This is a genomic window from Acrocarpospora sp. B8E8 (assembly GCF_039871605.1).
GTDB lineage: Bacteria > Actinomycetota > Actinomycetes > Streptosporangiales > Streptosporangiaceae > Acrocarpospora > Acrocarpospora macrocephala.
Genome location: NZ_JBDPLV010000077.1, coordinates 1 through 48,675, shown reverse-complemented (window position 1 = coordinate 48,675; position 48,675 = coordinate 1). Strand labels below are relative to the sequence as shown.

The 48,675-nt window shown below is 68.1% G+C and carries 40 protein-coding genes; 27 read left to right on the top strand and 13 right to left on the bottom strand.

What is annotated here, in order from left to right; genetic code table 11:
• Positions 1–212: 212 nt before the first annotated feature.
• Positions 213–3,407 (top strand): hypothetical protein, encoded by a 3,195-nt coding sequence (locus ABGB08_RS45165; protein WP_347603858.1) that lies wholly within the window; start codon positions 213–215, stop codon positions 3,405–3,407.
• Positions 3,408–3,564: 157 nt separating this feature from the next.
• Here ABGB08_RS45165 and ABGB08_RS45160 read toward each other — a convergent pair whose 3' ends face one another.
• The gene (locus ABGB08_RS45160; RefSeq protein ID WP_347603856.1) at positions 3,565–3,933 is read right to left on the bottom strand and encodes a hypothetical protein; all 369 of its coding nucleotides are present in this window, start codon (positions 3,931–3,933) and stop codon (positions 3,565–3,567) included.
• On the opposite strand from ABGB08_RS45160, the gene ABGB08_RS45155 reads away from it, so the two are divergent.
• From ABGB08_RS45155 to ABGB08_RS45135, 5 genes are all read left to right on the top strand, one after another.
• Positions 3,925–4,383, top strand: coding sequence for a hypothetical protein (locus ABGB08_RS45155; RefSeq protein WP_347603854.1), 459 nt, complete (start codon positions 3,925–3,927; stop codon positions 4,381–4,383). The two genes, ABGB08_RS45160 and ABGB08_RS45155, sit on opposite strands and share 9 nt — an antisense overlap.
• A gap of 29 nt (positions 4,384–4,412) precedes the next feature.
• The gene (locus tag ABGB08_RS45150; protein WP_347603852.1) at positions 4,413–5,462 is read left to right on the top strand and encodes a radical SAM protein; all 1,050 of its coding nucleotides are present in this window, start codon (positions 4,413–4,415) and stop codon (positions 5,460–5,462) included.
• Complete coding sequence (locus ABGB08_RS45145) at positions 5,459–5,872, top strand: DUF6375 family protein (protein ID WP_347603850.1); 414 nt, start codon at positions 5,459–5,461, stop codon at positions 5,870–5,872. The genes ABGB08_RS45150 and ABGB08_RS45145 overlap by 4 nt, the downstream gene beginning before the upstream one ends.
• 1 nt (position 5,873) lies before the next feature.
• The gene (locus ABGB08_RS45140; protein WP_347603848.1) at positions 5,874–9,902 is read left to right on the top strand and encodes a hypothetical protein; all 4,029 of its coding nucleotides are present in this window, start codon (positions 5,874–5,876) and stop codon (positions 9,900–9,902) included.
• Positions 9,903–10,168: 266 nt separating this feature from the next.
• Entirely contained in the window at positions 10,169–10,381 is a 213-nt protein-coding gene (locus ABGB08_RS45135) for a hypothetical protein (protein ID WP_347603846.1), read from the top strand.
• Between the two features lie 412 nt (positions 10,382–10,793).
• Here the strand turns inward: ABGB08_RS45135 and ABGB08_RS45130 are convergent, their stop codons facing one another.
• Both ABGB08_RS45130 and ABGB08_RS45125 read right to left on the bottom strand, forming a co-directional pair.
• The gene (locus ABGB08_RS45130; protein WP_347603844.1) at positions 10,794–11,492 is read right to left on the bottom strand and encodes a hypothetical protein; all 699 of its coding nucleotides are present in this window, start codon (positions 11,490–11,492) and stop codon (positions 10,794–10,796) included.
• Positions 11,447–11,986 (bottom strand): helix-turn-helix transcriptional regulator, encoded by a 540-nt coding sequence (locus ABGB08_RS45125; RefSeq protein WP_347603842.1) that lies wholly within the window; start codon positions 11,984–11,986, stop codon positions 11,447–11,449. The genes ABGB08_RS45130 and ABGB08_RS45125 overlap by 46 nt, the downstream gene beginning before the upstream one ends.
• A 213-nt stretch (positions 11,987–12,199) precedes the next feature.
• On the opposite strand from ABGB08_RS45125, the gene ABGB08_RS45120 reads away from it, so the two are divergent.
• The 4 genes from ABGB08_RS45120 to fxlM all read left to right on the top strand — a co-directional run bounded on the left by ABGB08_RS45120 (position 12,200) and on the right by fxlM (position 17,947).
• Positions 12,200–12,388, top strand: a complete 189-nt coding sequence (locus tag ABGB08_RS45120; RefSeq protein ID WP_347603840.1) for a hypothetical protein — start codon at positions 12,200–12,202, stop codon at positions 12,386–12,388.
• A gap of 90 nt (positions 12,389–12,478) precedes the next feature.
• Positions 12,479–15,370, top strand: coding sequence for a lantibiotic dehydratase (locus ABGB08_RS45115; protein WP_347603838.1), 2,892 nt, complete (start codon positions 12,479–12,481; stop codon positions 15,368–15,370).
• Positions 15,367–16,614: a lanthionine synthetase C family protein gene (locus ABGB08_RS45110; RefSeq protein WP_347603836.1), complete on the top strand. Its 1,248-nt coding sequence runs from the start codon at positions 15,367–15,369 to the stop codon at positions 16,612–16,614. Before ABGB08_RS45115 ends, ABGB08_RS45110 begins: the two co-directional genes overlap by 4 nt.
• Positions 16,615–16,732: 118 nt before the next feature.
• Positions 16,733–17,947 (top strand): methyltransferase, FxLD system, encoded by a 1,215-nt coding sequence (gene fxlM / locus ABGB08_RS45105; protein WP_347603860.1) that lies wholly within the window; start codon positions 16,733–16,735, stop codon positions 17,945–17,947.
• Between the two features lie 223 nt (positions 17,948–18,170).
• Here fxlM and ABGB08_RS45100 read toward each other — a convergent pair whose 3' ends face one another.
• Positions 18,171–18,425: a helix-turn-helix transcriptional regulator gene (locus tag ABGB08_RS45100; protein WP_347603834.1), complete on the bottom strand. Its 255-nt coding sequence runs from the start codon at positions 18,423–18,425 to the stop codon at positions 18,171–18,173.
• Positions 18,426–18,546: 121 nt separating this feature from the next.
• On the opposite strand from ABGB08_RS45100, the gene ABGB08_RS45095 reads away from it, so the two are divergent.
• The 5 genes from ABGB08_RS45095 (at position 18,547) to ABGB08_RS45075 (ending at position 23,267) form a co-directional block, all read left to right on the top strand.
• Positions 18,547–19,533, top strand: coding sequence for a recombinase family protein (locus ABGB08_RS45095; RefSeq protein ID WP_347603832.1), 987 nt, complete (start codon positions 18,547–18,549; stop codon positions 19,531–19,533).
• 272 nt (positions 19,534–19,805) lie between these two features.
• Entirely contained in the window at positions 19,806–20,060 is a 255-nt protein-coding gene (locus tag ABGB08_RS45090) for a hypothetical protein (RefSeq protein WP_347603830.1), read from the top strand.
• A gap of 79 nt (positions 20,061–20,139) precedes the next feature.
• Positions 20,140–21,699: a hypothetical protein gene (locus ABGB08_RS45085; RefSeq protein ID WP_347603828.1), complete on the top strand. Its 1,560-nt coding sequence runs from the start codon at positions 20,140–20,142 to the stop codon at positions 21,697–21,699.
• Positions 21,700–21,835: 136 nt separating this feature from the next.
• Positions 21,836–21,967, top strand: coding sequence for a hypothetical protein (locus ABGB08_RS45080; protein WP_347603826.1), 132 nt, complete (start codon positions 21,836–21,838; stop codon positions 21,965–21,967).
• A 100-nt stretch (positions 21,968–22,067) separates the two neighbouring features.
• Positions 22,068–23,267: a glycosyltransferase family 4 protein gene (locus ABGB08_RS45075; protein ID WP_347603824.1), complete on the top strand. Its 1,200-nt coding sequence runs from the start codon at positions 22,068–22,070 to the stop codon at positions 23,265–23,267.
• A gap of 1 nt (position 23,268) precedes the next feature.
• Here the strand turns inward: ABGB08_RS45075 and ABGB08_RS45070 are convergent, their stop codons facing one another.
• On the bottom strand, positions 23,269–24,006 hold the full coding sequence (locus ABGB08_RS45070; RefSeq protein ID WP_347603822.1) for a class I SAM-dependent methyltransferase: 738 nt from the start codon (positions 24,004–24,006) through the stop codon (positions 23,269–23,271).
• 129 nt (positions 24,007–24,135) lie between these two features.
• Here ABGB08_RS45070 and ABGB08_RS45065 point away from each other — a divergent pair, with 129 nt between their 5' ends.
• Together ABGB08_RS45065 and ABGB08_RS45060 are read left to right on the top strand one after the other, a co-directional pair.
• Positions 24,136–28,239, top strand: coding sequence for an alpha-(1->3)-arabinofuranosyltransferase family protein (locus ABGB08_RS45065; RefSeq protein WP_347603820.1), 4,104 nt, complete (start codon positions 24,136–24,138; stop codon positions 28,237–28,239).
• Positions 28,236–29,987, top strand: coding sequence for a hypothetical protein (locus tag ABGB08_RS45060; protein ID WP_347603818.1), 1,752 nt, complete (start codon positions 28,236–28,238; stop codon positions 29,985–29,987). The genes ABGB08_RS45065 and ABGB08_RS45060 overlap by 4 nt, the downstream gene beginning before the upstream one ends.
• Here the strand turns inward: ABGB08_RS45060 and ABGB08_RS45055 are convergent.
• Positions 29,947–32,388, bottom strand: coding sequence for an acyltransferase (locus tag ABGB08_RS45055; RefSeq protein ID WP_347603816.1), 2,442 nt, complete (start codon positions 32,386–32,388; stop codon positions 29,947–29,949). The genes ABGB08_RS45060 and ABGB08_RS45055 overlap by 41 nt on opposite strands.
• The gene (locus ABGB08_RS45050) at positions 32,385–33,587 is read right to left on the bottom strand and encodes an acyltransferase (RefSeq protein ID WP_347603814.1); all 1,203 of its coding nucleotides are present in this window, start codon (positions 33,585–33,587) and stop codon (positions 32,385–32,387) included. The genes ABGB08_RS45055 and ABGB08_RS45050 overlap by 4 nt, the downstream gene beginning before the upstream one ends.
• A 91-nt stretch (positions 33,588–33,678) precedes the next feature.
• Here ABGB08_RS45050 and ABGB08_RS45045 point away from each other — a divergent pair, with 91 nt between their 5' ends.
• The 5 genes from ABGB08_RS45045 to ABGB08_RS45025 all read left to right on the top strand — a co-directional run bounded on the left by ABGB08_RS45045 (position 33,679) and on the right by ABGB08_RS45025 (position 38,593).
• The gene (locus tag ABGB08_RS45045; protein ID WP_347603812.1) at positions 33,679–34,596 is read left to right on the top strand and encodes a DUF3068 domain-containing protein; all 918 of its coding nucleotides are present in this window, start codon (positions 33,679–33,681) and stop codon (positions 34,594–34,596) included.
• Positions 34,597–34,601: 5 nt separating this feature from the next.
• Positions 34,602–35,315, top strand: a complete 714-nt coding sequence (locus ABGB08_RS45040) for a class I SAM-dependent methyltransferase (protein ID WP_347603810.1) — start codon at positions 34,602–34,604, stop codon at positions 35,313–35,315.
• Between the two features lie 99 nt (positions 35,316–35,414).
• A complete protein-coding gene (locus ABGB08_RS45035; RefSeq protein WP_347603808.1) occupies positions 35,415–36,368 on the top strand; it encodes a DUF3068 domain-containing protein in 954 nt (317 codons plus the stop codon).
• 111 nt (positions 36,369–36,479) lie between these two features.
• Positions 36,480–37,595: an ABC transporter substrate-binding protein gene (locus tag ABGB08_RS45030; RefSeq protein WP_347603806.1), complete on the top strand. Its 1,116-nt coding sequence runs from the start codon at positions 36,480–36,482 to the stop codon at positions 37,593–37,595.
• Positions 37,592–38,593 (top strand): ABC transporter permease subunit, encoded by a 1,002-nt coding sequence (locus ABGB08_RS45025; protein WP_347603804.1) that lies wholly within the window; start codon positions 37,592–37,594, stop codon positions 38,591–38,593. Before ABGB08_RS45030 ends, ABGB08_RS45025 begins: the two co-directional genes overlap by 4 nt.
• A gap of 16 nt (positions 38,594–38,609) precedes the next feature.
• Here the strand turns inward: ABGB08_RS45025 and ABGB08_RS45020 are convergent, their stop codons facing one another.
• Positions 38,610–38,894, bottom strand: coding sequence for a hypothetical protein (locus tag ABGB08_RS45020; RefSeq protein ID WP_347603802.1), 285 nt, complete (start codon positions 38,892–38,894; stop codon positions 38,610–38,612).
• A 254-nt stretch (positions 38,895–39,148) separates the two neighbouring features.
• Here ABGB08_RS45020 and ABGB08_RS45015 point away from each other — a divergent pair, with 254 nt between their 5' ends.
• From ABGB08_RS45015 to ABGB08_RS45005, 3 genes are read left to right on the top strand one after another with little or no spacing between them, the layout of a single operon-like run.
• Positions 39,149–39,277 (top strand): hypothetical protein, encoded by a 129-nt coding sequence (locus ABGB08_RS45015; RefSeq protein WP_347603800.1) that lies wholly within the window; start codon positions 39,149–39,151, stop codon positions 39,275–39,277.
• The gene (locus ABGB08_RS45010) at positions 39,274–40,023 is read left to right on the top strand and encodes a 2-oxoglutarate and iron-dependent oxygenase domain-containing protein (protein ID WP_347603798.1); all 750 of its coding nucleotides are present in this window, start codon (positions 39,274–39,276) and stop codon (positions 40,021–40,023) included. Before ABGB08_RS45015 ends, ABGB08_RS45010 begins: the two co-directional genes overlap by 4 nt.
• A complete protein-coding gene (locus ABGB08_RS45005; protein ID WP_347603796.1) occupies positions 39,969–40,559 on the top strand; it encodes a DUF427 domain-containing protein in 591 nt (196 codons plus the stop codon). The genes ABGB08_RS45010 and ABGB08_RS45005 overlap by 55 nt, the downstream gene beginning before the upstream one ends.
• Before the next feature lie 3 nt (positions 40,560–40,562).
• On the opposite strand, the gene ABGB08_RS45000 is transcribed toward ABGB08_RS45005, so the two are convergent.
• Positions 40,563–41,534, bottom strand: coding sequence for an NAD-dependent epimerase/dehydratase family protein (locus ABGB08_RS45000; RefSeq protein ID WP_347603794.1), 972 nt, complete (start codon positions 41,532–41,534; stop codon positions 40,563–40,565).
• Positions 41,531–41,965, bottom strand: coding sequence for a MerR family transcriptional regulator (locus ABGB08_RS44995; RefSeq protein WP_347603792.1), 435 nt, complete (start codon positions 41,963–41,965; stop codon positions 41,531–41,533). The genes ABGB08_RS45000 and ABGB08_RS44995 overlap by 4 nt, the downstream gene beginning before the upstream one ends.
• A gap of 266 nt (positions 41,966–42,231) precedes the next feature.
• Between ABGB08_RS44995 and rpoB the strand changes: the two genes are divergently transcribed.
• Positions 42,232–45,699, top strand: a complete 3,468-nt coding sequence (rpoB, locus tag ABGB08_RS44990) for a DNA-directed RNA polymerase subunit beta (RefSeq protein ID WP_347603790.1) — start codon at positions 42,232–42,234, stop codon at positions 45,697–45,699.
• A 156-nt stretch (positions 45,700–45,855) separates the two neighbouring features.
• On the opposite strand, the gene ABGB08_RS44985 is transcribed toward rpoB, so the two are convergent.
• Together ABGB08_RS44985 and ABGB08_RS44980 are read right to left on the bottom strand one after the other, a co-directional pair.
• Positions 45,856–46,425, bottom strand: coding sequence for a hypothetical protein (locus tag ABGB08_RS44985; RefSeq protein ID WP_347603788.1), 570 nt, complete (start codon positions 46,423–46,425; stop codon positions 45,856–45,858).
• Complete coding sequence (locus ABGB08_RS44980; protein WP_347603786.1) at positions 46,407–46,745, bottom strand: helix-turn-helix transcriptional regulator; 339 nt, start codon at positions 46,743–46,745, stop codon at positions 46,407–46,409. Before ABGB08_RS44980 ends, ABGB08_RS44985 begins: the two co-directional genes overlap by 19 nt.
• A 252-nt stretch (positions 46,746–46,997) precedes the next feature.
• Here ABGB08_RS44980 and lexA point away from each other — a divergent pair, with 252 nt between their 5' ends.
• A complete protein-coding gene (gene lexA / locus ABGB08_RS44975) occupies positions 46,998–47,666 on the top strand; it encodes a transcriptional repressor LexA (RefSeq protein WP_347603784.1) in 669 nt (222 codons plus the stop codon).
• A gap of 76 nt (positions 47,667–47,742) precedes the next feature.
• On the opposite strand, the gene ABGB08_RS44970 is transcribed toward lexA, so the two are convergent.
• Positions 47,743–48,504 carry an ABC transporter permease gene (locus tag ABGB08_RS44970; protein WP_347603782.1) on the bottom strand — a complete coding sequence of 254 codons (762 nt, stop codon included), beginning with the start codon at positions 48,502–48,504 and terminating at the stop codon, positions 47,743–47,745.
• Positions 48,505–48,675: the final 171 nt, after the last annotated feature.

Below are 48,675 nucleotides of genomic sequence, written 5' to 3'. Positions count from 1 at the left end.
TACGCTGCCTGGACGCCAGCGGCCGATGGCACGAACTCTGGCCGAAGATCCACAACCAGACACGAACCGCCTGACCCGCCAGAACCAGCCGACCCTGATCGTCACCTACAAATCTGTCGTGCACCCAACGTATCGCTGACCGGCCGTAATTGTCGGGGCGGACCGATAGCGTTCCTCCCGGACCTGACTGCCGCATCCCGAAGGGCACTCCCGTGAACATTCCCGACATCGACTTCGCGCGGATTCGGTCACTCGGCCCTGGCGGGCAACGTGACGGGTACGAGCAGTTCATCTGCCAACAGGTTGCACAGGAGCCGCCCACGGCTGACGCCAAGTTCGTCTCACTGCACGGAGCCGGAGGGGATGGCGGTGTCGAGTGCTACTGGACGCTGCCGGACGCCACCGAGCACGGCTGGCAGGCCAAATTCTGGACAACCCACGCCGACGTCGACAAGGCCCAGCTCGACAAGTCCGTCAAGGCTGCCCTGGACCACCATCCGAACCTGACCAAGTACACGATTGCCATCCCCGCTAACCCGACCGGCCGTACCGGTGGCCGCGGCAAGTCGCTTCTGGTGAAGATCGAGGAGCCGGGAGGCTGGCTCGAGGGCTGGAAATCCATGGCCACCGTGCGCGGCATGACAGTGGGGTTTGAGTTCGAGTGGGCAATCAACATCGTCACCCGTCTCGAACGCCTTGACGTCTCAGGCATCCAACGCAGGTATTGGTTCGACGCCGACATCCTCGCCCCCCAGTGGTGGAAAGATCGGCTGCAGGAGGCGATCGACGCAGCCCGTCCCCGGTACGTGCCCGAGTTGAACGTTGAGGTGCCCGCCGCCCGGTCTATCGCGGCGCTCTGCTCCGACGACGAGTGGTGGGGGGTCGTCCGCGACCAGATCGATAAGGTCAACGACTCGGTCGGCCACATGCGCTACGCCCGGGACGAAGTACTCGCCGCAGACCTGAACGTAGCCCTCGATGCCGCCACCAAGGTCACTGACGCGCTAGCGGCCTGGCACACGTTGCGTACGACCGCTGGACTCGACGATCTCGCCCAAGCACTCGACGAGGCTTCGAAAACCGTCAGCGACCAAGAAGCTGTCGAAGTCGCGGCGATGGACGCCAAATACCCAAACGAAAACTGGGACACCCCGAACTGGCGGCAGTTTCAGGCCGAGTACCAGGTGTCGTTCCCTGCGGCAGCCGTCGACGCCCTGCGCAAACTCGGCGAAAGGCTCACTGACGCCACCGGACTCCTCATCGGCCCGGTCGGTCGACTCGCCGCTAGCCAGGTCGCACTCATGACTGGTGCCGCCGGCATCGGGAAGACCTACTTGGCCATCGACGCGGTCGTCCGGCGCCTCGGCCAGAGCCGCCCCAGCGTCATGATGCACGGCCGCTGGTTCACCGACCGCGACCCACTGACTCACCTGCGCGACGTGCTCAAGATGCCGTCCGACCTCACCGGCGAGGAAGCCATCGCGCTCCTTGACGAAAGCGCCCGCGTCGCAGGCGTTCCGACCCTCCTCGTCATCGACGCGCTCAACGACACCCGCCCACGGTCCACGTGGCGCGACAACCTCGAACGGCTCTTCACCACCGTCAGTCGGTACCCGAACGTCCGGCTCCTCCTCACCGCCCGTACGCACTACATCGGCCAGGTCCTCCCGCTCGGGCTCACTCTGCCAAAGTTCGAGCACACCGGATTCGAAGGGGTCGAGTTCGAAGCGGTCAGCGAGTACGCCGCGTTCTACGGCCTCGAACCGCCGACATCGCCGCCCATCCATGGCGAGTTCGACAACCCGCTCTACCTGCGCCTGGTCTGCGAAGCGCTCAAGAACAACACCCGGCTCTCCCTCGACCAGGCCGCCATGGGCCTCGACGAGCTGACTCGGATGGTTCTCAACAGTGCGAACGACATCGTCAGCGACCGGATCGACGCCTCACCGTCTGACCGCCTCGTCCACGAGGCCATGGACGCCCTCGCCTCAGCCATCGCCGACGGCGGCGACCCGTTCCTGACTCGTACCCAGGCCCAAGCCCTGCTGGCACCGATCTGGTCCGACCGGAGCGCCGAGAAGTCACTCCTCGACGCGCTCATCGCCCAAGGGCTCGTCGAAGAGGACGTCGTCCCCGACGACAGCCCCCACGGCACAGACATCATCACCATCACGTTCGAACGCATCGGACACCACCTCATCGTCTCCGACGCCCTCTCCGACGTCACCGACGCCACCGGCATCACGGCCGAGTTCGGCGGCCGTCTCGGTACTATCATCGGCCTCGGCAGCACGATCGACCTCGGCCTTCTCGAAGCAACGTCCGTCGTGGTTGCGGAACGGTTCGGGCTTGAGCTCACCGAGTTCCGCACTGAAATCGGTGACGACGACGCCATCGCCGCAGCCGTCGTCGCCGGAATCGGATGGCGCAACAACAGCGCGATCACCGACGCCACCCGCGACATCGTCGTCGACGCGTTCCACAGGGCCGATGTGTGCTCCGACGCGTTGACGATGCTGTTCCGTCTTGCCGCCCGCCCCGACCACCCTTTGAACGCCGATTGGCTCCACGGGTTCCTCACCGGCCTGGACATGGGTGCCCGAGATTCGTTTCTGCCCGAGTGGTTCCACATCACCCACGGCACTAGCGGTGCAGTCGACCGGCTCATCCGGTGGGCCAGGGAGAAGCCGCTGGACCATGTGGGTGAACAAACCACCCGCCTGTGGGTGACCGCGCTGCTGTGGACCACCAGCGCCAGCGATCGGCGCGTCCGCGAACCGGCAACCATCGCCGCTGCCCGTCTCCTGACACGCCACCCAGGCCAAGCGGCCGGGGTGATGGACCGGTTCACTATGGTCGACGACGAATGGGTCGTCGAACGAGCCTGCGAGGCCTCCTATGCGGCCCTCCTTGCGAACGGCACCCAAGACGACTGGGCTGCCGCAGCCGAGGTGGTGTGGAAAAACATCTTTTCCGTGCCGTCGGCCGTCACCCCGAACGCTGCCGTGCGTGATGCGGCCCGCAGCATCCTCGAAGCCGCCGACACCGCGGAGCCCTCCCCGCTGGCGTCACCGTCGACCAGTTCCGGCCGCCCTACACCAGCAACTGGCCCCTCACCTGGCCCACCGACACAGACATCGCCGCATACGACACCAGCAGCTACCCGAAGCTGGTCCGCTCGGCCACCGGCGACGACTTCTTCAGGTACCAGCTCAGCCTCGAACTCGAAGACCGACCCGGCATCGACCTCCCCTCTGCCGCGCGGTGGGTTGTCACCGAAGTCATCCGCCTCGGGTATCAGCCTCGACTCCACGCGTCCTTCGACGGGTACGTCGTCGGCAAGTTCGGCATTGGCCGGTCCAAGCCCGCGTGGATTGAACGCATCGGCAAGAAGTACCAGTGGATAGCGCTCAACCGCCTCATCGGCATCGTCTCCGACCACGTCCCCAAAACCCCCGATAGCTGGGACCCGCCGGCGCCCGCAGTCCCCGGCCCGCACAGCGAGATTTCCCGGCAGGTCGACCCGACCATCGTCGAGTTCGCCCCTGCGGACCAGACCCACGCCTATGGGTACCCGCCTACGACTGGGCGCCCACCGTCGCAAAGACCGACGCCGAGTGGATCGCCGCCGACACCGACCTCCCAGACGTCGCAGTCAACGAGGCCGTCTTCGAAGGCCGCCCCCACATCGTCCTGGCCGGCACCTACGACTGGAAGAACGGCTCCGATACCACGGAGCACACTCGGGGCATTTGGACCCACCTTTATACCCATCTGGTCGCGACCCAAGACCTTGGTGCCGCCATCGGCGAACTCGAAGGACGCGATCTCCTCGGCAAGCGCATCGCCAAAAACCCCGAGATGCACTACGGGTACGTCGGTGAATTCCCTTACGGCCACCACCACGGACTGGGCATCCACGTGATGCGTCATGAATGGACCGAGCCACTCACCGTCCCCGTCCAGCCCGCCGCATGGCACCTCCTCGGCGAGTACGAGTACGCCCCGGGGAACCAGAAATCCTTCTCCCTCTACATGCCCGCCCCCGAGTTCTTCGGACTCCCCCCTGGCAAGCTCCACTGGAACGGGTGCAACGGCTGGACCGACGACACGGGCCAGCTCGTCATGACCCTTCGGCACACGGGCAACGTTGGCCAGAACGAACTCCTCGTCGACGCAGAGTGGCTCGAACGGTGGCTCACCGCCGAACAGAAGTCGCTCATCTGGGTCGAGAACACCGGCAAGGACGTCTACAGAGGCCTCGGCGGTGGAGGCAGCCACCCGGGGAGGCTGACCCGCTCCCAGGTACGGTCCTGGACGCCCGGCGGAAGCACGCAGACCGCCGCACCCGGCTGGTACCGCCTCGCAGCCAGCACCCCCTGAACTGCGACCGGCACGAGCTGGAGCGACTGATGGTCATCCGAGACGGGTACGTCATCGTGCAGTACCAGCCGACATTGGCCCCGACCGTGCTCGATCAGCTTCGCGCGTACGTCACCGACCACAGGTCGGCTCATCTGGCCGGCCTGCGCGATCCCCTGCGTAGTGGCATGCTGATGCGGGTGATGTACAAGGTTCGTCTGTCCGAGGCTGGTGTGCACCTGTTCGACCGTCTTTCTGGGCTGAACGTCCTCCTCGATGAGGTAAAGGTGCCGGCTGAACAGGTCTCGCGGGCACCTCGGTACCTATCGGTTGCGTTGACGAACGCCTGTGAACTCCGCTGCAGATACTGCTACGCGCCTAAGCAAGCCGCCGCGCTCGATCTGGGTCGTGTGGTCGCGTGGGCGGTAGAGCTCGATGGTGCCGGGTGTCTGGGCGTTGGCTTCGGAGGTGGGGAGCCGACCGCTCATCCCCGTTTCCCCCAGATCTGCGCGCAGATCGCCGAGTCTACGTCGATGGCGGTGACCTTCACGACGCATGGACATCGGCTGACTTCTCAACTCGCCGATGCCCTGAGGGGGTCCGTGCACTTCGCGCGCCTGTCCGTTGATGGGGTCGCCGCCACGTATGAACGTCTCCGGCGGCGGCCGTTCGCAGCTGTCCTTGCCGCAGCCGGACTCCTTCGTTCGGTTGCCCCATTCGGTGTCAACGTGGTCGTAAACGCCGACACGATCGGAGAACTCGATGCACTTGCCGAGTTCGCCGCCGATGTTGAGGCGTCCGAACTCCTGCTTCTGCCCGAGCAGCCGACTACGGCTACTCCGGGGATCTCTGATGCTGATGCAGAGCGACTGGTCCAATGGATAAGAGCTGCCAAGCCGCAGGTTCGCCTTTCGATCTCCCGCTCGGGGCTCGAAGGCTCAGTACCAGCCGTTGAGGTCATCCCCGGTGAGCAACCTTTGGACGCGCACATGCACGTCGACGCGACCGGTGTCCTCCGCCCCCACGCATACGCATCGGTGGGAATGCCGATCAAGGGCTCCATTCTGGATGCCGTGCAAGCCCTGAGGGAGGCGGCGTGAAGATCTGGCACAGCTACGGTTCCGAGCACTCGATGGACTTGGTGCTGATCGGCAAGTTCGAAACGGTCTCCGGCGCGGAGGCGGCGATCGAGCGGATGGAGGCGCTGAAGGCTCTCGCGAAGATCGAACGGTCCGACGATGATTGGCGGCGCCGGGACGAGCGTATGCCTGACCCTCTCGTGGACGAACTGCGGAGGCTGAAGCTCTATGAGTTAGGGCGATCTGATGTCGACATCTACGCCTTCGACCACTCGGTCCAACGTGACGGATCAACCATCCGCGTTTGGACTGAGGAGTCCGAAGTCCAAGGATTTTTGAAGGTGCTCCTCCACCTAGGTGCACGGGTCGAAGTGTTCTCTCGCCATGACTGGAATGAGGACGGGACTCCGCGAAAGGCTGAGGGCGACTGAAGTGACGCTGGACCTGACCGAGCTGGCCTTCTTGCGGGGCGCCGCCGATGAGAATTTTGAGGCGCTCACACGAGCGATCGTGTCTCGTCGCTATGGCGCTCTAGGCACTCTCCGGGAGCGGCGTCAACAGCCGGGTGTCGAGTTCTACCTGCGAGTCGAACACCGCGGTGAGCTTGGGGATCCAGGCCGTGTATGGGGATGGTCATGCAAGTGGTTCCTCCTCGGACCTAAGAATGAGCTCACCCAGGGCCAGCGTACGCAGATCGAGGAATCCCTCCAGAAGGCCATCAAGCACGTTGAGGGATTGACCGACTTCGTGCTGTGTCTTCCCCAGCGTCCAGCAAAGCTTGACGTTGACTGGATCGATGGCCTTGGGCTGGCCAGAGGGATCTCGACAAAGCTGTGGGCGGCGGAAAACTTCGATGCGCAGCTCTCCGGGCTCGATGAGCTCCGCTCCACTTTCTTCGGAGAACTGGTCCTGTCTCCGGATGCGCTTTCACAGGCGCATAAGCGCTCTGTCGCCCCGATCCAGGCCCGGTGGATGGCTCCTCTGCACACTTCGAACCACATCGAGCACCGGATCGAGCGGGCACTACTCCGCCCGGCCGCGTTCCACTGGCTCAACGAGCGCATTGCCGCCATCGCTGTTCGTACTGAGGCACTCCGTGACGCACTGCCCAACATTGAGGATCACGCCACCCGGACAGCTGCTCAAGAAGTCGTCGATGACCTGGACCGATTCGTCGTCGATCTCCGTGCCATCGCCGAAGCCGGGCGGAACCGTCGGCCTACGGAGGCCCGTGAGCGCATCGCCGATCAGCAGCCACCAGCGACATCCCCTCGCAGTCTGCGCTCGCTCGTCTTCGGCTTGAGGAAGCGGCGGCTGCCTGCTGCTCTTGCCATTACTGGCCTCGCCGCAGAAATCCGTGACGTCGTCTGGTGGCTGCAGGACTTGCACGCGGACCTGCAGGCCCCGTTGACCGCGATCGTTGCCACTGCCGGAACAGGCAAGACCCACCTTGCCGCTCAACTGACCGCTCCGACCGAACGACCGACGGCTGGAGTGTTCATCCAGGGCGGACACCTGCGAGCCGGTGGGAACCTGGACGATCTGGCGCGTCGCGTTCCTGGGCTGAAGGTCGATCGCTTCGAGGATCTCCTCTTGGCGCTGAATTCCGCCGGCGGCCGTGTCGGCAATCGAATCCCTCTGGTCATCGATGGCCTGAACGAAGCCGAGAGGCCCTCGGAGTGGCGTGCGCTGCTTGATGAGCTGACGCCAGCACTCGACGACTATCCGAACGTTCTGGTTATCGTCACTCTCCGAGAGGCGCTAGCTGATCGTGCTTTGCCGGACACAGCCATAAAGCTTGATCTCAAGTGGAACCGGACCGAGGTCAACGACATCGTTGCCGCTTACTTCGATCACTACTTGATTGATGCCCGCGGTGCGTGGCTGCCGACCCGGATGTTCCGTAACCCGCTGTTCCTTCGTATGTACTGCCAGGCCGCAAACCCTCTCCGTAAGCAGCCGGTCGGCGTGGAGGCCCTCCCGACATCCCTGGTCGGTGTTTTCGAGCTGTACCGCGACGCCGTAGCCAAACGCCTTGCCGAGGACCCCGCCCGCAATCCGGTACCGGCTGACCAGATCAAGCGGCGCCTCACTGAGCTGGCCCGGGAGATGTGGAGCCGCGGGGTCCGTCGACTCCCATCTGATGACGCCAAAGCAATCCTCGATGCCGGTGAGACCAACTGGGACGAGAGCCTGTTCCGGCGCCTTGAAGAGGAAGGGGTCCTGCTCCGCGATGAGGTTAACGGTAGTGACGATACCGAAACTGGGATCCTGTTCGACCGCTTCGCCGGATACCTGATCGCTGACGCGCTCCTTGTACGCATGACTTACGCCGAAGTCGAGGAGCGGCTCGCAGAAGCGACCTTGTGGAATTCCCTTATGGGTGAGGATCACCATCCCTTCGGTGAGGACATCACCATCAGCCTGATCGGCCTGTTGCCTCGCCGGTTCGGCGGTCATCACCTCTGGCGTCTTGCCCCGGAAAAGCGCCGACGATGGGCGCTCATCCAGGAGCTCGCTACGGAATCCGAGTTTCTAGATGACAGCACCGTCGACGAACTCGCAACGTTGATCGTCACTTATGACTGGAAGGCCCCAGAGTCCCTCGGATTCGGGCGCCGACATCACTTCGACCGCCTGTGGGAGATCCACATCTCTCCCACACACCGTCTGAATGCCACCTTCCTCGACCGGATCCTTCGCTTACTACCGCTCCCGGAACGTGACCGCAGATGGACCGAATGGGTCCGCCACCGTGGCGATGAGCTGCTCATAAGCGGCCTGAAGCAGACGATTGAACATTGGTCCGAACACGTCGATCGCTCCGAGACCGACGACCTCGGTGGGCTTGCGACGGCCTGGCTGCTGACTTCTACGAATCAGGCGGTGCGCGATCTCGCGACCAAGGCGTTGCAGCGCTACGGTCGACCGGAGCCGAAACGCCTGTTCGATCTCGCAACCCGCATGCTCGATGTTGACGACCCGTACGTTGTTGAGCGCGTCATCGGTGCCGCCTTCGGTGCCGCTAGCGCCCACCAGATGCCAGATCCCGGTGGACCGTTCGAGCATGCGCTCACCGGATGGCTCATTGAGCTGCGTAACCACTTCCTCCAAGGCGGCTCGACTCCAACGCCCCATGAGCTGCTACGAAGTTACGTACGGGCGACCTTCGAACTCGCCGGGACTCTCCACCCCGGTGCGGTACCTGATGGCGTCGATCCATTCGCGCTGACGTTCGCGGCGTTGCCGCCTGCGCCCATGATGACTGACGATGACCAGAACGCTAAGGAATGCGACAGCACCTTCGGCATGGATTTCGAGAACTACGTGATCGGATCCGCCATCGAGGGCAGAGGAAACTACGACTTCAACCACACTGAATACCGTCGCGCCCGCGGCGAGGTCATGGCCCGCGTCTGGGAACTCGGGTGGCGTGCCGCACTGCTCGGCGACATTGACCGTGCGATCGCTGAGGCCGTAGGCCGCTTCGGGCGCGAGCGCGTGGCGGTGGAGCGCTACGGCAAGAAGTACGGGTGGATCGCCTACTACGAGCTGATCGGCCGGCTCGCTGACGCTGGGCAAAGCCCTGATTGGTGGCTCGGGGGTGGGCGCAACGTGACTCCTGATATCGATCCGACTTTTCCGGAGGAACCTCCGACAGCGTCCGTCCCATTGCCTGAGTGGGCCCCTTGGGGTCCGACGGATGACGAAGCGTGGCTCCGGGCCGGTACGGTGAAAGTGCCAGCAGAGCTGTGGTCACCTGAGGAGATCCACGGCGTTTCAGGTGGATGGCTGCTGGTCGAGGGTTTCCTGCGGCATGGGCGTGATGGGCGGATGGTGTTCGGGTTTTTCCGCACCCTCCTGCTGGAGCCGGAAGATGCGGACCCTGTACTCGAACTCGTTAACGGACTCGAATACCCCGGGAACCACTTCTTTCCCGAACTCCCGACGCTTCGCGGCGTTTTCGCTGGGGAAGCGCCTTGGAGTCCCAGGTTCGAGACGCCCCTCGATGGGGCTGACACCCACTCGCGTCCCGCGTTGCGCCAGAACTGGCGGGACGCGGGCATCGGGCTTGACCAGGTGGCCGTAGAGCTCTCGGCCGGTGAGGACGGCAAATTGACGGGACCGCAGCGGTCCTACGCCGTGCCGTCATTCGACTTCGCTACCCAATTCAGGCTTCGTCAGCTGCCCGGCACTTTGGATCTAGTCGACCTCAATAGCGTCCGCGCCTCGGCGACCTTCCGTGCCGATAAGCCGTGGGGCGGACAACTGCTCTTCATACGACGTGACCTGATCGTTGACTTTGCCGGCCATCGACGAATTATGCAGGTCGCCTGGGGCGAACGTGAGGTGACCGTCGACTGGCACCTCGTGCCCCCTTGGGTCCAAGCAGCCCGGGAAGCCTACGGGCATATATGGCGCGAAATCAGGACGCTCAATGGAAGTGCGGGAGTGCCTTGAAGATCTTAATAGCCTTTTAGGACGGAGGTTCAGACTTAGGTCATATGAGCCGTCGAATGGTTCCGCTTGGACTTGGCGTGTGGATGATATACGGGACCTGATCCTGGTCCAGAGCGTTTTCGCGTTTCTGGCCGAACATCGTTACGCTATTCTCGCGAATTTATTCGCGGACATATATGTGTCGGGTAGCGTGCACCATCGATACAACCGGACCTGTCGGCGACGGTTGCGGTAGGGGTCCGAACCCTGAACCTCAAGATTGTCAGATGCGCGAGACTGTGAACACTCCCACAATGAAAATATCGGACTTAATTCGGCCATTGAGTGGATTATTGGCAATTTTGAAGAGATTTTTCGGCCTTGTTGAGTTTGAGTTGCCAAAGGGCGTACGTATACCGGAAGTTCTTCTCAAAGATATGAGCGCCATGCACAAGATGGCGTGGATCGTCATAACGATTCAGGTGAAGAAATATCGCTGAGAGTCGCATGCGACGGGCAAGAAAATAGCCAACAAGCTCAGACGGCGTGGTGGGTAAACGCGGACAGCGTCGCCCGATCCGCCCAGTCCGGCTTCGACGAGCGACCTGGCGACGCAGCATCTGCCATATTGTGCCGTAGGCACTGCAGTCTCGCCTGCCTTGGAGATAGTGTCCCCAGCAGGCAGGATCGGCTGGCCATAGACCCGGACCATCAGCAGGTTTGCGTATACATTGTCCGCCGGCGTACCGTCATACTCCCGCTGAGTTCATACAGGTTCGCATCCTTGTCGAACACAAGTCGCCCAGTGGTCGCGATGTCGGCGTAGCAGTCAGTGCTTGATCGCCCCAGCGGCGGAGTGGGTTTCACCTTCCATCGGACTGATCTCATAGCGCCGCGACAGTCCGTCGTGGGCTACATGCCGAGCCAGGAGGTAAAGGCAGCAAGGGAGTCGGTGCGGCGGCGCTCCATGCGCGCGAGCATCCGCAGGGTCTCCCGGACCTGAGGGTGATAACGGGCCTGCTGCGGAGCCAGCTTCCTGGCGGTGATCAGCGAGGCCAGAGCGGCGTCGCGGTCGCCCACGTAGAGGTGGCCACGCGCGAGGTCGATGTAGTGGTGGGACACCCGGTTGGGGGTGACGCCGTCGAAATCACCAATGGCGGCTGCGCGTCGGATTGCCTCCGCTCCGTTGCCCAGTTCGACGGCAAGGCCGACCGACCAGATGGCGACGTTGGCGCGGTTGACCGTCATCCGGTAGTGGTCGGCGTTGGCGGGAAGGTGACCTGCGGCGCGGTCCGCCTCCGCCAGGTGGAAGTCCGCGGCAGCAGCGTCGCCCGCGCCGCGGGCCGCCGCGAGTGCCGACTGCAGGTGTGACCAGCCCCACGCCGCCCACGCCTGCGGCGGAGCGGAGTCGGACGGCTCGCCGGTGGCCCGCCGCGCGGCGTCCAGCAACCTGGCTGCCGCCTGGCCCCGGTCGACCTGGATCAATTCGGCCGCCCGCAGACTGGTACCGATGACGATCGCGTACGGGTCATCGGAGAGCACGGCCGCCTTGATGTAGCGCTCGGTCATCGACTGAGCCAGGTCCGGGTAGCCCAGGACGCGGGCGACCATGCGCGCGTTTCCCCAGGTCTCGGCAAGCTCGCCTGGATCTCGGGCGCAAGGGTGTCAGCCGCGTAGGCTGCGGTGGTACGGAGATCCGCGAGCAGGCTGGGAAGATCGTCGCCGAGCCGGACAAGCTGGACCCGGTGGGCGAGCTGGCTGGTGGCGGCCACGCGGGCTCGCAGTTCGGCGACAGGCCGTGGTGCGATCCCATCGTCCGGGATCTCGGACATGACGACCTCGGCGCGCAGCGGCCCAATCGCCGCATGCGCGCGATCGGAGTTCGCCGTGGCGCCTCGGAATGGCTGGCCCTGAAGTTCGGCGGGCGAGGAATTCAGCGCCCGGGCCACGGCGCCGATGAACGCTGGGGTCGCAGGCACCTGCCCCTGCTCGACGCGGCGCACCAGACTGAGCGACACGCCGGCGAGTTCGGCGAGCCGGGCCTGGGTCAGCCCCCGCAGTCGCCGCAGTTGCGCTGCCCGCTGGCCTACCGATTCATCAGGCATGGCCGTCCTTCCGCTGCGCGGTCGGGTCAGCTTCCACATTACGCACGCCAGGCTCCCGAGCTAACAAATTCCTTGTTACCACGGCACTGCCGCGCCGACTTACGTTCTGTGCGAGACGAATCACGGCAGGCGAAATCGGGTGCGGAATACCTGGCCGCAGCCAGCCGGGATCGCCTCAGGTCATGGGCCAAACCAGATGGGAAGGAGAACCCGGTGGACACGATGATGACGAGGCCGCGAGCGGAGGCGGCGCCAGTCGATGCGCCGAGCCTGGACGAGGACATCGCCGCCCTGTTCAGCCTCGACCCGAAGGCGGAGCCGACCGTCGACCTGGACGGCTACGGTCGCACCGACGGGAACTGCACGGACAACGGCTGCACGAGCACCTGCCAGGGGTGCTGAGGTAAACGACGACAGAGGCCATCAACCGTTCTCCGGGGCGGGGGTTGCGCGAAACCCGCCCCGGGGAACGGCCCCGGTTAGGAGAAGACCATGACCGGTCGCCTGTTCGACGTCGCGCCAGTCGCGCTGGCACGGATCCCCTTGCTACCGGTGCCCGCCGGGCAGCCTGAACCCGGGACCGGCCTGCTGCTGCGGGAGGCCGTGTTCCTCGCGTCCAGGCAGGCTGGGACAAGCCTCGAGGAATCCGCTGGTGGCAGCAGTCGTGCCTCGGCGACCCTTCGGGGCTATGAGTTACGGGCGCGCTGGCGGCCGGTGCCGAACGGCGCGTTCGCCGCCGCTGCCCTCGCTCGCATTGGCGGCAAGAAGACCATGTTGCGGCTCGGCAGTGGGCACAATGCGCGCAGCGTCCCAAGCGGAGCTTGGCTGGCCTCGGTGACGGGCCAGTTGGCTGAGGACCCTCGCGTGCTTGACCTTGCCAAGCTCACTACGGCGGATCTGGCCGTGCGCCGTGGCTTTCGCTTCGAGATTGAGCGGCCTGCTGCTCCGGACGAGGCCGGGCCCCAGCGGACCTCCGTCAACGCCACGGCGGCAACGGAGCTGATCCTGCTGTCGTGTGCGGGGGGAAGCGACGCGATTTCCCTTGTCGCGCTCGCGCGGGAGAAGTGGCCAGCCGCGTCAGAGGTGATGGTTCGCGCCGCCATTGTCGGCCTTGTCCGGCAAGGCCTGCTCCTCACGGACCTGCTACCTGCCGATCTGTGGGACGACCCTGTCGGCCACCTGCTCGGGCGCCTTCCTCCGAGGCATCCTTGGCGGGAGGGCCTGGAGCGCCTGCGGTCTCTGCTCGCAGAGGCGGACCGGTACCGCCCGGGCGACCCGTTCCGGCTGGCCGCATTGCGCGCGGCCCGGCAGACGGCTGACCAGATTTGCGCTCAGCAACGGCCGCTGAGCGTCAACATTGTTGCTGACGCGTGCCTGGAACTGCCGAAGTCCGTGGCGGATGCCGCCGCTGACGCCGCGACCGTGCTGTGGCGGATCGGGGACCGTGACGATCCGCTGGACGGCTACCACCGCCGGTTCGTCGAGCGGTACGGTCGACGGCGGCTTGTGTCGTTTACCGAGCTATGCGATCCCTGCCTCGGCATCGGGCCGGAACTGCGCGAGGAGGAATGTCGGCGTCGGCCTGCCCGCGAGCAGGCCCTGGCACGGCTGATCGCCAGAGCCACGACAACGCGAGCCGTCGCTGTGACTCTCGACGATGACGACATCACCGCTCTCACAGACGATCTGGGCCGACCTCCGCCGCGAACCGCTGAGATCTGGGCGCGAGTCCTGGCTGCCACGCAGACCGACCGGGAGGAGGGACGCTTCTTCCTGGCAGTGTCAGGCGGCTCGCAGGATGCCGGCTCCACCGCAGGCCGCTTCGCCGACCTGCGCCCGTTCCTGCCCGCCGATCCTGACGAGGAGGGCGCGCTCGTCGCGGAACTGGTCGTCAACGCTCGCACGCCGCAAGCGGCGGCACTCGCCCCACCAGCCGGGCTCGCGCCGAGGCGCATCCCGGTCGGAGTCGCCTCGCGCGAGGGCGATCTTCGCTTGGCGGATCTGCACGTGTTCTCCGACGGCGACCGCCTCATCCTGTGGTCGGTCCGGCAGGGCAAGCCAGTTGTCCCCGTGCATTACTCGCGGCTGTCCGCACTCATGCTCCCGCCGCAGGCGCGGCTGCTGCAACTGCTCGGTCGCTCCGGCTGCCGCCCGTTTCAGGGATGGTCATGGGGCGGCATGCAGCATTACCCGTTCCAGCCCCGCGTCCTGTACCGCCGTACGGTGCTGTCCCCGGCACGGTGGCTGCTGCCCCCGCAGCTGGTGGCGGCCGCTCGCGAGCGGGCACGCTGGCCGCGGGCGGTCACGGCGTGGCAGACCGAGACCATCCCGTCCCTGCCCAGCATCATCGTCATCGAGGACGGCGACCGGCTGCTGCCGCTGGACCTGCGGGAGGAGGACGACCGCGAGTTGCTGCGCCGCCATGTCGGCCGGGGCACCCGGTCGGTCACCGAGCAGCCCGGCGGTCCTGATGCCGTCCAAGCGGTCGTTGCCGGACCGGACGGAGACCACGTCCTGGAATTGATCATCTCCCTGGACCGGCGGGCACTTGCCCCTGTCCGTCAGAGCCCGGCATCCCCCCGTCCTGCTGGGGCCGGCCTTCACCTTCCAGGCGGCGAGTGGCTCTCGCTCGCCCTGCGCGCTCCAGCCCACCTGCATGACCAGCTCGTCATGAGCCTTGGCGAGGCTGCCGCAGCAATGCCAGGGATCGTTAGCCGGTGGTTCTGGCTCAGGTATGCCGACACCGCCATGGGCCCTCACCTGCGCGCCCGGTTCCACGGCGACCCCGCCGTCCTCGGCGGCCAGGTCCTCCCCGCGCTGTCCGCTTGGTGCCGGCAGGCCATCCTGGAGCAGCTGTGCGGAGGATTCAGCATCGAGCCGTACGACCAGGAGATCGAGCGTTACGGCGGACCCGGCGCGATCAGCGCAGCCGAGGACGCCTTCGCCGCCGACAGCCGACTCGCCCTCGCAGTCCTTCGCACAACAGCCGACCCCGACCAGCGGATGATCGCAGCCGCTCATTGCGCCGCCACGACCGCTCTCACCGTGGCCGCAAACGACCCGGCTGAAGCCATCGGGCGGCCCCGCCTTGACCATGCCGCCAGGACCCGATACAACCAGCTACGCCCGCAGGCGCGTGCCGCTTGGACGACGCTCTCCAAGGGAGGACAGGTGGCCCACTCCGGCCCTGCCTGGTGTGCCTGGCTGGACTCCCTGACCGCCTACCGAGACAGCTTGGAGGATGCCCATCGCGCCCCCTGCGCCTCCTCCTTGATCCATATGAGCGCCAACCGCCTCATGGAAAAGCTGGCCGACGAGGCAATCGCCAGGGCGATGGCGGCAGACCTCATCGCCCGCAGAGCACGACCGCAGGACCGCGCATGAACGCCATGCCAGGGGACCAGTCGCTCGCCGTCGCCGAGCGACTGCTACAGCCAGAGGCCGTCGTGGCCGCCGTTCCCAGTCTGGAGGCAGCGTCCCTCGCCCACGGACTGGCCGGCACCGCCTTGCTCCACGCCCGCCTAGCCACCGTCGCCCCTATCTTCGGCGCTGCGGCCGACCGCCATTGGGCGGTAGCAGCCAGCCACGCCAGGCGGCTCCGCGCGGTCGGTGCAGGAGTCTTCACCACCGGTGGCGGGCTGGCCGCATCCCTGATCATCGGGACCAAGTACCTCTCCGACCCGTCCGCCATGCAGGCGCCCGCTGCTCGGGCCGCCGCATGGCTTTCACGGCAGGCGCAGCGCGTCACTGACGACCTCGCTCAGCGCCGCCGTGACGGCGACCCCCACATCCGGCGGGCCGGCTACGACACGATCAACGGCTTGGCCGGCATCGGCCGTGTCCTACTCGCCGCCGTCGACCAGCCCGCAGCCGAGTCCGGGCTCATCCGCGCGCTGGAAACCCTTATCAAGATGATCATGACCGGGTACGGCACTCGGCCAGGATGGTGGCTACCCGCCTCACTGCACCCACCGAGAGTGAAGGTTGACCAGTCAGGATCGGCCGCAACGGGGATGGCGCACGGAATCGCGGGCCCGCTTGCCTTCCTCTCGCTGGCTTGTACCCGCGGCTGGGCCATTCCCGGCCAGTACGACGCGATCCGCCAGGTGTCCCAGTGGCTGCTCGACTGGAAGGCCGATGGAGCCTGGCAATGGCCCACGTCCATCAGTGGCAGCGAACTGGACGCCGGCTCCGCCCATCCGACCGGCCGCCAGGACGCATGGTGCTACGGCACCCCAGGCATCAGCGCAGCCCTCGGCCTCGCCGCCCAGGCGCTCGGGGAATCCGCGCTCGCCGAGGCCAGTGACGCGGCCATGAACTCTCTCGCCGCCCGGGCCGCCCATACATGGGACGCCGACGGCCCAACCCTCTGCCACGGACACGCCGGCATCCTCCAGTGCGCCACCAACCGCCAGCCCAAAGTCGCGTCTAAAGCCGCTGCCGTCATCAATGCTGCGTTCGACCCAAGCCGCCCGTTCGCCATCCCCCACACCGACAACGGTGCCATCGAGGATCATCCGGGATTCCTGACCGGCGCAGCGGGCACCGCTCTCGCCCTAGCCCAGCACGGCCGCCTGCCCGCACCCGTCGTCCCCGACCCGTGGGACTGTGTCCTGCTTCTGTCATGACAGCCAACCTGTGCGCTATCCCTGCGATCGTCAAGGGGATGGCCCGCCGCTCATCTTCGCGAGGCGCCATGCCTGCTACGGCTGGGCAGGTAGGCTCACCCGGGTGGAAGCCGAACCCATGACCGCAACCCAGCTGAGAAATTCGATGGCCGGCCGGCTGCGCGGCTGGGACGGCGGGGCGCTTCCTCCGTCCGTCGATGCAGCCATGCGAGTGGTTCCACGCGAAGCGTTCTTGCCCGGTACACCCCTGACCGACGCTTACGGCAGCAGCCCTGTCGTAACACACCGCGATGAGAACGGGGTCGCCACGAGCTCCGCCTCCGCGCCCGGCATCGTCGCCTCGATGCTCGCCCAACTCGACGTCCACCCCGGCCACCGCATCCTGGAGATCGGCGCGGGCACCGGCTACAACGCCGCGCTCCTGGACCAACTGACCGGCCCAGCCGGGCAGGTCACTACCGTCGAGCTGGACCCCGACATCGCCGCGGAAGCGCAAAAGGCGCTCGCCACAGCTGGCTTTGGGCACGTAACCGTCGTCGCCGGCGACGGCGAGTACGGCCATCCGCCGAACGCACCCTACGACCGGATCATCGTCACCGCCGGTGCCTGGGAGCTGCCAGCCGCCTGGGCAGACCAACTCGCTCCCGGCGGGCTTCTTGTCGTCCCGCTCAGGATGCGGGGCCTCACCCGCTCGGTCACCTTCGAGCACACGGCAGGCACCTGGCGCAGCCGGTCCCTGCACGAGTGCGGCTTCATGCCGATCCGCGGTGTCGGTGCCGTCGCCGAACGCAACATCCCCCTCGGAGAAACCGGCGTCACCATCCGCATCGACGACGGCCAACCGGCCGACGCCGACGCCCTGAAGCACGCGCTATCCAGCAGCCCCGCGCAGTCATGGACTGGAATCGAAGTCACCGTCACCGGCGAGCTCGACTTCTGGCTCGCCGGACTAGAGGGGTTCTTCCGGCTCCTGGCGGGAAACGGCGCGGTCCAGCGCTCCGGTCTCGTCCCGCCCGCATTCAACTGGGGAGCTATGGGCCTGCTCACCCACGATAGTTTCGCCTACCTCACCCGTCGGCCTGGACGACCAGGTCACAGTGAGCTCGGCGCCTGCGGATACGGCCCGGAACGCGAACAGCTCGTCAACACCTACATCGACCGTATCCGCGCATTCAACCGCTCCCAAGAAGGCAAACTCCAGATCGAAGTCCACCCGCTCACGTATGAGCCGGTCCCCGGTGCGCTCATGGAAATCGAGAAACGCAACTCCCGCGTCATCGTCCTAACCGACGGCCAGGTGGGCCAGGAAGCCTCTGGCACCAAGGCCATCTAGCACCTACTTGGCCTTGGGGGCGAACTGGCGGTTTGGTGCCTGTTCGGGGATGCGGAAGCTACGTCCAACACGGATGGCAGGCAGTTCTCCAGGCCCTGGCGGGTTTCGCGACGCAGCGCATCAGCTCGGTAGACCCACCACGACCGTCGGGTCCGGCGGGTCGGCGCCGTCCATCGAACGAGCAGATAGGAGTCGGTACATTCCACCTGGACGAAGCCGCCACTCACAGATGGCGCGACGCGCTGCCCAACTCAAATAGTTCTCTTGTCGGGATCCTTAGCGCATCGGCTATCTGAAACACCTTGTCCAGATGCAGACTGTACATGCCGTTCTCGATCCGGTTGACCGTCTTCCGGTCCACTCCTGCCATTTCGCCTAGCTGTTCCTGAGTGAGTCCGTGCCCTTCGCGGAGTTCACGCAGCCGCTGACCGAACTGTCTGCGCAGCTCAGCGAGGCGTGGCGTGATCGGATCGGGCACCCACCCACGTTGGCTGGCGTGATCCCCAAAGTTCTGTACCAGCGTTGGTACAAATGTTGGCGGTAGGGCCCGGGCAGAAGGCGGCACGCTGCGAGCATGCAGGCACACCCCACTTGATCCCGTGTCCGCACCCGTAGTGGAAGAGATCTTCGCCGCGTTCCTTCACGGTTATGGCTTGTTCGCTATCGCCGAGAGACTGACCCGCAATGGGATCCTCTGCCCATCGGCTCATGATCCGGCCCGGAACCGTCACCGCTCCGGCATCGCCTGGTCCAAGAGCGCGGTGCGCGCCATCTTGATCAACCCCCGCTACACCGGCCACCAGGTATGGAACCGACAGCGCAAAGACGAGGTCTTCATCGATGTGGACGATGTGGGACTGGGCCACACGACCAAACTTCGCTGGAACCCGAAGGAGAAGTGGATCTGGTCGAATGCCCCCGCACACCCACCGATCGTGAGCATCGCGGACTTCGAGGCGGCTCAGGCGACCCTCCACAGTCGTGGTGATCGTCCCACTGGTAAGACCGTTAGGAGGGCTCAGCATGTGTATCAGCTGCGTGGACGCCTGATCTGCGGTCTCTGCGACCGAAGGATGCAAGGCCACTGGTCCAATGAGATGCCCTACTACCGGTGCCGCTTCCCCGAGGAATACGCTCTTGCCAACCGGGTGACCCACCCCAGAAACGTCTACCTGCGCGAGATCGATATCACGCCCAGGCTGGATCGTTGGCTGGCGCGCCTGTTCGCTCCGTCGAGCATCGATCGGACCCTGGATCTCCTGGTCATGTCCCACGACGCCCCGGCACCGGAACTACGCGAAATCGAGACCGTCAAACGACAGGTGGCCGAGTGCGATCGGAAACTGGCTCGGCACCGCGCCGCACTTGAGGCTGGTGCGGATCCTATGCTCATCGCTGGTTGGATGACCGAGGAGCAGAAGCGGAGGACCGAACTGGAACACCGGCTCAAACGGCTTCCGGTCACTCCTTGGATCGGGATGATCTTGCCACTTGCCTGCGCGGCCTGGGGAGCCTCGTGGACGTACTGGGGAAAGCCGATCCGGCCCGCAAGGCCAAGATCTACGCCGAACTCGGCATGCAGCTGATCTATCACCCAGCACAACACAAAGTCCTGGTCACTGCTTCCAGCAACCAGGGCTCCATGGGGTACAGGTACGTGTCCGAGGGCCGACACCGCCGATTTCGGGCAGGATGGCTCTCCGGCTGCGGCACTTGCACTCGCGTGCGCCCCGCGCGTCCTCAACGAGGTCTCCAGACCGGTGCTCGTCTTGACGAACGCCAGGTATCGGTGCTCCTCAGTCCAGTACGAAGGTGCCGCCTGCGGCCGTCGCCAGGTCCGCCCCGAGGGCGGCTGCCGGTGTCCAGGCCCCGGGCCTGCCGACGCCACGGGCCAGAGGCGATCCGCGACGCTCTGCTGCGGCGTCAGGTGAACGCCGGGACGGCGGAACTGGTCGCGCAGCTGGCCGCGGTGGCTTTCCAGAACGCCTTCCGGCACTGGATCGAGGCCAAGGGGCATGCGAGTTTCCGGCAGCTGCCTGGACGCGGCGACCGACGAACTTCGGGCCGCCCTCGCCGGGACGTGAGAACGACGTCCGTCCAGTGCCGTAACTGATCGTTTCAGGGCGACACCGACATCTCCACCTTGCAGGATGGCTCTCCGACAGATCGCCGACAGAATATGATTCTGCGCAATGTCCATGCGCGGAGGGTTGACCCGGAGCCCGGAGAATAGCGCCGAAGAGCCGCGCTCCCTGCTCGTACGGCTCTCGCCGGGCCTGCTCGGAGTGCTGCTCGGCATGCTCGCCCTCGGCCCCGCCCTGGGCCCGGGCTTCGCACTCCGGTACGACATGGTCTTCGTCCCCGATCCACCCATATTTCGGGATTTAGGGGGATTTCCCAGGGCGGTTCCCAGCGACCTGGTCGTGGCCGTGTTGTCGTACCCGATCCCGGCCATGGTGGTGCAGAAGCTGATCCTGCTCGGGATCTTCCTGCTGGCCGCGACCGGAGCTGCGGCGCTGATGCCCTCCGACCGGACGGCCGCCCGCCTGGTGGCCGCCGCCTTCTACGCCTGGAACCTGTACCTGGCCCAGCGGCTGTTGCTCGGCCAGTGGGCGCTCCTCCTGGGATACGCCGGACTGCCGTGGGCCGTCCGCGCCGCCGCCCAAGGCGGAGTACGCCGGTTCGCGATCGCCCTGATTCCCGCGGCCGTGGGCGGATTCCAGGCCATGCTGGTCACCCTGCTCGCGGTGCTTCCGGTCACCGCCCGGCGCGCCGAGCGGTGGCGCGCGGTCGGCGTCGCCGGTGGGGTCGCCGCCGTGTTCAGCCTGCCGTGGCTGATCCCGGCCCTGCGCTCGGGCGCGGCCACCGATCCGGCCGGGGTGGACGCCTTCGCCGCCCGTGCGGACGGCCCCTTCGGCGTCGTCGGCAGCCTGCTCTCGCTGGGCGGCATCTGGAACGCCGAGGCGGGCGTACCTGGTCAGGGCTTCTGGGCGTCGGCGACCATCCGCCTGCTCGTCTCGGCCGTCGCCGTCTGGGGTTTCGTCCGGCTGCTCCGGCACGACCGGCACGATCCGGCGCTGTTCGGGCTCGCCGTGGCCGCCCTGCTCGGGCTGGCGATCGCCTGCCTCGGGGCTTTCGTGCCGGATGTACCGAAAGGCCTGATCAGCTGGTGGCCGGGCTTCGGGCCGCTCCGGGATGGACAGGTGTACCTGGCGCCGCTGGCCCTGGTTCTGGCCCTCGGTCTCGCGTCGTTCGCGCGCGGCAGGATCGGCCTGGCGGCGGTCGTGGTGCCGGTGCTGGTGTTGCCGACGCTGGCGATCGGGGCATTCGGGCGGCTGGCGGCGGCTGACTATCCGGCCGAATGGCGGCAGGTGCAGCGGATCGTCAACGCGGATCCGGCGCCGGGCGCGCTGGTGTCGTTGCCGTGGCGGGCGCACCGGGTGTTCCGGTGGACGGGCGGCCGGGTCATCCTCGACCCGGCGACCAAGCTCTTCGCCCGCCGGGTGGTCTGGAACGACACGCTGGTGGTCGAATCGCGGGAGTACGGGCCGATCAGGGTCACCGCCGAGGACCCGCTGACGCGCCGGGTGGGCGCGCTGCTCGCCGGGCCGGGACCGGCCGGGGCCCGGCTGGCCGCCGCCGGGATCCGCTACGTCCTCATCAGCGACGGTAACGAGAACGAGTTCCTGTTGAAGCTCCAGGATGCGACCCCAATTTTCCGTGGCGAGAGACTCCTCCTGCTGCGCTTGTGACCAGCAATGACCCGAAATTTCGGGACATACCGAGCGGTAACTTTCTTTATCACGGTTTGGGAAGGTGTCTGGCTATTACCTGGATCACGTTCTACTCTCGGCACACTGCGCGGGAACCCGCAGAAGGGAGAAGCCGGTGTTGAAGGTGCTCGTGGCTGTGGCGATCGGGGCTGTGCTCGCGGGCGTCGCCTCGGTGGCCGTCATCAATGTCGCCTCGCCAAGCTTGCAGCCGCCGGACAAACCCCTCTACAACTACGGCACTCGCTGACCTTTCCCGTCCGCGCCGGAGATCCCCTTCAGGTCTGACCTTGGCGTGAGCCATGCCCGAAAGCGCCGCTCCGGGAGGAGACGTTGTGGTAGCAGAAAACATGAGCAAGGCTCATATTAGCTCTGGCTTATCGGGCGCTAGGGTCGCCATCCTGAACTTCCGCGAACCGCTGCAGTCCGTCGCGGGCGGCGCCGAGGAGTACGCCTGGCGGGTCGCCAGGCATCTGGGCGCCCGCGGCGCCCAGGTCTGGTTCGTCACCGCCCGCGAACCCGACCAGCCGAGATCCGAGGTACGGCACGGCGTCACGTTGCGCCGGATGGGCAACCGCTACACCCTCTACCCGCTCGCCGCGCTCTGGTTGCTGCTCCGCCGCCGCCGTCTCGACCTGGTCGTGGACTGCATGAACGGCATCCCGTTCTTCGCCCCCGCCGTGCTGCCCCGCCGTACCCCGGTGATCTCGCTCATCCACCACGTGCACGACCGGCAGTTCCTGGCGTTCTTCCCGCCGTGGCTGGCGCGGATCGGGTGTTTCGTCGAAGGGCCGGTGGCGCGGCGGCTCTACCGGCGGTGCCGGACGGTCACCGTGTCCGAATCGTCGATGCGCGACCTGCGCGAGCGGCTCGGCTGGACCGCGCCGATCCAGGTCATCCCGAACGGGGGCGCGACCGTCGCCGAGGGCGTGCGGCCCGATCCGGCGCTCGGCGAACCCGCGCTGGTCTTTCTCGGGCGGCTGGTCGGGCACAAGCGGGTGGCGCGCGTGGTCGAGCTGGCCGACCTGCTCGCCGACCGGTGGCCGGGGCTGCGGGTGCACGTCATCGGCCGGGGGCCGGAGTTCGAACCGCTCGCCCAGATGGTGGAAGCCCGCCGATTATCCGGAAAAGTCACCTTGCATGGCCATCTGCCGGAAGAGGCGAAGATCCGCCTGCTCGGCGCGGCGACCCTGCACGTCACCGCCTCCGAGTTCGAGGGCTGGGGCCTCACCGTGATCGAGGCCGCCGCCCTCGGTGTCCCAACCGTCGCGTACGGCGTGGCGGGCTTACGCGACTCCGTCCGGGACGGGGTGACAGGCTGGCTCGCGGCCGAAGGGGAACACCTGGCCGACGTGGTGGACCGCGCGCTGAAGGAACTCTCCGAACCGCCGGCCCGGGCCGAGATCGGCGCCGCCTGCCGGGCCTGGGCGGGGGAGTTCTCCTGGGAACGTACGGTCACCCTCATGGCGGCCCTGGTCGAATCGGAACTGGCCGCGCGTTTCGCGCCGGCGATCGTCCCCGAATCCAGGGTCTCGCCGGAAATCTCGTGATCTATCGGCGGCGCAGCACCAGCACCAGGTTCCAGGTCACGAACTCGCGAACCCCCGGAACCCTGGTCACCCACCACGCCCAGGCAGGCAGGTACCGGGGCAGCACCGCGACCACGTCCGCCTGGGTCTGCCGCCGCGCCCAGCGAATCGCGGACGCGATCGACACCCCGAACATGCTCTCGCCGTACATGTTCTTGGGCGGCCGCCCATGACGGCGCAGGTAGCGGCGCGCGGCATGGTGCCCGCCCAGGTAGTGCCACGGCGAGGTCTCGTGCCCGCCCCACGGCGACAGCCAGTTGGTGAACGACAGGTACACCAGCCCGCCCGGCCGGGTCACCCGCACCATCTCCCCGGCCATCAGGTACGGATCCGGAACGTGTTCCAGCACGTTGGACGAGAAGCAGACGTCCACCGTCCCGCTCCGCAGCGGCAGCCGCAACGCGCTGCCCAGGACGGATCCGGCCGGCATGGCCCCGTTCCGCGCGGTCATCTCCCCGGCGTCCACGTCCACGCAGACGATCCGCGCCCCCGCGCCCCGCAACGCCTCGGCGAAATATCCGGCACCGCCCCCGACGTCCACCACGAGCTGCCCGTCCAGCAGGACGAAGGCACTCAGCTGGGCGACCGTGTCCCGCGCGAGCAGGCCGTAGAAGAGCTCCGGATCGCTTTGCTCCTTGCGGAACGCGGCGAACAGCCGTACCGACCGGGCGAGGTCGGCGCGGAAGGGCGGGATGTCCACGGCGGGCAGCTTACTGATACCTGTTTCAGGCGCCGATGGGCGTTCCGTCACAATTCGGGGAACGACCTGGTCCTTGACTGGAACGAGTTCTAGCCTCGGGGCTACTCGCGCGCGACTCGGAGGAGATTCTTGATCGTTCCGGAGCAGGCCGACTCCCGGTTCCGCCGCCGGTCGCGCCTGCTCGCCTCCTGCCTGGCGCTCTTCGTGATCGCCTTCTCGGTCGCCCCCGAGAGGATCATCTCGGAGACCAAGCTGGACATGCCGATCAATCCATGGGGCTTCCTGACCCGGGCCCTCACCCTCTGGGACAGCACCCATTTCGGATATATCCAGAACCAGGCCTACGGCTACCTCTTCCCGATGGGCCCCTTCTACGTGGCCGGCACCGAACTCGGCCTGCCGCCCTGGGTGCTGCAACGCCTCTGGATGGCCCTGGTCCTCAGCGCCGCCTTCCTCGGCATCGTGCTCCTCGCCGACGCGCTCGGCATCGGCACCGCCAACACCCGCGTCATCGCCGGGTTCGCCTACGCCCTCGCCCCCCACGCGCAGGCCCTGATCGGCGTCAACTCCTCCGAGTTCCTGCCCAGCGCGCTCGTCCCCTGGATGCTGATCCCGCTGGTCAGGGGAACCCGGGAGGGGGCGAGCCCGCGCCGGGCCGCCGCGCTCTCCGCGCTCGCGCTCGCGAGCTGCGGCGGCGTCAACGCCACCGCCGAGCTGGCCGTCCTGATCATCCCGTTCCTCTACCTGCTCACCCGCGGCCGGGGCCCGCGCCGCACTCGCCTGCTGCTGTGGTGGCTCGGCTGCACCGCCGCCGCCTCCTTCTGGTGGCTGGTACCGCTGGCCATCATGGGCCGCCACGCCTTCTCGTTCATGCCGTACACCGAGAACGCCGCCGCCACCACCGGCGTGACCTCGCTCGGCAACACCCTGCGCGGCGCCAACAACTGGATCGGCTACCTGCCTATCGACGGCCTGCCCTGGTGGCCGGCCGCCTACGAGCACTCGGTCCGCCCGTGGCTGGTGGTGCTCACCGCGCTGGTGGCCGGTCTCGGCCTGGTCGGCCTGGTACGGCGCGGACTCCCGGAACGCGCCTTCCTGATCCTGCTCGTGCTGGCCGGTACGGCGATCATGGTCACCGGCCACCTCAGTGTGGTCGCCAACCCGCTGGCCGGGAACCTGCGCGACCTCTTCGACGGCACGCTGGCGGTGTTCCGGAACGTCCACAAGTTCGACGCCCTGGTCCGGCTGCCGGTGGCGCTGGGTCTTGCGTACCTGCCGGTCTCCGCCGTGCCCCGGTTCAGGGCGCCGATCGCGGCGACCTCGTCCGTGCTGCTCGGCGTCACGTTCCTGCCGATCGCGACGGTGGGGCTGGCCGCCCGCGGGTCGTACCCGGAAATTCCCGGATACTGGCGGGAGGCGACGACCTGGCTGAACCAGAACGCGGGCGACTCGATGGTGCTGGCGCAGCCGGGCGCGCGGTGGGGGGAGTACCTGTGGGGCCGCCCGATGGACGAACCCCTGCAACCCCTGCTGAAAGCGCGCTGGGCCAGCCGGATGATCGTGCCGTGGGGGTCGGCGGGCCTGACCCGGCTGCTGGACGCGATCGACCAGCGTTTCGCCACCGGGCAGGGGTCGGCGGGCCTGGCCGAGGTCCTGCGCCGGATGGGCGTCGGCTACGTCCTGGTCCGCAATGACCTGGATAAGTTCTCCATCCGGGGCGCCTGGCCGCCACGCGTGCACGAGGCGGTCGCGGAGTCCGGCCTCACCCTGGTCAAGAGCTTCGGCCCGGTGGTCGGCGACCCGAAGACCGCGAACGCGACCACCTGGTTCAACCAGCCGTCCCAGGCGCTGGAGGTCTACCGGGTCGACCGCCCGGCACCGCTCGCCGCGACCCTGAACGGTGACCCGCTCCGGGTCACCGGCGGCCCCGAGGCGCTGCTCACCCTGGCCGACCTGGGGTTGCTCGCGGACGGGCGGCCGGTGCTGCTCGGCGACGACCCCGGCGCCGCGGCGGTGCCCGGGAGCCGGACGATCGTCACCGACACGCTGCGCCGCCGCGAGGTGGCCTTCAGCGAGCTGCGGTTCGCGAGCTCCCCGACGCTCACCGCCGGTGAGGAGTTCCGGCGCCCGGCCGCCGAGCACGACCTGCGCGATCCGGGCTGGGACTCCTACACCTCCCCGGCGCGCCTGGCCGGGGTCAAGGCGATCACCGCGTCCTCCTCGGCCTCCGACGTGACCGCGCTGCCGGACACCCGGGACACCGGCAACCTGCCGTTCGCGGCCGTGGACGGCGACGCCCGTACGTCGTGGCGGTCCGGCGGGTGGGACGGCGCGGTCGGTGAGTGGCTTCAGGTGGATCTGGTCAGGAAGGTGTCGATCCCGCAGCTGGCGGTGGCCTTCACGCAGTTCGTCGGGCCCGCCGTGACCGAGATCGAGGTGGAGACCTCGGCCGGGAAGGTCCGGCAGACCGTGAAGAACACCGGCGCCGCCCAGCTCGTGCACGTTCCGCCAGGAGTGACCGATCGGGTGCGGATCACCGTGACCCGGGTCGCCTGGCGGCCGAAGTCGAACCTCGGCAGCCGGGTGGGCATCACCGAACTGGCCATTCCCGGTGTGGTCGCCGGGCGGACGGTGCTGGTGCCGGGGGTGGCCGCCAACCGGGTGATTCCGACGTACGCGCTGGGGGGAAGCACCGGGGCGGCGCCGGGGTGCATGCAGGGGTCGTTCATCTGGACCTGTTCCGGTCAGTTGCAGATGCGCGGCGAGGACGGGTTCGGCTTCGACCGCACGATCACCTCGCCCGCCTCCGCGCCCAGGGAGGCGGCCGGGCAGACGGTGCTCACAGAGCCGCACGCGATCGAGACCGCGACCACGTTCCCGAACATCTACCCGCACGTCTCGGCCTCCTCGACGCTCGTCGACCACCCGGCCGCGGTCGGCCTGTCCGCCTTCGACGGCGACCCCAAGACCATCTGGTACGCGGGAGCCTTCGACGCCAAGCCCACCCTGACCATCGATTTCGGCAGACGACGCAAGATCGACCAGATCGAGATCACGTATCCGGAGACGATCACCGGGGCCGCGCCCATGCAGCTGCTGGTCTGGGCGGACAAGGCGCTGCGCGGCGGGTACGTGCCGGCGGACGGCGTCTTCCGGTTCAAGCCGGTCACCACCAGGAAGGTGGTGCTCCAGTTCCTGCCGCGCCGCAGCCAGGCCGTGCACATCGCCGACATCCGCATCCCCGGAGTGAGCCCGGCGGGGGTGCTGGGGTCGTTCCCGGTCCGGACGATCTGCGGGGTCGGGCCGGCGTTGTCGGTCAACGGGTATCCCGTACCGACCCGGATCGTCGGCGGCACGGTGGCCGACCTGATCAGCGGGCGGCCGCTGACCTTCGCCAGCTGCCAGAAGTGGACGCTGGCGGCGGGGGAGAACCGCATTCGGGTGGCTGGGCGGGACCCCTATCGCATTCTGTCGATGGCCATCAAGGATCCGCTGGACCGCCCCCTGCCATCCGTCACGCCCACCCCCGTCGTCACTGAGAAGTGGACCGGCGGCGAGCGGACGTTCTGGCCACGGACTGACCAGCCCGGTTACCTGGTCGTCAACGAGAACTTCAACGGCGCGTGGCGGGCCAGGCTGGGTGACACCGAGCTGACCGCCGTCCGCCTCGACGGGTGGCGGCAGGCGTGGATCCTGCCGCCGGGGGCGTCCGCCCATCGCGTCACGCTGGAGTACCCGCCGGAGACGAGCTACCGCGCCGCGCTGGTGGTCGGGTTCCTGCTGGTGATGGTGCTGGTGGCGCTGGCCAGGTGGCGGCGGCCAGAGGTGGCGATCCCGGCGGCTGTCCCCGCTGGGGTGTCCGCACGCGCGGCGGCCGGTCTTGCCGTCGTGGTCGGGGTCTGGACGGGCGGGTTGTTCGGGTTGTTGCTGGTGCTGGGCACGCACGCCCTGGTCGTGGGCCTGCGGCGGGTTCCGTCGTTTCGCGCGGCCAAGTTCGTCGATTCGCCCGTCCTGGTGGCGGTCTTCCTCGGGCTGGCCGGTCTGTCGGCCGGGCTTGGCCACCACCTCGCCGCCCTCGGCCAGGAGGCCCCGGGCGAGGTGCTCCGTGATGTCGTGGCCCAGCTGCTCTGCCTGCCGGTGCTGGGGCGGCTGGTGGCCGGGCTGCGAGAGGCGGAGGAACCCTCGGTGCCGGAACCTGAAGAGGTTCATGCTCTGGCGGGAGCGCGCACATGACCCAGACCGAGATTCGGCCCGCTGTTCTCACGCCAGCCGGTTCCCGGCTGCCTGTCCTGGTGGGAGTCGTGCTGGTGGCCGTGCAGCTTGCGTGGCGGGCGCCCGGGGTGCTGCGGTCGTTCTTCCGCGAGGACGACTTCGTCCTGATCGTCAGGGCGCATGAGCAGGACCTCGGATGGAGCTATGTGTTCACGCCGCTGGGCGGGCGGCTGACGCCAGGCGGACTGCTGCTGGGGTGGTTCCCGGCGCGCGCGGACGCCTACGACTGGACGGTCGTCGCGATCACCATGCTGGTGGTGCAAGCGCTGGTCTCACTGGCGGTGTTGCGCATGCTGGTCGTGGTCTTCGGACGGCGTCCGGCCATTCTGGGGCCCTTTCTCATCTTTCTGGTGACGCCGCTGACGTTGCCCGTACTGACCTGGTGGTCGGCGTCGTTGTCCGCGCTGATCCCGCAGCTGGCGGTGGCCATGGCCGTCGCCTCGCACGTGTTGTGGGAGAGGACAGGACGACGGGTGCACGCGATAGCCGCCGTGTCCTGGGTGGTCGCGGGCGCGCTGTTCTCACTGTCCGTCGCGGCGGTGCCCATTCTGCTGTTCGTGCTGTCCCGCGTCTATCTGCGACCACGGCGTGCGCCTGTCCTGTGGACCCTGTACGGATTCGTGGTAGCCGTCAGCGTCGTCGCACGCCTGGCGGCATCGGGGTGGAACGCGCCGGACCCGGCCACCGGCGTCAGGTTCCTCTGGCGGCTGATCGGCCAGACCTTCGCGACCGGCCTGATCGGCGGGCCAGGCCGGTGGTACTTCGGGCGGCCGGACCACGGGATCGCGCTACCCGCCCCCGCGCTCGTCGTGGCCGCATGGATCGTCATCCTGATCGTCGTCGCGGTCACCGTGAAGGCGCGCGCGAACGCGGCCGCCGCATGGCTGATGCTGCTCGGGTACGTCCTGGCCGCCGGAGCTCTTCCCGCGCTGCTCGGCTCGGTGGCCTCAGTCGGGGAGATCCTCGGCGGGCAGACCGAACTGCTGGCGGGCACCGCTCCCGTCGTCGCGCTCTGCCTCGGCCTGGCGACGCTGGGACCGGACGCCTGGCCGCGCCTGCCCAGGCTGGGCGCCATAGTCGCGCTCGCCGGAGTGGTAGCGCTGGCCGTGTGGTCGTCGTCGGCGTACACGGGAAACATCCGGACCCAACCGGCCCGCGACTACCTGGGCACGGCCGCCGCCGAACTGGCGCGAACGCCGTCAAGCGTGCAGATCTACGACACGCCGGTGCCCCGGCAGCTGATGTCGAGCTGGTTCGGGGACTACCGGATGACTTCCCGGGTGCTCGGGCCGCTGGCCGGTCCGGACCTGCGCGACGCGATGCGCCGCCCGGCCCCCGCCGCCGACCCGATGGTCTTCGACCGGACCGGGCGGCTCCGCCCGATGACGCTCACCACCGTGGTCGCCGCCGCGCCGACCTCGACGCCCGCCTGCTACCGGCTGGTCGCCGGCCGGATCGACATCCCGCTCGCCCACGACCTGCCGGTCAGGAAGTACACGGTGGCCTTCTCCTACACCGCGACCCGCGCCGCTCTCGCCACCTTCTCCTTCGGCGGCGCCCGCGTCCCGATCAGCCTGGACCGGGGCAGCGGCGTGCGTTACCTGCAGGCGGTCGGCGGCGGCCCGGCGGTCCGGATCTCGGGGATCAGCGCCGGTGCCGGGGTGTGCGTCAGCGGGATACGGATCGGGTCACCGGCGCCGCGTCCGTAGTGATCGCCCGGCCGAGCTGGTGGAAGGGCTGCTCGATCAGGTGGTAAGTGAGGGCCGCCAGGGCCAGCGTGCCCGCCGCGGCGACGACCAGGACCGTCACGAAGCCGCCGCCGAGGGACGCCTCGTTGCCGGTCAGCTCGTAGTAGCCGTAGATGACGACGAACTGCCACAGGAAGATCCCGTACGAGATGCGTCCCAGGTAGCGGACAACCGGGTTGCCGAAGACGAGGTGGGTCAGCCCCTGGCGGCCGGTGCTGAACGCCGAGGGCGCCACCAGGAAGAGGCCGACCACCGCCCACAGGACGGCTTTCGTGGTGCCTTCGGTGGCGGGGAGCGCGCCCAGGTGCAGGGGCCCGGTCAGCGGGGTGCTGCCGACGGCGAAGGCGAGCGCCGCGATCGCCCAGGACAGGGCGGGGCGTCCGGCCACGACCGCGCAGAACGACCGCGCCCGCTCGTCCGTCGCGGCCCAGGCCGACCCGATGGCCAGCGCCATGCCGGCCCCGAACCACAGGAAATACCGGGGGAGCAGCATGTTGAACTCGGGCGGCATGCCGGGCTGGTGCGCGACCACCGTCCAGATGACCGAGATCACGCCGAGCGCGCCGACTCCGGCCAGGAGCGCCAGCGCACGCGTCCCGGTCGCCGTGCTCTTCCTGGCGAACCCGGCCAGCGCGGCGGCGATGAGCGGCAGGGCTAGGTAGAAGGCCACTTCGACGGAGAGCGACCACATCTGTTCCAGGCCGCGGCCTTCGGTGCCGCCCCACCACGAGCCGACGTCGTAGATCTGGAGCAACAGCAGCCATTTCGCCCAGACCCACTGGGAGGCGTTGTGGCCGGAGTTGAAGAAGATCATCGCGATGACGGCCACCAGCCAGTAGGCGGGCAGGATGCGGAACGCCCGCCGCCACAGGTAGGCGGTGGTCTCCGGGCCGTTCCCGGCGTCCAGGGCGGCGCGGGCCCAGGGGCGGTACAACAACAACCCGGACAGGGTGAAGAAGATCGCCACGCCGACGTCCCCGCGCGACACCGCCCAGGCGCCCCAGCCTTCGGTCAGACCGGTCTTGCCGCCGACGTGGTAGACGAGCACCGCCAGGGCGGCGAGGGCCCGGATTCCGTCCAGCGCGTCCTGATGGGCATCCTGACGAGCGACGTCCCGCTGACGCGGCCGCCTGGGTGGCTTAACCGATATTTCCCGTTTTTCCGTGACTGGTTCTGGCGGCGTGGCCGGTCGCGCCGGTTCCCGTGGTTCCGCGGGGCGTCCGAGAAGGGGCCGCTCCACCAGGTAGTAGGTGGCCGCCGCCAGCGCCACCGTGCCCAGCAGCGACAATCCCAGCACCGTCAGGAAATTTCCTCCGAAGTACGGCAGTCCGGTAGCCCGGAAGACCGCCTCCATCACCACGAACTGCCACAGGAAGATGCCGAAGGAGACCTGCCCGAGAAAGCGCATCGGCCCGCTGCCGAGCACCCGGTTGACCCCGGTCGGCCCGGCCGGCTGACAGGCCACCGGCAGCACCACCAGCAGCGTGATCAGCGTGTGCAGCAGCAGCCGCAGCTCCTCGTCCCGCAACCCCGTGAACGGATCCCCGAACCGCCCGGCCACCGGCGTCATCAGCAGCCAGTACGCCGCAGCGGCCGTGACCAGCAGCGTCCCGGCCGACGAAGCCGCCGTGTCCCGCGCCGCGCGCGCCCGGAGCCCGCCGGGCGTGTCGGCTTCCGCCCAGGTCAGCACGGTGGCGACCGCCATACCCAGGGCGAAGAAGACCAGGTAGTGCGGTAACAGGAACTGGATCCAGAACACCCGTTCCGGCACATGCATGAAGATCGCGTACAGGAACGAGGTGGCGCCGAGACCGCCCAGCGCGGCGAGCAGCCGTACCGCGCGGGAATCGGTGGTGCCCGACCGGATGAAGCGGCGGGCCGCCCACGCGAGCAGGGGAAGCACCAGGTAGAAGGCGGCCTCGACGGCCAGGCTCCACATCTGGCCGAGCGCGGTCGGGCCGAGCCCGCCGTTCGGCCAGCCGGGGTCGGGGTCGTAGACCTGGACCAGCAGCAGCATCTGGATCCACTGGCGGGCCGTGTACCCGGTCGATTCGGCGAGCATGGTCATCGCCACCACGACGGTGATCCAGTACGCGGGCAGGATGCGCAACGCCCGCCGCCACAGATACCCCCGCACGGCGGGCGGGGGCCCCGCCAGCAGGATCTCCCGCGCCCACGGCCGGAAAAGCAGCAACCCGGACAGCGCGAAGAAGATCGACACAGCCACGTCCAGCCGCGCGACGAGCGCGCCGGGCACCCCGCCGGTCATCGTGAAGTTGGTCATCGCCGCCACGTGGAACACCAGGATGCCCAGCGCGGCGAGCGCCCGGAGCCCGCTGATCGCGTCGATCCGCCGCGTCACGCGCGCTTCCCGAACCCGCGCGCGGGCTTCTCCACCAGCTGGTACGTCACCCACGCGAGCACCACACTCACCGCCAGCACGACGAAGAACACCGGAAAGAACTGCTGATCGAGGTACGCCCGCCCGCTGATGTCGTAGTACGCCCAGACCACGACGATCTGCCACGCGAACACCCCGTACGACAGGTTGGCCAGCCACCGCATCGCCCGGTTGCCGAGCAGTACGGTCACCCAGGTCCGCCCGGGCGGCTGCAGGGCCACCGGCGCGACGATCAGGAACGCCATCACCGCGTACGCGACCAGCCGGAACGCGTCGGGGAGCAGGTCGGGGGCGAGTGACTGCGGGGTCTTCGGCCCGCCGAGCGGGGTCGCGGCCAGGCCGAACACCATGGCGGCGAGCAGGAAGCAGGTGCCCGCGTTGGCGGCGATCTCGGCGCCCCAGCGGCGGACCCGTTCGGCGCCGGGGGAGTCGGCCCTGGCCCAGACGGCGAGCACGCAGATCGCCATGCCCACGGCGAACCACGGGAAGAAGCGCGGGAGCCACCATTCCATGCGCATGGTGTAGACGGGGTGGTGCACGGCGTACATGTAGGCGAAGGACGTCAGGGACAGCGCGGCAAGCAGGATGAGCAGGCGTTTCGCCCGGGTGTCGACAGACGCGCCGCCCGCGCGCGCGGCCCGGCCGAGGGCGGCGGCCAGCAGGGGGAGGAGCAGGTAGAAGCTGACGTCGATGGAGAGCGTCCACATCTGCTGGAGGCCGATGGGGGCCAGCTGGACCACCGGCCACCACGGGGTGGGGTCGAAGACGTACACCAGGAGGAGCACTTCCGCCCAGTCCCAGACGGTCTTCGCGGCGTCGAGGTTGAAGGCGACCAGCGCGGTGATCGCGACCACCCAGTAGAGCGGGAAGATGCGCAGGATCCGGCGGGTCAGGTAGACCCGGGTGCCGGGGGGTTCCGCGGCGGTCAGGAGGTGGTTGACCCAGGGGCGGTAGAGGAGCAGGCCGGAGATGGCGAAGAAGACCGCCACGCGGGCCTCGCCCCGGGAGAGCAGCCAGGCCAGCGGGCCGTCGCCGTACTGCAGGCCGGTGATGCCGGCGATGTGGAAGACCAGGACCGCCAGGGCGGCGAGCACGCGAAGGCCGTCGACCGCGTTCAGCCGGGTATCCGGGGTGGTCGCGGTGGGCTGGTCGACGTGCATCAGGCGCCTGGCCAGGGGTGCGGCGGAAGGTGACAAGTCGCATTACCCTACCTCCTAACTAGAATCTGTTCTACTGCGGATGGGGAGTCGGATGCGGCGGTCGGCGGGTCTCCTCCTGCTCGCGGTGGCGGGGTTTCTCGGGGTGCTCGCGGTGGTCGTGCCCACCTACCTGCTGGGGGCGCTGGCGGTGGCGCCGGAGGACTATTACGGGGTTTTCCGGTTGCGCGCCGTAGGGGCGGAAGGTCTCGATCAGGCGAGTGGGAAGGTGCTGACCGGGCTCGACGTGGAGGCCGTTTCGACCGTTCGCGGTGATCCGAACGCGGCCACCGCCGACCTTGTCGTCTGGGACGGGACGACGACCGTGCAGACGTCGACCGGGATCGTGCTCGCCTACAGCGATCGCCGGGTCGCGTTCGACAAGACGTCAGGGCTGGTCGTGACGTGCTGCGGGGCGTACGTCGGGGAGACCGACGTCGAGCAGTCAGGCTTGGCCTACAAGTGGCCATATTTCGCCGGGCGCCGGGATTATCCGTTCTTCGATCCGGTCACGCTGCAGACCCAGCCCATGCGCTACGAGGGCGCGGAGCGTATTTCGGGGCTGACCGTATACCGCTACCACCAGAGGATCCCCGACCGCCGCGTCGGCCCGGTCCCCGGTGGCAGACTGCCCGCCTACAAGGACGTCCCCGCCTACCTGCACGCCTCCGTCGACCGCACCTACTGGGTGGAACCGGTTACGGGAACTCCGCTCCGCGTCCGCGAAACCCAGAACCAGACCATCAGAACCGCCGACGGGGTCCCCCGCCTGACCGCCCTCGCCGCCGACTTCCGCACCCCACCCGAGGAAACGACCACCCACGCGAACGACCTCCGCCCCACGATCACCGTCCTCGGCTTCGCCCGAGGTCCCGCGCCCTGGGTGTGCGGGGGATCGGCGGCTCTCGCCTTGGTGGTGGGCCTCGTGCTCTACCGGCCGGAAGGCCTGCGCGGGAACATCGATACCGAATGAGGCATATGGCCGAGTTGCGTGACTTTTACGAGAATCCCGAGACGCCGGTGTCGGCGGCCGAGGATCGGACCGCACGGATTGTCGGGTTTCTCCGGCAGATCGCAGCGGCGGCGAGTGAGCCGCTGACGATTCTCGACGTGGGCTGCGGGGACGGCGGGATCACCCGGATGGCGGTCGAGGCCGCGCCCGGACATCGGGTGATCGGCATGGACTGGGCGGCGGCGCCGTTGCGGACGGCCAGTCGCAAGGGGCTGACGGTGGTGCGCGGGGGCGCCGCCCATCCCGGGCTGCCGGTCGCCTCCGGCCGGGTGGATGTGGTGATCTTCTCAGAGGTGATCGAGCACCTGGTCGACCCGGACGCGGCGATCATAGAGCTGCGGCGGGTGCTCCGGCCGGGCGGGCATCTGCTGCTGTCGACGCCCAACCTGGCAGCTTGGTTCAACCGAGGCATGTTGCTACTCGGCATGCAGCCGGTGTTCTCCGAGGTCAGCATGGTGCACGTGTTCGGCCGTCCGGGCAGTTCGGTGGCCGGGCACCTGCGGCTGTTCACGCTGCCCGCGCTCCGCGAGTTCCTCCTCACGTACGGCTTCGCGGAGCTGATCGTGCGAGGGGCGGGCTACCACGACGTCCCCAAACCCCTCAAACCGGTCGACCGCCTCCTTCGCCACTGGCCGTCGGCGGCCGCGATCCTGACCGTGCACGCCCGCAAATCGCCCTAGAACATGTTTCGGTTACTTTTCAGTATCCCCAGTGACGCAGGTCACAACAAGCTCTACCATGACGCGAAATAGAACCGTGTTTCAGGTCATGGAGGAGCGATGCGCCGCGGGCTCGGAATCACCCTCATCGCACTCGGGGCTTTTCTCGTCGTCCTCGCGCCGCTGCTCAGGTATCCGGTGGCCGACCGCCTGGTCCAGGCCCCCGGCGACCAGTACGGCATCACCAAGCTGGCCGCCCAGAACGCCACCTACTTCAGCATCGGCGACCTGAAGGTCCTCACCGGAAACCTGGACATCACCGTCACCACCCGCGGCGACGTGGCCCAGGCCACCGGCGACCACGTCGTCTGGGACCAGTTCACCGCCGTCAACGACATCACCAACAACAAGGAGGGCATCTCCCTCTCCGAGTTCCGCAGCGCCTTCAACAAGTACAACGGCGTCGGCGTGAACTGCTGCAACGCCAACATCGACAACGTGCCGGTGAAGCTGGAAGGCCAGATCTACCTGTTCCCGTTCGGGGTGGAGAAGAAGACGTACAAGGTCTTCAACCCGACCACCAAGAAGGCGTACGACGCGGTGTTCGTCGGCGAGGAGACGATCGGCGGGCTCCAGGTCTACAAGTTCGAGCAGAAGGTCCCCCCGACCGTCATCGACACGCTGGACGCGCCCGCCTCCCTGTTCGACCTGCCGGAGACCGGCAACGTCAAGGTCGACCGGGTGTACGACGGCGTGGTGACGTACTGGGTGGAGCCCACCACCGGCGCCCCCGTCGACCAGCAGCAGCAGCGCCACGAAGTGCTGAAGACGGCGGACGGCGTGGAGCGCATGCCCGCCTTCATCGCCACCGCGAAGTTCACCCCGGCCACCGTGGACGCGCAGGTCGCCACCGTCCGGGCGAGCGCCGACCAGGTCCGGCTGATCAGGAGCACCCTCCCGCTGGCGGCGCTCATCCTCGGCGGGCTCGCGCTGGTGTTCGGCGTGATCCTGACCCGCTCGCGCCGCCAGGTGGAACACGTTCAGGCCGGAGAATCAGCAGAGGCTTCTGAGTAGAACACGTTGTAGCCACCGTCCGGTTGAGGCGTGCCGCGAAGGTGGCGGCGGTGTCATATTTCATGTACTACTGGTAGAGATTTAGGCGCCGCCCTGTCCGCGTTCGACGGCGTGCTCAAGGCGGGCGGCGTCGCCGCGCCGGACGCGCACACCGTGACGTTCACGCTGGAGCGGGCCTTCTCCGACTTCCCGTACCTGGTCTCGGCCGGCAACTACAACGCGCTGATCCTCAAGAAGGACTACACCAGCGGCGGCGACATCATCGGCACCGGGCCCTTCACGCTGACGAAGTACGACGTGTCGACGGGCGCCGTGTTCGCCCGCAACCCGGCGTACTGGCAGGAGGGCAAGCCGTACCTGGACGGCGTGGAGATCAAGTTCTACGCCGACGACCAGGCCGACCTGCTGGCGTTGCAGAGCGGTGAGATCGACGCGCAGATCCTGAGCCGGCCGCAGCTCGTCGGGCCGCTCAAGGGGGCCGGCGACATCGTGGTGGACCAGGTGCCGGGCACCGGCCTGACCGCGTTCACGCTGCGCACCGACCAGCCGCCGTTCGACCGCAAGGAGAACCGGCAGGCCGTGGCGTACGCGCTGGACCGGCCGGGCGTGAACACCACGATCTACGACGGCGTCGGCGCGCTCGGCAACGACCACCTGTTCGCCGCCCTCTTCCCGGCCGCGCCGACCGGCATCCCGCAGCGGGCCAAGGACCCGGCCAAGGTCACCGACCTGCTCGGCGGGCAGAAGCTCAGCTTCGACCTGACCTTCGACCCGCCCGGCAAGGACTTCGCGCTCACCGTGCAGAACCAGCTCAAGCAGGCGGGCATCGAGGTGAAGCTGGACCAGCGCACGTCGGCCGACTTCTACGGCGGCGACCAGGAGAAGGACACGCCGTGGCTGTTCACCGCCGCCAACCTGGTCGGCTGGGCGGGCCGCGCGGTGCCCAGCCAGTTCATCATCCCGATGGTCAGGAGCGACGGCGTCTGGAACGGCTCCAAGTACGCCAACCCGGCCCTCGACGAGGCGGCCCGGGCGTATGACGCGGCCACCACCGAGGAGGAGCGGCGCGCGCAGGCGGCGATCATCGCCAACGCGTTACACGAGGACGTGCCGGTGATCATCTCGGTGTGGGCGGGCACCGTGCGCGCCTACAACGGGACGAAGTTCGCGGGCCTCCAGGCCCACCCGGCCAGCTACGTCGACTTCAGCGAGGTAACGGCCCTGTGAAAGGCTTCCTGCTGCGCCGCGCCGCCACCGTGCCGCTCACGCTGCTCGGCGTGTCGCTGCTGGTGTTCGCCGCCACCGAGCTGGTGCCCGGCGACGTGGCGCGCACCATCCTGGGCCGCGAGGCGAGCCAGGCGTCGGTGACGGCGCTGCGGGAACAGCTCGGCCTGGACCGGCCGTGGATCCAGCGCTACACCGACTGGCTGGGCGGCTTCCTCACCGGCGACTGGGGCGAGTCGTACACGCTCGGCGTGCCGGTCCACGACCTGGTGCTGGACCGCCTGGGGCACTCGCTGCTCCTGGCCGGCGTCGCGTTCGCGCTGCTTGCCCCGGTCGCGGTGGGCCTGGGGTTGTGGGCGGGGGTACGGCACGACCGGGCCACCGACCGGGCGATCAGCGTCGGCGGGCTGGCCTTCGGCGCGGTGCCCGAGTTCGTCACCGGGGTGATCCTGCTGGTGGTGTTCGCGGTGAAGCTGCGCTGGTTCCCCTCGGGCGCGCAGGCTCCCGAGGGGTCGGGGCCGCTGATCGTGCTGTGGCACCTGGCGTTGCCGGCGCTGTCGCTGGTGCTGCTGTGCACCGGCTACGTGGCCCGGCACGTCCGCGCCGGCACGGTCGCATCGGTGGAGAGCCCGTACGCGCGAGCGGCCGAGCTGCGGGGGCTGACGCGGCGGCAGGTGGTGCGGCGGCACGTGCTGCGCAACTCCACGGTGCCGGCGGCGAGCGCGCTGGGCGTGCAGTTGCAGTTCCTGCTCGGCGGGCTGGTGTCGGTGGAGCTGCTGTTCACCTACCAGGGCGTGGCGGTCGTTCACGACGTGTCGTTCTCGGTCGCGCCGGGCCGGACGTACGGGCTGGTGGGGGAGTCGGGCAGCGGCAAGACGACGCTGGGCCGCGCCATCGCCGGCCTGGGCCGCCGCGGCGGCGGCGCCATCACCCTGGACGGCGCCGAGCTGCCAACCGAGGTCGGACGGCGCGACCCGGCCACGTCCAACGGCGCTGGGTGAGCACCGTCGCGGGCGGTCACGTGAGCGGCTTGACCTGGGGAGTGCCGTCGTCCGGCCTGGTGCTGCTGCACGAGGCCGGGCGCAGCGCGCGGCAGTGGGACCGGCTGCTGCTGGCCCTGGACCGGCCCGCGCTGGCCATCGATCTGCCCGGCCACGGCCGGTCCGACCGGCGCGAGAACGGCGTGTACGCGCCGCGCCGGCTGGCCGGTCCGGTCGCCGAGGCGATCCGCTCGTTCGCGCCCGGCCGGAAGGTCGTCGCCGGCGCCGGGCTCGGCGCGCTGACCGCGATCGCCCTGTCCATCCGCCACCCAAGAGCTGATCGAGCGGCTGGTCCTCGTCGACACGCTGCCCGGGACGCTCGGCCCGTTCCCCGCCTACCAGGCGCACTCCTCGCCGGAGGAGGCACGCGCGTGGCTCGCGGAGCACCGTCCCGGCGCGGCCGACGACGCGCGCACCGAACTGATCCAGGAGGCCGACGGCCGGTGGGCATGGCGGCACCAGCTGCCGGCCGCGCCCGTCCTCGACGACGAGACCCTGTGGTCCCCGCTGACCGCCGTGCGAGCCCCCGTCGTCCTGGTGCGCGGGCCCCGCCTCGACGACACCGCCGTCGAGGAGTTCACCTGCCGCGTGCCCGATGCCCACGTGACCACCGATCCGCACACGACCCTCGGAGGAACCCCGTGACCGTCCAGATTCCCGTCGTCGACCTCCAGCTCGCCCTCAGCGACGACGCCCCGCCGGCCCTGCTCGACTCCGTGCTTGAGACAGCCGAGCGGGTCGGCATCATCCAGGTGGTGAACCACGGCGTCGCGCCGGAGCTGATCGACGACTTCCACGACCGGATCGGCGCCGTGCTCGACCTGCCGCGCGCGGAGAAGGCCAAGCTGGCCAGCCCCACCGGGCACCCGTTCCGCGGCTGGCGGCAGTGGCCCGACGACTTCGGCCGCCTGGAGCTGGAGCGCTTCAACATCGGCCAGTTCGACAACCCGGAGGAGGCACGCGCGGCGGGCCTCGCCGCGGAGCACGCCACGCTGTACAAGCACCCGAACGTGTGGCCCGAGGGCCTGCGTGCGGTGGCCCGCGCCTACCACGACGCCTCGGTCGGCGTCGCCGAGCAGGTCCTCGCCCTGTACGCCAAGGTCCTCGGCGTCTCCGTGGCGACGTTCCCGGTCGGCGGCTGCCCCTACTACACGAGCTTACGTGGCGGAACTCGCGGAGGTCTGAGATGCCTTACGACGGGACGTTCAACTGGGAACCGAGCCGCCGCTGGGTGCGCGGCGTCAAGGGCGGCACCACGGTCGTCGACAGTAAGGCGCCGCTGCTGGTGTGGGAGCCCGATTTCCCGGTCCCTCGCTACGCCTTCCCGATCGAGGACGTGCGCACCGACCTGCTCACGCCCGCCAAGGACCGGCCCGACCACTTCGACCTGACCGTCGACGGGGAGACGCTGCCGGACGCGGCGTTCGTGCACCCGCGGTTGCCCGGCCACCTGTCGATCGCCTGGTTCCGGCACGCGGCGCCGGTCCTGGACCACTGGTACGAGGAAGAGGAGGAGATCTTCGTGCACCCACGCGATCCGTACAAGCGGGTGGACCCGATTCCCAGTTCCCGGCACGTCCGGGTCGAGATCGGCGGCCGGGTGGTCGCCGACACGCGCGCCCCGGTGCTGCTGTACGAGACCGGGCTGCCGACGCGCTACTACGTGCCGCCCGGCGACGTGGACTTCTCGCTGCTGGAGCCGACCGACAGCAGCACGCGCTGCCCGTACAAGGGGGAGGCGTCCTACTGGTCGCTGCGCGAACCCGTCGAGGGCGTGCCCGCCGACGTGGCGTGGGCCTACCACGACCCGATCCCGGCCGCGGCGCCGATCAAGGACCACGTCGCCTTCTACAACGAGTTCGTCGACATCATCGTGGACGGGGTGAAGGAGGAGCGCCCCGAGACGGTGTTCAGCAAGCGCGAGTAGTACTCAACCCGCCAGGAGGCCGAGGTCGCGCAGGCTCTCGGCTGACTCCACGATCGTCGTCTCGGCGGCGCGCGGACGCCAGCCGAGCTCCTCGCGGGCCCGGTCGTTGTGGATGATCGGCCGCGGCGGATCGTCCCCCGGCGCCTCCTGCGTAGGCACGCGTGCGGCCAGCGGGCCGAGCCGCCGGCGCAGGATGTCGGCCACCTCGACAAAGCTCATCGCGGGGCCGTCGGCGAGTGCCAGGAAGCGCTTGCCCGCGGCCTCCGGCGCGGCCATCGCGCGGATGTGCAGGTCAGCCACGTCGCGTACGTCGGCGACACCGAAACGGGCCCGAGGAGCGACGCTCATCGTCCCGTCGAGCATCGCCTTGACCAGCAGCATCGTGGAGCGGACCTGGGTCGTCAGGGTCGGCCCGAAGATCGCCGTCGGGTTGACCACGACCAGTTCGGTGTCACCGCCGTCGCGCTCCATCAGGTCCCACGCGGCACGCTCGGCGATCGTCTTGGAGCGCGGGTAGGGCGCCAAGCCCGGCGTGTCGGGATCGGTCCAGTCGTCTTCGGTGAACTCCGCGCCCGGCTTGGGCGTGTAGCCGATCGCCGCGAACGACGAGGTCAGCACGACACGCCGGGCACCCGCGTCGCGCGCGGCACGCAGGACCCGCAGCGCGCCCTCGCGGGCGGGGACAATCAATTCGTCGGGGTCCTCGGGCTGGACGTACGGGATGGGCGAGGCGACGTGATGGACCTCCTCGCAGCCGGCCACCGCGGCGGGCCAACCGTCGTCGGCCATCAGGTCCGCGGCGACGATCTGCAAGCCGGCGTCGTCGGCGCCGCCGCGGCGCGCCGCCGCGCGCAGTTCGGCCTCATGGACCGTCGAGCGCACCGTGGCGCGCACCGGGCGCCCGGCCCGCAGCAGCGCGGCGATCAGCTGCGTGCCCACGTAACCGGACCCACCGGTGACCAGGACCGGGCTCATCGCAGCACCCTCAAGCGAACGGCCGCGTCCATGGAACGCCGCATCGCCTCGGCCTCCGCGGCGGTGTCACCGCGGTCGCGGGCCTCCCACAGCGCCGCCTTCTCGCGCAGGTAGCCCAGTCGCGCGTGCTGGGCGACGATCTCGGCCTCGATGCGCTCCGCATGGCGCAGCAGCAGATCGCGCTGCTCGGCCGCCGCCTGCCCGCGTGTGCGGTTGGCCTGGTAGGTGCGCATGTCCTCGATGCTCACGCCGGTCGCGCGAAGACAGGCCAGCGACTCGAGCGTGTGGAGGTCCTCGGCGCGGTAACGGCGATGCCCGCTGTTCTCGTCGCGGTCGATCGGGCCGACCAGCCCGACCTGCTCGTAATAGCGCAGCGTCGGTTCGCTCAATCCGCTGCGCCGTGCCACCTCTTGGATGGTGAAGGCTGTCACGCGGGCAGCCTGGCACACCTCAAGCGCTTGAACGCAAGAAGCAGTTTCCGGCACAAGTCAACGCGCGACCGTAAGAGTTGACGAGTCCACCCGGCTGTGGGAAGCTGAAGGCGGCACCGAGGTTGACGCTTATAGTATATGTGGACATACGTGTCAGTTTGCGTTATGCTGCTCCCTCGTGCTGCCTTTCGACGCCCTGGATTTTGTCGGGGCGTTTTGGCGTGCGCGCAGTTCGATTCCATCCGTGCCTTCCGGAAGGACATCTGTTGACAGCCTCGCGCAACGCTTCCGCCGTACCCGCTGGTCCCCGTCGCGTCTCTTTCGCGCGCATCCAGGAGCCTCTCGAAGTTCCTGACCTTCTTGCCCTGCAGACCGAGTCTTTCGATTGGCTGCTCGGTAACGAGAAGTGGAAGGCTCGGGTCGAGGCGGCTCGTCAGGCCGGGCGCAAGGACGTCCCGACCCAGTCGGGCCTCGAAGAGATCTTCGAAGAGATCAGTCCTATCGAGGACTTCTCGGGAACCATGTCCTTGTCGTTCCGGGATCACCGGTTCGAGCCGCCCAAGTACTCGGTCGACGAGTGCAAGGACAAGGACATGACCTTCTCCGCGCCCATGTTCGTGACCGCGGAGTTCATCAACAACACCACCGGTGAGATCAAGAGCCAGACCGTGTTCATGGGCGACTTCCCGCTCATGACCGGCAAGGGCACGTTCGTCATCAACGGCACCGAGCGTGTCGTGGTCTCGCAGCTGGTCCGTTCACCCGGTGTCTACTTCGACCGCAGTATCGACAAGACCTCCGACAAGGACCTGTACGGCTGCCGGGTCATCCCCTCCAGGGGTGCCTGGCTCGAGTTCGAGATCGACAAGCGCGACAGCGTCGGCGTCCGCATCGACCGCAAGCGCAAGCAGGCCGTCACCGTGCTTCTCAAGGCACTGGGATGGACCAACGAGAAGATCCTCGAGCGCTTCGGCCAGTACGAGTCGATGCGCGCCACCCTGGAGAAGGACCACACCTCCGGCCAGGACGACGCACTGCTCGACATCTACCGCAAACTGCGGCCGGGTGAGCCGCCGACCAAGGAGTCGGCGCAGACCCTGCTGGAGAACCTCTACTTCAACCCCAAGCGGTACGACCTGGCCAAGGTCGGCCGATACAAGATCAATAAGAAGCTCGGGGTGGGCTCTGAGATCACTCAGGGCACCCTCACCGACGAGGACATCGTCTCCACCATCGAGTACATCGTCCGCCTTCACGCGGGCGAGGAGTCGATGCCGGGCGCCAACGGCGAGGTGATCGTCGAGGTCGACGACATCGACCACTTCGGCAACCGCCGCCTGCGCAGCGTCGGCGAGCTCATCCAGAACCAGGTCCGGCTGGGCCTGGCCCGGATGGAGCGCGTCGTCCGGGAGCGCATGACCACCCAGGACGTCGAGGCGATCACGCCGCAGACCCTGATCAACATCCGCCCGGTGGTGGCGTCGATCAAGGAGTTCTTCGGCACCTCGCAGCTTTCGCAGTTCATGGACCAGACCAACCCGCTGGCCGGCCTGACCCACAAGCGGCGTCTGAACGCGCTGGGTCCCGGCGGTCTGTCCCGGGAGCGGGCGGGCTTCGAGGTCCGTGACGTGCACCCGTCCCACTACGGCCGGATGTGCCCGATCGAGACGCCGGAAGGCCCGAACATCGGCCTGATCGGCTCGCTGGCCTCCTACGGCCGGATCAACGCCTTCGGCTTCGTCGAGACGCCGTACCGCAAGGTCGTCGACGGCAAGGTGACCGAACAGGTCGACTACCTCACCGCCGACGAGGAAGACCGCTACGTCAAGGCGCAGGCCAACACCGTGCTCAACGCCGACGGCTCGTTCGCCGACGCCCGCGTCCTGGTCCGCACCAAGGGCGGTGAGACCGAGCTCGCCCGGGCCGAGGAGGTCGACTACATCGACGTGTCGCCGCGCCAGATGGTGTCGGTGGCGACCGCCATGATCCCGTTCCTGGAGCACGACGACGCCAACCGCGCGCTCATGGGCTCCAACATGCAGCGTCAGTCGGTGCCCCTGCTCAGGAGCGAGGCCCCGCTGGTCGGCACCGGCATGGAGTACCGTGCCGCGACCGACGCGGGCGACGTCGTCAGCGCGGAGAAGGCCGGTGTGGTCGAGGAGGTTTCCGCCGACTACATCACCGTCATGAACGACGACGGCACGCGTACGACGTACCGGATCGCCAAGTTCAAGCGCTCCAACCAGGGCACCTCCTTCAACCAGAAGCCGATCGTGGTCGAGGGCGACCGGGTCGAGGTCAACCAGGTCATCGCCGACGGGCCGTGCACCGACACCGGTGAGATGGCGCTCGGCAAGAACCTGCTCGTGGCGTTCATGCCGTGGGAGGGCCACAACTACGAGGACGCGATCATCCTCTCCCAGCGGCTGGTGCAGGACGACGTCCTGTCCTCGATCCACATCGAGGAGCACGAGGTCGACGCCCGCGACACCAAGCTGGGCCCCGAGGAGATCACCCGGGACATCCCGAACGTCTCCGAGGAGGTCCTGGCCGACCTGGACGAGCGCGGCATCATCCGGATCGGGGCCGATGTCGTCAACGGTGACATCCTGGTCGGCAAGGTGACCCCGAAGGGCGAGACCGAGCTGACCCCCGAGGAGCGGCTGCTGCGCGCGATCTTCGGGGAGAAGGCGCGTGAGGTCCGCGACACCTCGCTGAAGGTGCCACACGGTAACCAGGGCAAGGTCATCGGCGTCCGCGTCTTCTCCCGCGAGGAGGGCGACGAGCTGCCTCCGGGCGTCAACGAGCTGGTCCGCGTCTACGTGGCCCAGAAGCGTAAGATCACCGACGGCGACAAGCTGGCGGGCCGGCACGGCAACAAGGGCGTCATCTCCAAGATCCTCCCCGTCGAGGACATGCCGTTCCTGGAGGACGGCACGCCGGTCGACATCATCCTCAACCCGCTGGGCGTGCCCGGCCGGATGAACGTCGGCCAGGTCCTGGAAACCCACCTGGGGTGGATCGCCGCGCGCGGCTGGGACATCTCCGGCATCCAGGAGGCCTGGGCCGAGCGGCTGCGTGACAAGGGCTTCGAGAAGGTCGCCCCGCGCACCAACATGGCCACCCCGGTCTTCGACGGCGCCCACGAGGAGGAGATCGTCGGCCTGCTCGACAACACCCTCCCCAACCGCGACGGTGACCGGATGGTGCAGCAGAGCGGCAAGGCCCAGCTGTTCGACGGCCGCTCCGGCGAGCCGTTCCCCTATCCGGTCTCGGTCGGTTACATCTACATCCTCAAGCTGCTCCACCTGGTCGACGACAAGATCCACGCCCGCTCGACCGGGCCGTACTCGATGATCACCCAGCAGCCGCTGGGTGGTAAGGCGCAGTTCGGCGGGCAGCGATTCGGCGAGATGGAGGTGTGGGCGCTGGAGGCTTACGGTGCCGCCTACGCGCTGCAGGAACTGCTCACCATCAAGTCCGACGACGTGCTGGGCCGCGTGAAGGTCTACGAGGCCATCGTCAAGGGCGAGAACATCCCCGAGCCGGGCATCCCGGAGTCCTTCAAGGTCCTCATCAAGGAAATGCAGTCGCTGTGCCTGAACGTCGAGGTGCTCTCCAGCGACGGCATGTCCATCGAGATGCGCGACACCGACGAGGACGTCTTCCGCGCCGCGGAGGAGCTCGGTATCGATCTGTCCCGGCGCGAGCCGAGCAGCGTCGAAGAAGTCTGACGGTCCCCCTGCGCGACCTGCGGGTGTCGGCCCGCGACGGAGGGAAGGTGGTCATCTTCCGGCGCGGGTCCGACACGGGGTGTCGTGCCGCGGCGGACGGAGATCCGCCGGTACTTTCTGACCGGCAGTCGGCGAAAGCCTGGGTGAACGCTGTGATCAGCGGATTCTGATCAGCATTTGGGTGACCATGACGATGCGGGCGAGGCTGACTGTCAAAGCGCAGACGATCAGGATTGTCGGCAAGGCCATGGTCCTGGCAGTGGCCAGCGCGGCCAGGTCGACCAGCACCAGTCCGCAGGCGCCGCTCGCGGCGGCCAGCCGTACCGCCTTGTAGTGGTGGGAGACCGCTTGCGCCAGCGCGAGCGCTGCCACGACCATCACCAGCGCCGCGCCCACGCTCAACGGGACGGCCGTCGGCACCCGCCAGGTCCACACCTGCGCACTCACCAGCGCGCTCGCCCACACAGTGCCGACCACAGGGCCGGTGGCCAGCAGCACCCGGGCGGCGGCGCGGACGGGTGCGTCGCGGACGAAGGCGGCGCTGATGGTGTCGGCGTCGCCGAACTCCGCCACTGCGGCCCGGGCTGCGGCGTGCGGGTCGCCGAGCCGCTCCAGCTGGGCCTGATAAGTCTCGGTCAGGCCGTCGGCCAGTTCCTCGACGATGGGGGCAGGCAGCCGCCGGGCCAACACGCGGAGTTGGCTCTCGATCAGGTCGTGGCCGGCCACGGCGTGCTCCGCAGGGCCGAGGAGATGCCCTCGGCGAACTCGCGCCAGCTCTGGCGCGCGTCGGCCAGGGCCGTCTGGCCGTGCTGGGTGAGCTGGTAGGTGCGGCGGCGTCGTCCGGCCACCACCGACCAGGTGCCGCTGATCAGGCCGGCCTGCTCCAGCCGGTGCAGGGCCGGGTAGATGGTGCCGGTGGGCAGATCCAGCCTTCCGGCGGTGGTCTCGCGCAACGTTTCCTTGACGGCGTAGCCGTGCCGGGGGCCTTCTTCCAGGGCGGCCAGCAGCAGCGCGTCCAGGTGGCCCTTCAAGGCTTCGGCCCTCATAGGTAGCAACGCTATACCGGCGTTGCCCGGCCGCCAACCATATGCGTAGTGGTTGCTGCCCGCGCTCATCGGCCTGCCGATCCTCACGCGGTCGATTTTCGTATGGTCGATCCGCGGAGTCCCTCGTCCACATCCCGCGCCGCGTCGTAGCCGGAACAGGTGCGCGGCGCCCAGCCCGGACAACCCAAGGATGAACAATGATACGGATGGTTTCCTCGGCCGATGGCGCTGCGGTAAGCGCTGGACCTTAGCATGTCGCAGGTGACCGCCTACGACGATACTGACATGTTCGAATACCTGGATTCCTCGGTCCTGTCGCAGCGCCAGCAGCGGATCCTGGCCACGATCCGGGACTGGGTGGTCAGGTACGGATACCCGCCGAGCACCCGTGAGATCGGCCACGCGGTTGGGCTGCGCTCGCCCTCGTCGGTGTCGAAACACCTCAAGAGCCTGGAAGAGCAGGGCTTCCTCCGCCGGGGTACGGCTATGACCAGACCGATCGACGTGCGGTTGTTCCTGCGCGCCTCGGCGCCGCAACCTGCCGTCGACCTGGTGAGCGTGCCCGTGGTCGGCGACATCGCCGCGGGCACTCCCATCCCGGCCGAGCAGTACGAGGACGACACGCTGACCCTGCCCCGCGACCTCACCGGCCGGGGCACCGTCTTCGGGCTGCGGGTGCGGGGCGATTCGATGATCGACGCGGCGATCTGCGACGGCGACATCGTCGTGGTCCGGCAGCAGCCCGAGGCGCACTCGGGTCAGATCGTCGCCGCGATGATCGACGGGGAGGCGACCGTCAAGGTGTACCGCCGACGCGGCGGGCATGTCGTTCTCGAACCGCGCAATCCCGCCTACGACGTCATCGACGGTGACGGCGCCGTGGTGCTGGGCATCGTGGTGTCGGTCCTGCGCAGTGTTTGAGGATCCGCCCGGCGTTGCCCGCCGCGTGAATCTCAAGCGTCAGATCACCCAGGCGGCCAGGCTCAACAAGCCGCAATCAGGAGATCTTGCGGCGGTACGTGTTCATGGCGAAGAAGTACGCGACGATGAGGATGCCGACACACCAGGCCAGGGCGATCCAGATGTCGGTGCTGACCGGCTGCTGAGTGTACAGGTCGCGGATGGTGTTGACGATGGAGGTCACCGGCTGGTGCTCGGCGAAGGCGCGCAGCGGGCCGGGCATGGTGTCGGTGGGGACGAAGGCCGAGCTGAGGAACGGCAGAAAGATGAGCGGGTAGGAGAACGCGCTCGCGCCGTCAACGGACTTCGCGGTGAGACCGGGGATGACAGCGATCCACGTCAAGGCCAGGGTGAACAGGATCAGGATGCCGGCGACCGCGAGCCACGCCGGCACTCCCGCCGCCGAGCGGAAGCCCATGAGCAGGGCGACGAGCACGACGACCACGAGCGAGATCACATTGGCGATCAGCGAGGTCAGCACGTGCGCCCACAGCACGGACGAGCGGGCGATCGGCATGGACTGGAATCGTTCGAAGATGCCGCCCTGCATGTCCGTGAAGAGCCGGAATGCGGTGTAGGAGATGCCCGAGGCGATCGTGATGATCAGAATGCCGGGCAGCAGGTAGTTCACATACGAATCCGACCCTGAGTTGATCGCCCCGCCGAACACGTAGACGAACAGCAGCATGAAGGCGATCGGCATGATCGTGGTCGTGATGATGGTGTCCAGGCTGCGCGTGATGTGGCGCAGGGATCGTCCCAGCAGGGCGGCGGTGTCGCCGAAGAAATGCTTGGTCATCGTTGTTCCTTACGCGTCCGTGCCGGCGTTGCGGTCCTTGCCGGCGGCACCGACGAGCGCGAAGAAGACGTCCTCGAGGGTCGGCTGCTTCTCGACGTATTCGACCTTGGCGGGCGGGAGCAGCTGCTTGAGCTCGGCCAGGGTGCCGTTCACGAGGATCCGGCCCTCGTG

Coding starts and splice junctions, on each gene's coding strand:
- ABGB08_RS45020 (WP_347603802.1), bottom strand. CDS start 38,894: ATGGACAGGGCGATCGCGGTCAGCGCGCCGAGCCCGGCGCCGGCGACG.
- ABGB08_RS45060 (WP_347603818.1), top strand. CDS start 28,236: ATGACCCAGACCGAGATTCGGCCCGCTGTTCTCACGCCAGCCGGTTCC.
- ABGB08_RS45160 (WP_347603856.1), bottom strand. CDS start 3,933: ATGACGCATCACGTGGATGCCCAGTCCGTGGTGGTGGCCGTAAGGGAA.
- ABGB08_RS45040 (WP_347603810.1), top strand. CDS start 34,602: ATGGCCGAGTTGCGTGACTTTTACGAGAATCCCGAGACGCCGGTGTCG.
- ABGB08_RS44970 (WP_347603782.1), bottom strand. CDS start 48,504: ATGACCAAGCATTTCTTCGGCGACACCGCCGCCCTGCTGGGACGATCC.
- fxlM (WP_347603860.1), top strand. CDS start 16,733: ATGACCGCAACCCAGCTGAGAAATTCGATGGCCGGCCGGCTGCGCGGC.
- ABGB08_RS45000 (WP_347603794.1), bottom strand. CDS start 41,534: ATGAGCCCGGTCCTGGTCACCGGTGGGTCCGGTTACGTGGGCACGCAG.
- ABGB08_RS45045 (WP_347603812.1), top strand. CDS start 33,679: ATGCGGCGGTCGGCGGGTCTCCTCCTGCTCGCGGTGGCGGGGTTTCTC.
- lexA (WP_347603784.1), top strand. CDS start 46,998: ATGTCGCAGGTGACCGCCTACGACGATACTGACATGTTCGAATACCTG.
- ABGB08_RS45035 (WP_347603808.1), top strand. CDS start 35,415: ATGCGCCGCGGGCTCGGAATCACCCTCATCGCACTCGGGGCTTTTCTC.
- ABGB08_RS45050 (WP_347603814.1), bottom strand. CDS start 33,587: ATGCACGTCGACCAGCCCACCGCGACCACCCCGGATACCCGGCTGAAC.
- ABGB08_RS45130 (WP_347603844.1), bottom strand. CDS start 11,492: ATGGTCGCCCGCGTCCTGGGCTACCCGGACCTGGCTCAGTCGATGACC.
- ABGB08_RS45085 (WP_347603828.1), top strand. CDS start 20,140: ATGTCCATGCGCGGAGGGTTGACCCGGAGCCCGGAGAATAGCGCCGAA.
- ABGB08_RS45135 (WP_347603846.1), top strand. CDS start 10,169: ATGCGCGAGACTGTGAACACTCCCACAATGAAAATATCGGACTTAATT.
- ABGB08_RS45150 (WP_347603852.1), top strand. CDS start 4,413: ATGGTCATCCGAGACGGGTACGTCATCGTGCAGTACCAGCCGACATTG.
- ABGB08_RS45155 (WP_347603854.1), top strand. CDS start 3,925: ATGCGTCATGAATGGACCGAGCCACTCACCGTCCCCGTCCAGCCCGCC.
- ABGB08_RS45115 (WP_347603838.1), top strand. CDS start 12,479: ATGACCGGTCGCCTGTTCGACGTCGCGCCAGTCGCGCTGGCACGGATC.
- ABGB08_RS45110 (WP_347603836.1), top strand. CDS start 15,367: ATGAACGCCATGCCAGGGGACCAGTCGCTCGCCGTCGCCGAGCGACTG.
- ABGB08_RS45075 (WP_347603824.1), top strand. CDS start 22,068: ATGAGCAAGGCTCATATTAGCTCTGGCTTATCGGGCGCTAGGGTCGCC.
- ABGB08_RS44980 (WP_347603786.1), bottom strand. CDS start 46,745: ATGAGGGCCGAAGCCTTGAAGGGCCACCTGGACGCGCTGCTGCTGGCC.
- ABGB08_RS45125 (WP_347603842.1), bottom strand. CDS start 11,986: ATGCCTGATGAATCGGTAGGCCAGCGGGCAGCGCAACTGCGGCGACTG.